A 57,671-nucleotide genomic window follows, 5' to 3' on the forward strand; every position below is an offset into this window, starting at 1 on the left:
CATCGATGGTCATGATTTAGATAAAATCATTTCGGAACTGGAACGCCTCAAAACCGTGAAAGGACCAAAATTGTTGCACGTCATTACGACTAAGGGCAAAGGTCTAAAACAAGCTGAAAAAGACCAGGTAAAATATCATGCCCCTGGAAAGTTTGATGCCAAAACAGGTGATTTAGAGGCCAAACCTAATGCAGAAATGCCACCCAAATATCAAGATGTATTTGGGCACACCTTAGTTGAATTAGCAAAACAAAACGAAAACATTGTAGGCATTACGCCGGCCATGCCCACAGGAAGTTCGCTAAAATATATGATGGACGAGTTCCCCGATAGGGCTTTTGACGTAGGGATTGCAGAACAACATGCCGTGACCCTTGCCGCTGGAATGGCAACCCAGGGACTCATACCTTTTTGCAATATCTACTCCACCTTTTTACAACGGGCTTATGACCAAATTATACACGATGTGGCCTTACAAAACCTTCCAGTGGTGTTTTGTTTGGATCGATCTGGTTTAGTTGGCCAGGATGGGGCTACCCACCATGGGGTTTTTGATTTAAGTTATCTAAGATGCATTCCCAACCTTATCATTTTTGCACCACGCAATGAAGTAGAATTACGAAACATCTTATATACTGCACAGCTGGGGTTAAAGCACCCCATTGCCATTCGATATCCGCGTGGCAGAGGAGTTACTTTGGATTGGAAACAGCCTTTTACTAAGATTGAAATTGGAAAGGGCATTCAGCTTAAAAAAGGGGAACAACTCGCTATTTTAAGTATTGGTACCATCGCCAAAAACGTAAGCGAGGCTATTGAAGATATGGAGATATCGCATTACAACATGAGCTTTGTAAAACCGCTAGACGAAGCTCTATTACACAATATTTTTAAAACGTACGAAACTATAGTAACTGTGGAAGATCATGTTGTTGCAGGTGGATTTGGTTCTACTATTTTGGAATTTGTCGGCAATCATAATTACAAAAACATTATTAAAACTTTAGGGATTCCGGATCATTTTGTGGAACACGGGAGCGTTGAAGAATTGCAGGTTTTGGTTGGATTAGATGCTGAGGGATTAAATCAAACTTTTAGTGATTTAATTAAGTAAAACTTAGTATCAGTTCGTTACATATCTATCCCAAAATTTGGCATGTGTATCAGCTAAATTCCCAATATTAAAAATCCACCAATTTTCTACACAATCTGAATAGTCCACACCGTCATAACGAATGTAAGACCATTCATGAGGAAATTTATTTGGGAATTTTTCGGTGATAATCTTATCAGCTTCAATCCAAAGTTTTCTTGCTTTTTTGTTTGATGATGATTTGGCTATAGCTATCCATTCGCTGTCTTTAGCTCGGTATTCTGGTGTTAAGTGTGGCCCACGATTTCCTTTTTCTGCACCATAGGCCTTATTGCCGTCGTCAATTGCAAAATAGGATGTTTTTTGTTTTACATAGTCTAAATCTGATGCTGTGGCATGGTCTTCGTTCCATTTACTATGTTGTACCACAATAACATTAGATTTAACAAGAGACTCGGGCATTTCTTTTACCACCTCTGCAATCCAATCTGCAGTAATATTGGATTGTCCTGCTTCTTGCACCCATACTTTTCCGCCTTTTTTTAATGTACCGACTACTTTTTTTGTAATACTGGCAACAGCTCCATTCCAATCTTCATGAGCATTGGCCCACTTATTACCAAATGCAAGTTTTAGTAATTTACTGGAGTCTATAAATGCACCACCTTGAACACCTACAGCACCAGCTACCACATAATAATCTATACCCTTTAAATCCTGATGCAATAACATTGATCCTAAAGCAGCTTGTGCGTGTATGTCATCAGGGTCTGGTTTACTATCAAATTGAGCAATTAAAATATCTTTCTTTTTATTGAAATTTGGACGCTCTGAAACGCAAGCTAAATTAAAAACAATAAGAATAATGATGAGTGATTGTCCTTTCATGATGTGATTTTAAATAGCTTTAGTTCAATTAGTCTTTTTAACTAAATTATAAAAAGATAATTAGATGGCGCGAAGCAACTTAAAACGTCACCCCTTCAATCTTTTTAAAATTACGGATGGCCTTGCTATCACTTAACAGGGCAACGTAGTGGCACACGGCCAAAAGCCTTTCGTATAAACTTGTAGCTCCAAAATCGATAGTTTCTGGTAAGCGTTTAAGAATAAGTTTATCATAATTTGATGCCACACCGTTAAAACTATTATTAACGGCACTTGAATATACATTAAGCAATTTATTGATGATTTGATATCCGGCAATTTCTTTATCGACTACCTCTTCAGACATATAAACATTTTCGATACTGATTTTAATAATGTCATTGATTTGTGCTTCAAATTTGCTTTTATCCAACAAGGCGCAATCAAAAGCCCCTTTTAAAATGGCCTCCTCATTTTTCATAAAAATGTCCACAGCATCATTAATAAGGGCATTAATAGCCAAGGCTCTGAGGTAACTTATGCGGTCTTCTTTAGTAGCCAGAGCGTAGTAATTCTCCGGTTTGATGTTTTCGCGAATTAATTTTGAAAGATATTCCAAAGCAAATTCCTCTTGGATTAACCCCAAATTGATACCGTCTTCAAAATCGATAATGGTATAACAAATATCATCAGCCGCCTCCACCAAAAATGCCAATGGATGACGGGAAAAACTCAAATGTTCGTTGCTTCTCTTTAGGAGCCCCAATTCGCTGGCCACATCTTGAAACGCTTCTTTTTCAGATTGAAAAAAACCATATTTTTTGTCTGAAATATGCTTGGTTGGCTTCTTGGGCAGCGATTCCTTTGGATATTTTGTAAAGGCCCCAAGGGTTGCGTAACTTAAACGCAGTCCACCCTCTCGCCCTGCCCTACTTTGAGTCAAAATTTTAAAACCATTAGCATTGCCTTCAAAATCGCAAAGATCTTGATACTCCTTATCGGTTAATTGGTCTTGATACTGTTTTCCAGCCCCGTTTTTGAAAAATTCGCCAATAGATTTTTCTCCCGAATGCCCAAATGGTGGATTGCCGATATCGTGTGCCAAAGCCGCCGTGGCCACAATAGCCCCAAAATCGTTAGCTTGATAGCCATGCACGTTTTGTAAATGCGGATGTTTCTCCAACACTTTCTGTCCCACTTTTCTACCTAAGGAACGGCCCACCACACTCACTTCCAAACTATGTGTCAATCTGGTATGCACAAAATCTGTTTCCGACAGAGGAATTACCTGAGTTTTATCCTGAAGACTTCTAAACTCTTGCGAAAAGATAATACGATCGTAGTCCACTTCAAACCCCAAACGGGTTTCATCTTGTTCTTTTCTCAGTCTTTTATTGGTATCGCCAAAGCGTTTTAAGGAGAGGAGTTGTTCCCAGTTCATTGTTTAAAAAGAAATTTAAAATTTGCTAAACGTTAATCTGGCTGAAAATGAAACTTTTATCTAAGATTCCCGCCTCCGCGGGAATGACAGTTTAAATGAAACTCCAACACTTTGTGTTGGAGAATTATTTTTCAATTTAAAGCAGGGGCAAGATACTAAAGAATTTGCTTTAAAATATTTTATAATCAACTTGTATTTATAGTTTATTTCAATTTAAGAAAGCTAATTTTTATCGACCAAATACATAAAACAAAGACCAATGGTGCAATTATAATTTCACTCAAAAATTCATCCATTTTCCCTTAACATTAGGGTAACATTTTAATCACTGTTGTTTAATCTTTCGGTAACATTTTGGTTATACTTAAGTACGTTCTTTGCAGTGTAAAATTAGGTGAGAACCGCATGAAATACACAATAGCAATACTAACATTTTTAATCGCCAGCGTTTCATTTGCGCAAAATGGTGCCATTAAAGGCAACCTATCCGATTTTGAATCGAATAATGAGCCGTTGATGTTTGCAAAAGTTTCTATCAAGGAGCAGGATGTAGAAGTTCTCACGGATGAAAATGGTGCTTTTAAATTTGAAAACCTAAAGGAGGGTACTTATACCCTTGTATATAGTTTTGTGGGTTACGAAACTGAGGAAAAACAGATCAATGTACTTTCAGGTGAAACCATATCTACTGAAGCTACTTTAAAAGCCAGTTCAATATCATTGGATGAGTTAATGTTGACATTAGCAAGTAATGCAGACGACCCAACGCCAGTAGCTACGGACAACTAAAACATACAATAAAATCAGAAAAAGCAGTCTATACTTCATTGTATAGACTGCTTTTTTATTGGGGAAAACCCAAAAACATCAATGTTAATTTAATGTAACCAATCACCTTTTTTGGCCCTAATTTCATAACACTAGCCTAACACTTTTATTACAGTTCTTTAATCGTCAGATAACACCATATTCACAAAACGGTGGTTTCTTTGCGGCAAGAAATTTAATTAAGATAATGAGACATTTTATACTGTTTTTATTGCTATTTGTAACCGTGTTCACATACGCGCAAACAGGTTCAATAACAGGAAAGCTTACCGACAAAGAATATAACGATGAACCTTTGGCTTTTGCTAACGTTTTAATAAAAGGCACTACAAAAGGTACTACTTCGGACTTTGATGGTCTATATGAAATTGCCAATTTAGATGCTGGCACATATACACTAGTTTTTAGTTTCGTAGGCTACGAAACTCAAGAAATTGCAGTAACTATTACTGCTGGAGAAACGGCTACACTTAATGTTTCTATGGCGGCCAGTGCTGCTTCTTTGAAGGAAGTCATTATCCAGGCCGAAACTAAGCGTGAAAGCGAAACTGCTTTATTGTTGGAACAAAAAAACGCAGTTGTTCAGAAACAAAGTATTGGTGCACAGGAACTTTCTCGAAAAGGCGTCAGTGATGCTGCTGGTGCGGTGACTAAAATCTCTGGTATCTCAAAACAAGAAGGCGGCGGTAATGTTTACGTTCGTGGTCTTGGAGACAGATACTTAAACACAACTTACAACGGTCTAACGCTTCCTGCTAATGATATTGAAAAGAAGAATATGGATCTTAACCTCTTTTCTTCAGATGTTATACAAAACGTTGGGGTAAGCAAAACCTATGCCGCTAATTTTTATGGCGATTTCGCTGCAGGAAATGTAGATATCGTTTCAAAAGAACATACCGGAAATTTCTTTATTGATGCAAGTATAGGCTCTAATTTCAACTCCAATGCAGTAGGTAAGAGTTTTGTGAAAAGTGAAGGTACGGGATACTTTGGTTTTTATAACAGATACCGAAATAACCCTTATGCAGTTATTTTATCTCATGGTGTGGATCCCCAAGGGATTGATGGCCCTCTTGGTACTGAAGGCAGTATTGCCGGCGGTGAGTCTTGGGAAATTGGAGAGGAGTCTCGCTTAAGTGTTTTTGCCACTGCTTCATTTGGTAGCAATTTTGAATACAGAAGAGGACAATTTGCCAACGTAACGGCTGCTGCAAACCAAATTTTTCAAGATGCTGAGGAATATGAATTCTCGCGGAATACTACAGCAATGGCCAACATTGTTTACCGTATTAACAGCGATCATAAAATAAAATTCAACTCTTTATTTATTAATGATGCTACTGATGAAGTTGGTCGTTTTGGTATTGATGGTCGTGGATATAACCGTAACACTATTGCCGATAATGATGATTTCGGGTTCTTTACGCAGAATGTTCAGTTTGAACAGGATATGATTTTTGTAAATCAAATCTTGGGAACAAGTACTTTAAGCGAAAAACTAAAACTAGATTATGGTTTAGGTTATAACAATGTATTGGCCCGTCAACCAGACCGTAAACGTATTGCACTTGAACGTTTTGAAAATACGCTTGACAACGACCCGAATACCAATGCTATTTTCTTTAGAAATGTTGAGTTTGACAACCAACGTTATTTTCAGAATATTGAAGATAGTGAATTCAATGCCCGTGTTAATTTAAGCTACGAGCAGTCCGAAAAATTAAATTTTAACTTTGGTTACAACGGACGTATTAAAGAGCGTACTTTCGACAACCAACGTTATGGTTATGATATTATCAATCCATTTACCGAAATTGAGGACGTTAATAATTTTGATGCATTCTTCTCTTTAGAAAATCAAGGTGTTTTATATAATACGAGTGTATTCCGACCTTTAGATCCAGCAAATGGTTTAGGAAAAGAAAACTTACCGGGTAGATTAGAAAATGCTTATGCTGGTAATTTAAGCGTCCATGCACTATATGTCGATGCTGTATATAAAGCAGGTGAAAAATGGACCTTTGTTCCCGGGTTGCGCGTTGAGCGGTTTAACCAAGAAATTAGTTACGATGTAATCAACCTTTCATTTAACAATCCCGGTGGCAACGAAGCTAACGAAACGTTTTTCTTGCCTAGTTTAAACATAAAATACGCCCTAAACGAAGACCAAAACCTACGTTTTTCTGCAAGTAGAACAGTTTCCAACCCAGAGTTTAAAGAAGTTGCGCCGTTTGTTTATGAAAACGTAACGGATCGTATAGGTGGTAACCCTGACCTTTTAAATGACCCGGCATTTTCTACTATTATAAACCTAGACCTAAAATATGAGTGGTTTATCAATAAAGGTGAAATATTATCAATTGGTGTTTTCAATAAAACCATAAACGACCCTGTAAACCTTGTTTCGGCCAACGACGCTACTGGCACCCAACGTTTCTTTAGAACTGGTGATCGTGCAGATGTTTTTGGAATTGAGTTAGAAGCTAGAAAGGGCATTATTAAAAATGAAGACGAAGAAAATATTTTATCCGCTGGGATGAACATTACTTATACCTCAACAACACAGGATTTGAAAACCGTTTCCGGAACATTTAACACAAACTTTAATAGAGATTCAGACGAGCTTCAAGGTGCTTCACCAGTGCTTATCAATGCGGATGTAAGTTATAGCCCAACTTTTGGAGAATACAAGCCTGTTGCGAACCTCGTGTTTTCTTATTTCTCAGATCGTATAGATGCTTTGGGATCTGGTCAGTTGGGAAACATCATTGAAAAAGGCGTACCTACATTGGACTTCGTATGGAAAAATACAATTAACAAGAACTTTGAGATTAACGCAAGCATAAAAAACTTACTTAACCCAACAATAGAGCGCGTACGAGAGAATGTATCTTTTGACCCAACATTAGCAAACGACCTAGGCGTAAATGCTGACCTTTCTGATTTTGCACTATCAAGCTACAAAAGGGGGGTAAACGCTAGTCTTCAAATAAAGTATAAATTTTAACTACAATCAAAAACGAACATTAAATCAATTCACACAAAATGAAAGCAAACAAATTTCTTTTAGGTTTATTAACAGTTGCAGCACTTACCATTGTTGGTTGTGCAGCAGATGACACTGCCGATGTAATTATTAATCAAGGTGGTTCTGGAGGAACAGATCCATCCGGCACTGAAATAGGAGGAACGCTAACAGCAGACCTTACGCTTACTTCAGGAACTGAGTACAGTTTAACAAGTGCCCTTATTGTTCCTGAAAACATAACATTAACTATTGAACCTGGAGTAGTTGTTAAAGCTACTACTGGATCTGATGTTTATGTTGCAGTACAACAAGGTGGCGTTATTATGGCAGAAGGGACATCTTCTAACCCTATCGTATTTACTTCAAACTCTGCAACACCTAACCCAGGAGATTGGGGAGGTCTTATTATATTAGGTCGTGCACCAATAAATTCTGTTGTAGGCGGCAATGCTACTTCTACATCTGAAATTGGTGGATTGCCTTATGGTGGCAGTATCACAAATGATAATTCTGGAATCATAAGATATGTACGTATTGAGTATTCAGGTGGTGCCGCTGATGCAGCATCAGAAAATAATGGATTCTCTTTTTATGCAGTAGGTAACGGAACCACTATTGACTACATCCAAGCCTTTGAAGGTGCTGATGATGGTGTAGAGTTTTTTGGAGGAACTGTTAATGCTTCTCATATCTCCGTAATTGGTGCACAAGACGACTCTGTAGATTGGACAGAAGGTTTTACCGGAACTCTTACGGATGTTTATATCGAACACAGACAATCGCATGATAAAGGTATTGAAGGCGACGGTTTCAACACCGACATAGGAAATAACTCGAATCCTGTTTTTTGGAGTGCCCCTATTGTAAACAATTTAACTATTAACGGATTAGGCTCAAGTAACGGTAATGAAGCCATCCGCTTAAGAGCAGGTACTCGTGCAATGTTTAACAATGTATTGTTAGAAGGTTTTGAAGAAGGTTATGATTTGGATGACGAAGAAACAGGAACTGGTGTTCTTGCTGATGAAACTGGTGTAACCAATATCACTTTTGATGATGTAACACTTACACTGAAAAATGACACAAATGGTGCTTTTGATGCCAATTCATTCTTCACTGGTGTAGGAAACGGAACTGGTGCAGATTACAATTCTTGGAATTCAGGTTGGACAAGAAACTAAAATTAGGCCAAGATTGTATTTTAGTTTTCTAATTACAATAATAGTCTTCTCAAAAAGTTATAAAGCAAAAATCCCGCTATTCGCGGGATTTTTGCTTTATAACTAGAGTTCGCTATAACGACGCTACATTTTTAGAATAGTCCACTTCCTTTAATTTTCCATCAACAACATAAACCCATTTACCTACTTTCTTGCCTTCTTTATAATAAGCGGTAACAATTTTGGCACCTTCCTTATCATATTTAATCCACTCGCCTTCTAATTTTCCATCGGCGGTATAGGATCCTGTTTGACTGATTTCACCATTATCATGGAAGTAAACCACATCAATCAAATTGGTTTCTTTATTAAGGGTTAATGTTCTTTCTTTTTGAGCAAATGCTGATGCTCCTACAAATAAAACTGCTAATATTATGATATATTTTTTCATGACTGTGGGGTTTTATTTAATAATTACTTTACAAATGTATCATTAATTTTACTTTCACGCAACATTTACATAACATTAAATTAACATTAAGAACATATAATTCTGATTTTCAATTCATTACCAATGTTAAATTTTTTAAATTTTTTGGTAACATACTTAACATACAACATTCCCTAGTTTTTTTTCATGCGAAACATAAAATCAGGGTGTAGAACATAACAATTCGTTAACATTGAGTTCGTCTAAAAACAAGACATTTGTTCCTTAATTATTTCACTCTAATCAATGGAGCATATTTATATCTACATGCTGGTTGCCCTTGCTTTTTTGGCAATTGCAGATTTGATTGTTGGCGTTAGTAATGATGCTGTAAACTTCCTCAATTCGGCCATTGGCTCCAAGGCCGTTTCCTTTAAAACCATAATGATTGTAGCTAGTTTGGGCGTAGCCGTCGGTGCATTGAGCTCAAGTGGCATGATGGAGGTAGCAAGGAAAGGGATTTTCAACCCCAGCGAATTTATGTTCGATGAAATCATGATCATTTTTATGGCCGTGATGATTACCGATATCCTCCTTTTGGATTTTTTCAACACCCTCGGGTTACCTACGTCTACAACGGTTTCCATCGTTTTTGAACTTCTGGGTGCATCCGTTTGTATTGCATCTCTTAAGATTGCTGGGGACAACCAACAAAACATTTTGGACCTTGGAAACTATATCAATAATGAAAAGGCTATTGAGATTATACTGGGCATTTTACTTTCAGTAGTGGTTGCGTTTTCAATAGGAGCAATTATTCAATACTTATCCAGATTACTGCTGACGTTTAATTTTCAGAATAAACCGATGGTTTTAGGGGCTATTTTTAGTGGTTTTGCGAATACTTCCATTTTGTATTTCATTTTAATTAAAGGTGTAAAAAATGCTGCTTTTATGAGCAGTGATTTTAAAACTTTAATTACGGACAACAATCTTGCTCTTATCGGAATCAGCTTCGTAGTTTTTACGCTGATTTCCATGGCCTTGATGCAGTTTTTTAAACTAAATATTTACAAAATCATCATTGTCATTGGTACGTTTGCCCTTGCCGTGGCTTTTGCAGGAAACGATTTGGTAAACTTTATTGGTGTGCCAATCGCGGCCTATAATTCCTATGAAGCATGGTCGGTAAGCAGTGTATTGCCCACGGAATACGCAATGGTAGCTTTAAGTGAACCTGTTGCCACAAAACCTTTTCTATTACTTCTTGCCGGGTTGATTATGGTATTGACCCTTTGGTTTTCAAGTAAGGCCCGAGCAGTTGTAAAAACATCCGTAGATTTATCCAGACAGGACGATGTAAAAGAACGTTTTGAGCCAAATTTCCTTTCTAGAAACATTGTACGAATGACAATTGCAGCCTCCGAAAGCTTTAATAGTTTTTTGCCGCAATCCACCAAAAATTATATTGAAAAGCAATTTGCAGACCATAAGGTAACCACGGCCATAAAACCAAAGGATTTGCCTGCTTTTGACTTAGTAAGGGCCTCGGTAAACCTAATGGTTGCCAGTGTATTGATTTCAATAGCCACTTCGATGAAATTGCCTTTATCCACCACTTATGTAACCTTTATGGTAGCTATGGGAACTTCTTTGGCAGACCGTGCTTGGGGAGCAGAAAGTGCGGTTTATAGGGTAGCTGGGGTACTCAATGTTATTGGTGGTTGGTTTTTTACGGCTTTAAGTGCTTTTATTGCCGCAGCCATTATGGCTTTAATTTTATATTATGGAGGTGCTTATGCCTTAACCGCTCTGCTGATTTTTGCCGCAGTTGTACTTATAAAGAACTACCTTACCCATAAAAAACAATCCAGAGAGCAAAAAATCGAAGATACCTTACATAAAGCCGAAAGCAGCTCTACTCAGGGCGTCATTCTAGAAAGTGCGGGCAACATCTCCAATGTAGTGAGGCGAGGTAATAAAATTTACTCCAGTGCCGTGAACGGTCTGGCCACGCACAATTTAAAACTGCTCAAAAAGAATAAGAATCAAATCGAAAAGCTGTCTAACGAAATTGACGACTTAAAGGATAATATCTATTATTTTATTAAAAACCTGGAAGATCCAAGCGTTAATGCCAGTAACTTTTATATCAGTGTCTTAAGCTTGTTACAAGACATGGCACAATCTTTAAACTATATATCAAATGCCAGTTTCAAGCATGTTAACAACAACCACAATAAGTTAAAATTCAGCCAAATAAAGGAATTGAAGGAAGTGGATGCTGTTTTGGAGCAGATTTTTACAAATACTAAACAGGCTTTTGATTCCGGATCTTTTGAAGAAATTGGCAAAGTATTGAGCGAGAAGCACAAGCTTTTTGACCTTGTTACTGAAAAAATCCAAAGACAAGTAGAGCGCACCCGGTCTGAAGAATCTAGCCCAAAAAACACAACGCTTTACTTCAGTTTGCTACTTGAAACCAAGGATTTGCTAAAAGCGACTATGAGCTTATTAGAGGAGTACTACAATGCCCATGATGATTCAGTACAACCTGCAACCGTTCATGGTCAGGAAGAGGAGTAAAGCAATTAAAACTCCCGTTTTCCAAATTCACTATCAATAAACTTGGATTTGTTTTTCCCCTGTTTAAAGGTATATGACAGATTTAGGATGATCATATCCACCTCGTAAATGTAATTGGTGGTGGTAAAAAATTCATTTTCCCGCCAGGTTGTAATGCGTTGTTCATTGGTATCCAATAGGCCCATGTCAATATTTTGCCATTGCAGGGTTGCTGTTAACCGATTATCCACAAACGATTTTTGAAACGTGAGATTTGGCGAGTAAAACCTTGAATCCTCACCTTGTGCTGTATTTCTATCCGAAAGATAATTGAATGTGAACTGCAACGAAGCATTCTCCCAAAACCGCCAGGTGGAGTTTAAATTAACGGAATAGATTGTGGCATCCGTTTCTACAGATCTATTATCAAAACTTCCATCTATGGAATAGTTGTAAATATTTGCCCCAATAAAATTAGTCCAGTTTTTGGTAGGTTTTAGTTCTGCCCCCACCTCCAAACCGATGGACTTTGCATTGCCCACATTGGAATATATCCTGTTTAAAATCGTATCGTTATAAATGGTATTTACACGATTTACCACGTTATCAACGTGCCTGAAATATCCAGTGGCAAAAATGGAATTACCTCCTTTTAACTTTTTCGTGACTCCAACTTCAACCAAATCAATAAACTCTGGCCTTAAGTTTTTATCCCCTTGTTCCAAAGTTTCAGAATGCTCGCGCTCTGCAAATGGATTCATTTTAAAAGTAGAATTCCGTTCCACACGCCTGCTGTAGGCCACTTTCATTTTTGTGTTCTCATTAATTTCATATTGGAACGATGCCGACGGATACAATTTCACAAAATCGTAAAACAATGTTTCATCTACGGTGTTGGTTTTATCTTTCAGTCTGAACTCCCTGTCCATCACCTCCAAACGCGCCCCCGCGGCGTACTCCCATTTACCACTTTTCCCAGAAAGTTGAGCGTATCCAGAGTGAATCGTTCTTTCCAAATCCACTTCACTTGAAAACTCAGGCACCAATTGAAAATCATCATTAAAATCTGTTCGCCTTTCATAAACAAAATCTCCAGTATGTGATAAATCTCGATATTGATATCCCGTTTCTAAAGTTCCAAAATCAAAAGGTTTGAACTTATAATCCACTTGAAAACGCACACCATTCAGAGGATTATCATTGGTATTGAATTCATCCTGAAATAAAATTGAACGATTGGGCTCGCCTAAATTTTGATTCACCGTAGGCCCTCCCAAAAGTGTGTATTCATAAAGAAAAGTGGCCGACAATTCCGAATCATTTTCAAAACTATGAGTCCAATCCAAGCTCCCTAAAACAAAATCCCCTTTGCGTTCTCTTAAATTATGGTTGAAATACTGAAAGGTATAATCCCTATTGTTGCTATCTGCCGGAGTGACGGAATGGTTGTCAAAATAAACGATATCCGCCAATCGTGCTTTGCTTCGCTTTCCAGCGAAAAAGCCAAACGAGTACGTATCTGATGCGCTTGGCGTAAAATCTACGGTAAATCTTCCACTATAATTCTCCTCGTCAAAACTACGTTCTCCGGCAGATGGAAATTGTGTTTTTGTATCATTGATGATGGTGAATACGTCTCCTTCCCGTCTTCCTCCCAAATCATTTCTCTGGTAATTTGCACCTAACGAGATATTCCATTTTTCAGTCCTGACATTATAAGTCGCATCAATACCATGGCGTTTGTGCGACACTTCGTTGCCATAAGTTTCAATGGAAGGTAATCCGCCTTTTATATTGATTTGACCAAAAGCACCATCCACAGCCCCTTTTTTGGTCAAAATATTAATAATACCGGCCTTTCCTTCTGGATCATATTTAGCTGACGGGGCGGTAATCACTTCAACATTTTCAATAGCATTGGCAGGCAATTGCGCTATGAGATTACTAGCATTACCTTGAATGGGTTTACCATTCAAAAGCACAACAAAACCTGCACTTCCCCGTACACTGATTTCACCTTGACTATCCACACTTACTGAAGGCAGATTTCGAATCACATCAATTCCAGAACCACCTTGGGCACTTTTAAATTTTGAAGCTTCAAACACCTGGCGGTCAATTTTATTCACCACCGTATTTCGCTCTGCGTTAACCACCACTTCATTCAGGTCTGACCCAAGCGACAATTGGATAACGCCCAAATCAATGTTTTCACCATTTCGGTTTACCACAATATTTTCAAAACGTTTGATTTCATAACCCAAAAAGGATGCTTCCAGATAATATGTACCCTTTCTGATACCTTCAATTTGAAACAACCCATTAATATCCGATACCACGCCTGTTATCAAAGTTTTGTCATCTTGGGCAAATAATGCCACGGTGGCGTATTCCAAAGACGCTTCTTGTTCATCTACAACTTTACCCATTATTTGGGCTTGAACCTGATTGACACCAATTAAACACAACAGTGCAAATACGGGAAGAATCGTTCGTAACATAAACGTTTTTTTGATAGAGTTCTTTTATCGCTGCAAAACTAAACAATCAAACCGTCATTATTCCTTTAAATGAACAGAATATGAGGGCATATGATTTTATTTTGACAAAGTAATTCACTTTGAACTTTCCTTTTGATAAATCGTAAAATATGATAAAATAATTTTAAGTCGAAACATCTAAATCTTAATCCATTACGTAAATGATACAAACCTAAAGTTATTAATTATGAAGAAAATTTCTATGTTGCTACTTGTAGCAATCGTCGCCTTTTCATGTGTTTCAAAAAAGAAATACGTAGCACTTCAGCAGGAAAACGGTGAAATCAAAAGCGAATTACAAAAAACAAAAGTTGCAAAAGAGGATTTAGAGGCTAAATTTGCTAAAATCGAGGCAAGAGTGGATGCTTACAATTCTAAAATTGCAACGCTTAAACAAGAAAACGACACTAAATTAGATGTTGTTGGTAACGTTGCAGTAATTTCTAAAGCCACAAAGGCAAAAATGCAGGAAACACTTAAAAATGTTGACCCGGCTAAATTGGCTGAAGCTAAAACTCTTAAGGATTCCATGAACCTTGCTGTAGCGTACAACTTGGAAAAAACCATCAGCGAAAGCAACATGAACGAAGATGAGGATTTTGCAGTAAACATCAACGAAACTGTTGTGATGATTTCTATAGCAGACGATATGTTGTTCAACACTGGAAGCTATAGATTGAGCTCTAAAGCTGATATTGTACTTAAAAAATTGGCTGATGTTATAAATTCTGAGCCTAGCCTTGACGTTATGGTAGAAGGTCATACTGATTCAAGAACAATTAGTACTGAGTTTTTGGCTGATAACTGGGATTTGAGCGTTATGAGAGCAACATCTGTGGTGCGTAAACTTCAAGAGAAATACGAGGTTGCCCCAGAGAAATTGATTGCTTCTGGAAGAAGTAGTTACCAACCTGTTGCTGAAAACGATACAAGAGAAAATAGAGCTAAAAATAGACGTACAAGAATTATCATTCTTCCAAACATTGATAAATTCTTTGCCCTAATGGCAGATAACGACAATACCGTTGCTGAAAATACTATTTTGGATTAAACTTTAAGAAAAGTTCATGCAAAACACAAAAAAGCATCACGCGAAGGCGTGATGCTTTTTTTAATTATAAATTTGGGGTTCCCCCTTTCGAGGGAACCTTTGTTTATATTACTAGCCTTCGCAACTAGCACATTCCTTTTTCTGCTTGAATTTTTGAGCTGCATTCATACTGTGCTGGTAGTACAATGACTTTAGCCCTAATTTCCAAGCCGTAACATATATTTTATTAATATCTTTTACTGGCATATCAGGATGTACAATGATATTTACAGACTGTCCCTGATCTATATGGTTTTGCCTGTTTGCCGCCTGATATACGATTGTTAACTGATCAATTTCAGAATAGGTTTTAAATACATCACGCTCTTCTTCTGTCAAAAATTCTAAATGCTGAACAGAACCATCATGGTCCCGAATACTTCGCCATACCTCAGCAGTGTTCATGCCTTTTTCTTCAAGAAGATTTAACAGGTAAGGATTCTTAATCGTAGTCTTTATTTTTGCAATATCTTTCACGTAAATATTAGACCAAATTGGCTCAATACCTTGTGACACCTGACCTAAAATAAACGCTGAGGATGTTGTTGGGGCAATCGCATTTAATGTAGCATTACGTCTGCCATAACCTTTTAACACTTCGGGTTCTCCAAATAATTTGGCCAATTCTTCAGATGCTTTATAAGACTTCTCTTCAATAGTTTTAAATATTTCACTATTTAAATTAAAGGCTTCCTGACTATCAAAAGCCAACATTTTAGATTGCAATAACGAATGCCATCCCAAAGCTCCTAAACCCAATGCTCTATTGGACTTTGCAAAATTGTAGGCACGCTCCATGAACATAAACGTTTGCCTATCGTCCAAATCATCCGAGTCTCTGTATTCCTCCAGTTTTTCTGTAAATTCTGTGATAACGGCATCCAAAAAGCACACCATGGTCTCAACGGCATCCGTATCTTTCCACTTGTCATAGTGCAATAAGTTTATTGAAGACAATACGCATACAAAAGACCATTCTTCATTTGACGGCAACATAATCTCAGTACAAAGGTTACTAGCTACAATTGGATGTTTTTTGTCTTTATAAACGTCCGCCGCTCCATTATTTGCCTTGTCCTTAAAGAATATATAGGGATATCCTATTTCTCCCCTACGCTGAATTACCTTGGCCCAAATAGCACGTTTTTCAACATCACCTTCAATCATTTCTTCCATCCACTTATCGGTAACAGATACACCATGAGTTAACTCTTGGATAGAATTTCCTTCTGTACCAATTTCTAGAAATTCATGAATATCTTGGTGTTCCACAGGTAAATAAGGCGAAAAACGACCTCTTCTTACAGAACCTTGGCTTACAACATCTACCATTTTTTCAAACAGTTGCATGATGTGTACCGCTCCTGAAGACTCTCCGTTATTTTTTACAGGAGCACCCCGATGTCTTAAATTTCCAAAATATCCTGACGTTCCGCCACCTAATTTAGACATCATCCCTACTTCGGACTGAGTGTATAAAATATTGCCCATATCGTCCGCAATATTGGATCCGAAACAACTTATCGGTAAGCCCCTCTTTTTTCCGAAATTGGACCATACCGGTGAAGCCAAAGAGAAAAATCCTTCGCCCATATACTTATAAAACTTGTCCGCAAACCCGTCAATTTTAAGAATCTGTTCAGCTCTATCGGCAATTTCACGAATACGCTGTTCAGGGGTTGCCCCTTCCGTTAAATAACCAGACGCTAAAAATTTACGGCTATTCTCTGTTAACCATTCAAATTTAGGCTCAGTTTCAGGTTGATTGGCATTCTTAAACTGCGCCTTTCTCGCATTAAGTAATTGGTCGTAGTTTGATTGTTGCTCTGTTTTGGTTTCTTGTAGGTGGTCTTTGATTTTCATAGTTTAAAAAAGGTCGTCACTGGTTATACTTTTTGTTCTTTTGCTATAGTTAATGGATCGTTTAACAAAGAAATCGCCGTGCTTGGTACCGATTATTTCATCATCAAACCATTCGGTTTGCGTTAACAAGTCTTCATTAATTTCAAATACCTTTTCTATGCCGATGCTTTCCAATGAATTATTGAATCGTTTTTTGATAAATTCATTAACCACATCTTTAGGTAAGAAATCTAATTCGCCTGCTTCAAAAATCCAATCTACAATGTCGCTTTCAGCGTTATAAGCTTCTTTGCATATCTCTTGAATTTTTACGTTATAATCGTCTCCAAACCAACTTGGATTTTCTTTCTTTATAATTTTAATCACATCAATACCAAAATCCCCATGTATTTGCTCCTCCTTTGATGTTGCTTCAACCACATTAGAAATACCCTTCAACATATTTTTGTGCTTGTTGAAAGCCATGATAATTAAAAACTGTGAAAACAGAGACACATGTTCTATAAACAACGAGAACAATAAAATAGACTCTGCATATTCCTGTATATTTTCGCTTTTCGAATTTTTAAGCGCGGTTTCCAAATAATGTACCCGACGCATAATTACCGGCTTCTTTTTAAGGGCTTTAAACTCAGCATTCAATCCCAATATTTCCAACAAATGAGAGTACGCATCGTGATGGCGCACTTCACTTTCAGCAAAAGTGGCTCCTACCGACCCTATTTCTGGTTTTGGCATTTTTTGATAAATGTCTCCCCAGAATGTCTTTACCGCTACCTCAATTTGAGAAATAGCCAACATTGTATTTTTAATTGCTGATTTCTCTACATCATTAAGACGCGCCTTAAAATCCTGAATATCACTAGTGAAGTTGAATTCAGTATGAATCCAATACGAATGCCTAATTGCGCTTACGTATTCATACAAATCTGGATACTCGTATGGCTTCAGGTTAACACGCTTTTCAAAAATATTAGTCTGTCGTTTCCTTGCCTGTTCGTCCCTATATAAAATGTAAGCCTTCGCCGCATCATGAAACGCACTGTCCATCAATTTATCTTCTACAATATCCTGTACCTGCTCCACATTAGGCACATACCTTGCATCAAGTGCCTTTCTAGCAAGCAGAGACTCAAAAACCCGGTTAGAAATATCCTGGGCATCCTGTCTTGTACCATGATTTACCGAAAGCATGGCCTTCTCTACGGCGTTTGTAATTTTGTCTAGTACGAAAGGCGTCGTTTCGTAATCCCGTTTAATGATGTGAGTTATTTCCATCTGTAGTATAGTGGTTAAATTTTGACATACAATATCCTGCAGAGACCAGCCCTGTTTTTTTAAAATTGGTGTTGAATCCATTTTTTAAATGCCTTCAACGCGTATTACGGATTGCTAAATAAATTTTCGGTTAATCTCTAAAACCTTTTAACAAATCCATTAACAAACTAAAAAATTTGTGTGTTTTGCCTAGAAATTAGCGAAACAAAGATTGCAAAATGATTAATAGGTTTTTAAGCACGAGCAAAAACCTTTTCAACAAGTTTTTAACAAACAATTAATCCCTTAAAAATCAATAAGTTTACACAAAAAAATATTTATAATGCTGATTATCAGTGATTTAATAAAAATTGAAATCGTAAAAGTTTACAGAAAAAAATAATGTCAAAAACAGCTTGAACCCTTATTTTTTCGGTACTTTAATAAGGTTTTTTTGTTAATTTTTTTTAGGACTGTTGAAAACTCTCGGCAACTTTCTCAAGCTCACTGTACCAATCCTCCCCAAATTTTCTTATCAAGGCTTCTTTTACGAATTTGTAGATGGGTACTTGCAGTTCTTTTCCAAGCGTACAGGCATCGTCGCAGATTTGCCATTTGTGATAATTCACGGCTGAAAATTCTGAGTAATCTTTTACCCGAACGGGATACAAATGACAGGAAATTGGTTTTTTCCAGGAAATCTCACCTTGGTTATAAGCTTCCTCAATGGCACAAAGTGCAACTCCGTTTTCATCAAAAAACACGTAGGCGCAATCGGCTCCATCAATCAATGGGGTTTCCAATTCCCCATCTTCGGTCTCAATATGTGCCCCCTGCTTTTCTATGGCTTCGACACCGGACTTTCTTAAAAAAGGTTTTACTTTAGGATAAATGGCTTTCAGAATCTCGATTTCGTCCTTATCCAATGGTGCCCCGGCATCACCGTCAACACAACACGCCCCTTTGCAGGCACTTAAATTGCACACGAAGTCTTTTTTAATAATGTCTTCCGAAACAATGGTTTTCCCCAGTTGAAACATAAAATTTGTAAACTAATGCGCAAAAATAACTAAACTTTAAATTCTTTTGGCGTTGCCGTTTCGTTATAAATACAGACATTTGCAAAAATTTACTGTTTAAGGTTATGCAATTGAATTTCAAGGAAATATTTACCGCTTTTATGGTGCTGTTTGCCGTTATTGATATTGTTGGCAACATCCCGATAGTAATTGATTTACGGAAAAAAGTAGGCCACATTCAAAGTGGCAAGGCTTCCATTATTGCAGGGTGTATCATGATTTTATTCCTCTTTTTAGGAAAAAGTATTTTAAATCTTATCGGTATCGATGTCAATTCTTTTGCCGTTGCTGGTGCTTTTATCCTGTTCTTTATTGCCTTGGAAATGATTCTGGGAATTACACTATACAAACAAGAAGAAAGCAACCCGATGACGGCGTCCATCTTCCCCTTAGCATTCCCATTAATGGCCGGCCCGGGCAGTTTGACCACGTTGTTATCCTTACGGGCGGAGTTTCGGGTAGAAAACATTATTATAGCTATCGTACTCAACGTTATTTTTATCTTTATTGTTTTAAAAACTTCGTCAAAAATCGAGCGTTTCTTAGGCGCAAACGGTATCAATATTGTCCGTAAAGTATTTGGCGTTATACTATTGGCTATTGCTGTGAAACTATTTACCCAAAATATTAAAGCTTTATTTATTTAAGTATGAAGTATGTTGCTTATGTCATCATAGTTTTAGCATTAGGCTTAGGCATTTTTAATGCTACCAAACTTGATTTTGATGCTCTTTTAGAAGGGGAAAGTATGGTTGGCGTCATTACGATAATCTGTTCCCTTTGTGCTATTATGCTGATGCTTATCCTGTTGATATCTAGACGCATTGAGGAAAAAACCAAAAACCGTAGCTAATGCAGTTTGACGTATTCATTATTGGTGGTGGCGCTGCCGGCATGTCCTGTGCCTTGGTTTTGGGCTCTGCAAAAAATAAAGCCTTCGCGAAGGACAAACGCATCGGGATCGTAACACATCAAAAGGCATCGCATTTACAGACCGCCCTTTTTAATAATGTCTTGGGATTACCCCCTGGCACAACAGGGGCTTCTATTTTGGAAGGTGGCAAAGCCCAACTTTCCAGTTTGTACCCGCATGTAGATCAAATTGAAAAAGAAAAAGTCATGTCAATTGCAAAGGCCGACGGATTTTTTGAAATCAAGACCAATAAGAATAGTTACACGTCAAAAATAGTAGTCGTGGCTGTGGGCTATACCAACTTAATGCGCATTAAAGGCTTAGAACAATATGTGGAGCCCCACCCCAGGGACAATATTGAAAAAGAACGCATCTGGTTAAAAAACATCGACCATTTGATTGAAGAAAATCTTTATGTGGCTGGCACTCTAGCAGGTTGGCGCAGTCAGTTTTCCATTGCTTCCGGAAGTGGCGCACATGTGGCTACGGATATTTTAACCCTTTGGAATGGAGGGAAGCATACCAAGGTGCATGATAAAGTAGAATAGCACTTCCTGTGCTAATCCTTAATCACCTTAACTATTACCGGCTCTTCTAAATAAGCCTTTATAAAATAAACCCCTTTGGGTTGATGCTTAAAGTCCAGTTCAATCTTACCATTTATAACTTTATAAATTGAAGACGAAATCAATTGTGATTGTATGGTATAAACCTCCAACTGTACCTCTTTTACTAAAACAGGCAACGCAATTTCAAAAAGGCCAGAGGTTGGATTTGGATAGGCAAGCATATCGCCTCCTAAATCCATTATTTTGGTCAGTTTGCCCTCACATGATTTGCTCGTTGCCACTTCAATCACATCGCCACTAAAACCATAAATATCAAAAGACTTTGAATAAGTTGTTAGAACGAGTTCACCATTTTTAGTAACCGAAAAAGGAGCTGTTCCGTTTTCAATATCAACTTCGACCCTTCCTGATTTGGTAGAAGTTGTTTTCCCAGAAACTGTTGGGCTTTCTTCTAGTGTTACAGAAAAGCACTGTTCATAAGAAGAGTCTTTTATACCTAGGCAAAAATTATAAGTGTCCGGAGGTAAGTCGCTAATGGTGAGGCTTTCAGTGAACCCATAGGACTGACCATTAAGAGTAACTGTATAATCATAAACTTCTTGGGCGGTAATTATAATCTGGGCATTATTTTTTTCAGGACAAGTTTCTCCGATAGTTTGGATATTGAAGTTAGTTGACCCCAGTGAAAAACACCCAACAGCATTTACTTTAATATTTTCACCTGTATTAGGACACTGATCCTTGTCATTCATGACACCGTCGTTATCGTCATCGAGTTGGCTATCTGAACAACCTTTGGCATCTACACTCTCGCCATTGGGCGTATTTGAACAAACATCTAAAAAGTTTAAAACACCATCACCGTCATCATCTGCATTAGGATTGGCGTCCATTAAATTAAGTTTTGCAACGTACAACTCCGAGCCACTAACATCAGTTCTTGCACTGAAGTATAATTTATCACCCGCGGAAAACAGGCCAGAAATATTATCAGAGCCGTCAAAGTTTTTGTCATTGTTGACATTGATATCTATTAAATGCAAGGAACCATTTTTGTTAGCTATTTTCAACTTTTTAGGCAAAAAAGAGTTGGCGTCATCATAAGTGTACACTAAACTATTTTGATGACAGGCAATATTGTCATAATAATTATCAGAACTTATTTTTATTGCCGAAGCCCCATCCGTTCTCCATAATTCTTGATCCAAACCAAACTTATCTCTTACAACAAAGTAAACATCACCACCACATACGGCCAAGTAATCGATATCCGCCGAAGCAATGGGGATTGTAGTATCTAAAGACGCATCGAATAATTTTATTGTACCCTCAATAGTACCGTTTGTTTTATAGACTGCTTTACTAAATGTAGTAGGGCTTTTGGCTACAAAATACATTTCATTATTTAAAACTTCCGCATACTGAATACTACTATCAATAGAATCTCCAAAAGATTTTAAATGGCTAGTGCCCGAGGCCGTACCATCCGAGACCCATAAATCATGTGGACCATATGTAGTTCCGGATGTTTCTGCAACTAAAAGCAGTTTACCCTCAATTTGTCTTAATACCCGAATATCGTTCAAATCAATAACCTTTACTGTCCCATCAATTGTTCCGTCAGTTTGCCAAAGCGCATCTAGACTGCTTCCCTCAACAATAAAATATATCAATCCGTTTAAAACACAGAACTGCTTCGGATAACTCCCGCCAGCCGTTCCATCAACCGTTCTTATATCCTTTAACAAATAGGTTCCGGCTTCTGTGCCATCACTTCTCCATAATTCATAGCCATGGATTCCATCATTCGCATAAAAATAGAGTACCTCATTTATCACAGCAAAAGTTTGCAACCCATTATCATCAAGACTGCCTCTTCTACCTACCCTAATATCTTTTATCATGTGAGTACCGTCTTTGGTTCCATCACTAATCCAAAGCTCAATACCATCCTCACCATTGGAACCCGTAAATATGAGTTTATCTTTAAAATTGATAAACTCAGAATCGTCTCCTACCAAAACTCCATTAGTTCCAAAATCTACATATTTAGTTCCTTTTTCAGTTCCGTCGGACACACATAGGTATTGATTACCACTATAAAAAAGCTTATCCTCTAATGCCAGGTGATTAATTACACTAATCCCGTCTTTGCGATTGGTGTCAACGAATAATTTTGCCTCATTGGTTGTTTCGTCTATAACCCATAGCTCCGTTCCGTTGGATTCTTTCTGTCCATTGAAAAATATCTTGTCTTCAAAGGTCAGAAAACCTTGGGTTACAACAGAACTGCTAGTCCCTTCAATATCTTCAGAAATAACAACCGTACCGCTTTCTGTACCATTACTTTTCCATAAAACGGACTTATCATAAGCACTGCTGTACGCAAAATAAATGATATGTGATTTTGCTTCGTTATAGCCGATCACTTTGGGAAATGATGGCGCTATAAGATATGTTCCACTTTCTGAGCCATCCGTAACCCAAAGCCCTGAGTTGTCCTGCCTATCCATGGCCGTATAGTATAGCTTATTACCAACCTGTTGCAATAATTGCCCATTATCCACCCTTGATTCTACTTTTGGGTTTTCAGTTTCAAATAGTTTTGTGCCAGATTCTGTGCCATCTGTCATCCAAAGTTTATTACCACTAACACCATCATTAGCTACAAATATTAATTTATCATTCAACACCTGTCCTTTTATAAAATCATTACTACTACCTCTACCGGGGTAAATGTCCTTTAATAAATTTGTGCCTTCTGGCGTGCCATCGCTTTTCCAGAGCTCAGACCCATGGGTGTTATCATAAGCAAAAAAGTATAGGTGCTGGTTATAAGTAATAAAACCTTGGCTATGTATCATGCCTCCATAATTTCCTTCATTCAAATCTTTAAATAGAACTGTTCCTTCTTCAGTACCATCCGTAACCCAAATCTCCCTATTAAACTCTTCAGTGTACGCAGTAAAATAAAGTCTATTATTGAATACGTATAAGTTACGAGGGTAACTGCTATTATCAACGCCCGCAATATCTTTAAAAACATTTGTTCCTTCAGGTGTTCCATCACTTACCCAAAGTTCATTGCCATAAGTTTCACTATGCCCTCCAAAAAAGACTTTATCCTTATATACGGTAATAGAAGGAATATTTTCAGTACTAGAATTTGTATTTCTGCTCGTAAGTTGAATTGTGCCTAGCTCTGTTCCATCAGAAACCCAAAGCTCTCTATTTCCTCCACCCAAATGTGCGGAAAAAAACACCTTTTCGCCCATAGGGGTTAAAAGAGAAATGTCATCATAGATTCCCGATTCAAAATCTTTAACTAAAAAAGTACCTTCCTTTGTTCCATCTGAGAACCAAAGTTGATCATCTTCCGAACTAAAAAAGAAACCATTTTCGGTTTTCGTAAACTTTTCTGGATAACCGTCGTTAGAAAATTGCAGTTCCAAAAGAGTAGCGTCTAAAGTCTGTCCTAAAGAAATAAAATGAACTCCTAATACTATTATCCAAAGAAGAGAAAATTGCTTGAAACGCATTAAATTTGAATTTACAAAAGAAATTGAAAGGTAAGAATTTAAAGAATGTCTTTGTGTGATTTTTGTCATACTACAAAAAAAAAGACGAACTACTAAGAATAAAATTAAAGCGGTGATAACTACTCCCCCGTACTCAACCGAATCACCTCCTCAATCATAATATCCCTTTGATTAATGACTTCGTCAAAAGCGCCGTCCCCAAATAGTTGGTCGGCCAAAGTGGCTTTGATGTATTGTTTCACTTCATCGTGATAGGCCACAAATGTAATTTTGGAATCTGCCCTGACATTGAGATAATCCTGAAACTCCAGTACCATATCATCACCGACCTCATAATTATCGATAAAATCCTGACGAGAATAGCCTTCAAAAATAGACCTGTCCCGTTCCAAAGTTTCGAAAACAAAATAACCGATAAAGCCCCTGCGCTGCAGGAAAGTCAATGTTTCGTTTTGCATGGATTTATCTACTGGCACAAACACATCAGGAATAATGCCGCCACCACCGTAAACGGTTTTACCCTCAGGCGTAGTAAATTTTAGGGAGTCGGCCACTTCTATTTTAGTACCATCGGACAGCTCACCAGCTTCCAAACGTTTATAATAATCTTCATAATAAGCCCTATTGCCTTTATCATACGGACGTTGAATGGAACGCCCGGTTGGGGTGTAATATCTAGACACTGTTAGCCGTACTGCACTGCCATCTCCCAAATCCATTTCGCGCTGCACTAAGCCTTTTCCATAGGAACGCCGCCCCACAATAGTACCCTTATCGTTATCTTGCAAGGCCCCAGCCACAATCTCGCTGGCCGATGCCGAGTTTTCATCTATCAGTACAAAAACGTTGGCATCCTCAAAATCCCCTTCTTTGGTAGCAAAGCTTTTTTCAATATCACCTCGCTTGTTTTTGGTAAACAAAATCAATTTGTCATCTTCCAAAAATTCATCCACAATCTGCTCGGCAATCCCCAAAAAACCGCCTGGATTTTCACGTAGGTCAATAGCAATCTGAGTCGCTCCCAAATCCTCAAGCTTATCCAATCCTTTTTTGAACTCTTTATAAGTCGTTTCCGCAAAACGATTCACCTTTATGTAGCCCAAATCGTCCGTCAACATATAGGCCGCATCCACACTTTTTATGGGGATATTATCGCGCCTCACCCTAAAATCAATAAATCGATCCTCGTCCTTGCGGTACACCTTCAGGTCAACATAGGAATACTGACTTCCCTTTATTTTAGCTAGAATATCGTTATCTTTTACATCATCACCATACAATGTATCATTGTCCACCATCACAATCCTATCTCCACCTTTGATACCTGCTTTGGCGCTCGGCCCACCTTCAATAGCACGAATAACGGTAATCGTGTCCTTATAAGTGTAAAAACTGATGCCGATACCTATAAAATCACCTTTCATATTTTCGGCAACCCGCGCCATATCCTCCTTGGGGATGTACACCGAATGCGGGTCCAAATTGTCCAAAATACCGTTTACGGTAACATCAACAATGCTATCCGTATTCACCTCATCCACATAATCGTAATCGATATAGTCAATCAGTCTGTTGAGCTTATCCTTTTTGCTATTTGAAGAAAAAAGTCTGTCCGGAGAATCCCTGAAACTCAATTTGCCACCTACAAAAATCCCCACGCCAATGGCGATGCCTAGCAACAATGGTAGATATTTTTTCTGTAAATGCATTATGCGTTTAAATCTTCAATTAACTTCAATTCTATCCCGGCACGCTCCAAAAACCGCAACCCAGAATCATCCTTATAAGCCCTGCCGTAAACCACCCTAACGATACCCGCTTGGTGGATCAGCTTGCTACACTCCTTGCAGGGTGAAAGCGTAATGTAAAGCGTTGCCCCTTTGCTGGACTGCGTGGAGGCCGCCACCTTCAAAATGGCATTTGCCTCGGCATGCAATACGTACCACTTGGTGTATCCTTCCTCATCCTCACAAAAATTCTCAAATCCAGTGGGCGTGCCGTTGTAGCCATCCGAGATAATCATCCTATCCTTTACAATAATCGCTCCAACCTGTTTCCGCTTGCAATACGACAATTTACCCCATTCCTGGGCCATCCGCAAATACGCCTTGTCGTACTTTAATTGTTTGTCCTCCTGCATATATATTATTTGGGCGTTACCCTCGGTTAAAATTTTGAAAGTTGAAATCCTATCCCGTGCTCGGGTCGGGCTTTCGGGAGTCGCTCTCTCCCGATAGCTATCGGGAGAGGAGCTTCAACAAATCCCTCAATCCCTAACGCGAATCCCTTTAACGAAAATACTAGCTTCATATTTCAAATACAATCCTTTAGGCGTTAAAGTTTTTACAAAAGTTGACCGAAACCTAGGCTTCAATTAGAAAAATTCACCGTTCAATAACATCGGGATGGTCAGTCCAATCACTATGGCCGAAATTACCATAATCCAATCCCGTTTCGAAAATCTAAAAATGGTTTGTACCAAATAACCCAAAAATAGGACGATAAACACGATGATGATTTGGGCAACTTCAATCCCTAAAGCAAACTCCAAAAGCAATAACCATTTATGGTCCGCATCGCCAAAAACCATCCGGAACTCCCTCGCAAATCCCAATCCATGAATCAATCCAAAAAACAGCGTGGTTAAAAATACCACGCCAATGCGGTCCTTTCTTGCACCTTTCCCAGCCGTAAACACATTAAAAATGGCCACCACCAAAATGGTAATAGGGATTAAAAACTCTATCAAAGCGGCACTGACAGACACGATGCTATAGGCCGCTAAAATCAACGATAAGGTATGCCCTAGCGTAAACACCGAAACCAATAAAAGCACACGTTTCCAATCCTTAAACATGTAAGGAATTGTGAGCACCATCAAAAATAAAACGTGATCGTAGGCGTTAATGTCCAGAACGTGGTTGATACCGTACTCGACATTTGAAAGAAAATCATCAAACATCTCAATTAGATTTTAGGGTTAGCCAAATATACGATTATTGCGCCGATTTAGCTTACAACGCCATAAAAAGCGGAGTATTACATGTTAGTCGTCGATACTTGTATATATTTGCAACAACGCTGAAAATAGAGCAAATGGGTTTAAAAACGCTTAGTATTTTAGTTATGATTTCATTCTTGCTTTCCTGCAACAGTGGCACACAGAGCAATACCGAAACTGTTGCCCAAGGGGACAATAGCGAACTGACCAAAGACGACATAGCCAACCTAAAATATCTTGAGTTTACCTTAGACCGCCAGGCCGAAACCATTGCCGAACCTTGGGACGCCTATTCTAGACTGAGGGAAGCTGTTGAAGGGGTAAAAAACGCAGATTTTTCATTTTTTAATGCCGAGGAAAAAGCCTCAACAGAGCTTATCAAAGACTTAAAAGCTACGGTTCCCGACACTTTAAATACCCCATCGGTTTTATCCAGAATTCTGGTTATGGAAACCATGCTCCAGAAAATGCAGGAAACCTCAGGGCTTTCTACCACTACAAAAGCAGAGCTTTCACAAGCCGTTAAGGATGTGCTAGTCGCCTATTCCAACCTTAACTTCCAGCTGAACAAAAAATTGGAAAAAGACAAGCAAAACATTCAACGTCCGATTTAAAAAAGGACAAACAATCCCACAATTTCACTAGAGACATGTTCCCCTCCTGGGATAGGAGAGGTTGCGCAAAAAAAAAGCGTTCCGAAGAACGCTTTACAAATTTTATTTCTATTTACTATTGCTTAGGCTCTGCCGCTTGCACCTGCATCGCTTGCTTTTGTCTTAGCAGTTGGTTTTTGGTTAACTGCACCATGTTGAAATTTGGAGCATTTTTTAAGGTCGCGTCCAAAATATCCATCGCTGCATCCAAATTATTTTTTCGGTCTTTTTGATAGACTTGCAGTGCATTCAAATACATAAAAGCACTTTTTAAATCTACTTGGTAAGGCTGCTGTTGTTCGTAAAAAGTCCATTTCATATCGGGCTTGGCATTGGCCAATCCATAATTTATATGTGTTAAGGCAGCATCAACGTTTTGCAATTGTAAATTAAGCTCTGCTAGTTCGTAAGCCAGTGGTGCACTTGGTTGCCTCTTAAATATTTCATCAAAGTGCTCCAATGCACGCTGAGGCTGTTTCACTGCTTTAAGCGACATCGCTTTTACTTCAACCGCAATATCGGAATCATCTATTTTTTTGTCAATCCCGATGGTATTTAGGGCTTGCATATACTGCCCTTCAGTCATATAAATATATGCCAAGGTATCCTTTCTGGCTTCTGAAGGCGCCAAAACATTTAAATGAGTCATCGCATTGATTACCCCTTGAATATCGCCCTGCAAACGCATTTGTTTGGCGTAGGCCTCAAAGTGCGCTATTAATGCCTCATTGCTCTGTGCGCTCATCTGTAGTGCCCCCATTAACACCACCAACATCACTAATCGTTTCATCTGTTTGTCTGGTTTAAAATATAACGCCCAAAACTATAAAAAAATACCAGTTTTTCTCTTAAAAGTTTATTAATTGTTGGTGGGGCTACTTTTTTACAGGAATAAAAACCGAAGGCTTTCAAATTTATTTCGTTTAAAAAACCAGAACATAAATACAACTGAAACGAAAGCATTTATTACCATTTTCATTCTGTCAATACTTTCTTTGAAATATGGAAATAATTTATTCATTAAACAAAATTTGAATTTCATTTTGAGACAATGCCTTGCCGTATATCCTAAAGTCATCAATATCGCCTTCAAAATAATTTCCTGAACAATAAACGGTTCTTCCAATATATAAGTCAAGGGTTGTCGAAAAATCAATCCCAGCTGAAATAGTTTCTTCAGCCTCTAATTGACCATCCAAATAGAAAGACAAACGACCGCCATCTCGCAGCAATACAGCATTATGCCATTTTCCATCATTTACTGCTTCTTTTGAATTAAGTAGGTAGTCATTTGATGATCTGACTCGGTATTGTAGTAAGTTTCCAGATGCTTGGCTGGTTTGACTCAATCCAATAGTTGGTCCAGATGCTTGAGAACAACTGCTAGTATTTCTTTTGTTCCAAATAACCCCCTCATCTGCAGTCGAGCTTTTAAACCATACAGATATTGTAAAATCAGAACCACCAAGGGAATTATGATTTGAAGATGGAACTTGTATAAAATCATTAACTCCATCAAAAGTATAAGCACTATTTGGGTTTCCATGCCTATCAGTCGTCAGCGTAGCACCATTCACAATTCCATTATTGCTATTTCCTGATTCGTCGTTGGCGTTGCCGTTAAAGGGGTAGTGGGCTATTAAACCAAGTGTATTATCATTTTCTAAGATATCTTCTAGACTATTGATTTCATTCTCGTTTTCTTCAAGTTTCAAATACTCATCCAATATATAGTTATCGATTACATTTAATACAGAACCAATGCACTCGTCGGCTCCATCACCAGTCGACACAAAACTCAAACATCCAAAAGCTACTCTGAACGAGTCAAAAATTTTAAATATATTTTCAACATCATCATAAACATCTTGAGGAACGTAAATTTTAAATCCATTATCTGCTAAAATTTCACCCCAACGTTCTCCTATATTAAAAAAACAATCAAACGAAGCAGGGATAGCTGCAGGATTTACAGATGATAAATGAACAGCCAGCATAACACAGGGAACAGCATCAATTCTGTTGCTTACATTATTGACAAGATTATAAATCCAGCTATTAATATCTTTACTATTAGATTTTTTTGAAAAAGATTGAGTATCCCAATTAAACTCAGTTTCAACATTCCTAAGAATTTCTACTTCCCCATTGGGTGACATAATGCCCAAATCTAAAGTGTTTCCAGAAAAATTTCTTAAAACAATGGTTGTATCCTCAAACAAAATCTTATCAAAATTTCCCTCTTCGTCATATAGAATTGTCAAATCTTTGTTAACCCCAGAATGATGAAATAAAACTGTTTTCGGAATTTCTATATTATTTTCATTTTTTTCTATGTATATATAGTCACTCGAACTTTTTGGCAACACTAGTAAATCAAAATTTGATTCATCACTTATATCTACTATTGCTAAATCCTTAAAATCATTTTCAGTCGTATTTTCACTACCTTTCTCACTACAGCCAAAAAATAATAAACTAAATATCCCGATAATTAAACTAAATCTATACATATTAAATTTGATTGGTTTTACAATTACTAATTTCTTAAACACTAAGCAAGCAAACAATACTAACATGTTAGTATTTTAATTAAAGCAAATCAAAATGAAAGGCATATTTGTACAGTTCGGTAAAAGTCTTCGTTTCCAGTTTTTCAAAAATCCGTTGTCTATGCGTCTTTACCGTATTTACAGAAATATAAAACTCATCTGAGATTTGGGGAGCCGTTTTCCCTATGGCCAATTCTTTTAGTACTTCTTTTTCACGTTTTGTTAGTGATTGAAATCTTTTGAAATTCTTTTTGAAAAAAGTATGCTCTTCCAACACTTTTTCGATTAAAGCGCCATGAGTTTTTAAGTCTTTAATGGAATGAGAAATAGAAATTAACCCGTTTTCTGATAACTTGCAGTTGGTAAAATACCATTCATAGTGTTTACCATATACTGCTTTAAGGCGTTGAAAAAAACTAAATGATTTAGTAGTATCTCCTTGTTGAACATACTTCAACAATAATGGTGGAATACTTAAAAATTCATCTGGATGTATAATTTTTTGCATTATAGGAATCCCCTCTTTAATTACTACTTCAACGGGATGCTTATACATTTCCTCACCAGACTTATCCATAAAACTTAAGGAAAAATCCTTTAAATAGTTGACATGCAAAGTCCCAGGCATTAGACTTCCAATCTCCTCAAGCGTTAACTTTTTTTTAAATAAAGAATCTATTTTGCAGATTGACCTATGTAAGGATTCCTGATCCTCCTTGTGACTTGATTTACGACTCATTATGCAGTTAATTACCACAAAAATCCAAAATTCAACTAATTGTAAAAATAATTGGGTTATAAAGGGCTAAAAATCTGTTTATGTGAAAAATATGCTAACATTAACGTTCAAGACAGCCATCAAAGGGCTATGGAACAAAATTTATTATTTGCACTTTCTAACTCGATGTTCATTAGCTTTCTTTATTCAAATTTAAAAAATGAATTTCATCAACATCAAAAAACATAAGTGGAAATAATTTTACATTAACCTGCTGTATCATTTTTGAATCATATCCTGATTATTAAAAACCACAATCATCAAGGAACAACAATCCGTTGCTTCAAAATCACCGCATCATTCAACACAAAAGGTTTAGGTATCGTATGCGAATAGCGTGCCGGGATATCAAATAAATCGTTATCCATCAAATCGTAAGAGGCCTCATAAATTGTGAATTCGGGGTTTTGGTTCTTTGCTATTTTGAATTCCATTTCCAGTGGTTTGTCGTCTGACACGTAATAGGTAAACATACGCTGGGAAGATCGATTGTTGTATTTGAATTTATGATCCTCTTCGATTTGCAATCCGTTTATTTTAAAGGATTGAAATTTATAAGATTTATTCGCAAACACCTCTATACGGTGCACTCTCCGTTGTGAGGTAATACAAACTTCCACCGTTTTGAAGTCACTGGGAAGCGTATCATTGGAAACTACCTCAACGATGGGTTTTGGCACATTTATAACCTCGGCTGGTTTTGTATGCACCAATGAGGTGCTGTATTTGCTGATAAACACATTATCTCCTCCAGCTTCTGAAGTTTTACCATCAAAAAAATTGGCCGTCCAATCGTCTAATAGCATGTCGTAAGTACCCCAACTGGCGGTTTCATTATCCACATCCAACATATAAATCAGGCTATTGGGTTTTGGGCGTTCGCGGGTAAAATCCGATTTAAAATGTGTACTCACCAAAAAGCAAAAGGCCAAAACAAAAAACAAATAGCTCCATCGTTTTTTATGTCGGAATACCGCAAAAACGCCAATCAGCAATCCAAAAACCAAGGCTATAAGGGCTGTGGAGGTCACAAGCATTTTTAACCCCAATCCTACGGGAAACATCTGAATCAATGGGGCATATATCATTATAGCTGGAAACGCCAAAAACGTCATGGTAAGTAAACTCGGTTTTTTTCGCTTTAACAACACGAACAAACTTACCAGCCCAAAATACAATGGCACAATAAAAAAACTAGCTCCATCCAGTTTAAAGGCTACCCCGGCACAAATCAATAACCAGAAGAACAATGGCCCTACCAATAAACTGGCTCCGTTTTCAGGCTTATAAACTTTGCTGTACGCCAAAAGGCAAATGGCTAAGGATATGCAGACAAATGCAGAAATATAGGCATACCCGTTATACGTAAATCCTTGGAGCATTTCGCCGTATTCCGGGTAGAGAACCATCAGCAATTTCCATCCGTAAACACCAACAACGGCACAGCCAATCAGTGACACCAAAAATGCCAAAAACCCTTTACCGACAGCCTTTATTTCGATTCTTCGTCGCTTGAAACCATAAAACAACAATAAGGCAAAGGCAAAAAACCCAATAATCAACATGGGTAAAATCCAAGAAAACGGATAGGTTACCATTCCAAAAATTGGCATATTAAAGTACACCAAATCATCAATACTTTTAAGCTTGCCCAAATCGGCTTCGCCAAAGTAATCCAGCAACGGCATTAAATAACTGCCTTGGTGTTCCAGCGATTTCCTGTCCAACCGCTCATAAGTATCCAACGATGTGTGATAATCAAAATGGTCATCGATAAAGGCAAAATTTAGACCTTCAATATCACCGTCGCCCCTCAAATACGTTAAATCCGTATCATTGGGCAACATTTTATAAATGCTATAAAATAAGGAGCTTCCAAAAGGAAATTCTACATCGGCTTCGGCAAACGCCTTTATTACATTGGCATTGCCCTTATTCGTTTCAATCAGCATAATACTTGCCCCCCCGCTGCCGCGAGCTTCAAAATTCAGTGCCAAGCCCACATTTTTAGCCCAAGGATGTTGATTTACGAACAAATCCGCCCCGTTGAGACCCAACTCCTCTGCATCTGTTATCAGTACCAAAATGTCATTCTTCGGTGTTCTATTTTTGGCCAAAAACGCACGCAATCCTTCTAAAATTGTTACAACGCCCGAGCCTGCGTCACTAGCTCCAAAAGAGGAATGGGGTTCACTGTCGTAATGCGTCATCAACAATAAGGCTTTACCATTACCACTTCCTTTTAGTTTTCCCAAAATATTTATGGGCTTTGAAAATTCCCCATCCTTATCAATCGCATAGCCTTCTTGTGTTTCAATTTCAAGGCCCAATTTCCCCAATTCGTCTAATATATAATGACGTACACTTGCATGCCCATCACTTCCTAAAAAATGTTTTTCCTTCGAAATTTCCTTGAGATGCACCAAAGCCCTTTGGGTAGAAAATTGGTCATCCGGGGCATCAATAGTAGAAATATCATTGGGCAAAATGGCCGAAAAACCCCAATAAATGGCAACGATAATCAGCAATATGGCAATACCTTTTTTAATCATAATTTAGAAATAGCAGTTTGTAAATATAAAAGTACGCAATTTAAGGTTGTGGTGCTTCTGCCAAAACATACTTTAGGAATACTGATTTTTTTTGCCTACATTTAGTTTATTAAACATCAAGATTATGGCAATTAAAAGTTTTCAAGGGGCGAGAAGACAACAGAACAATGCTGGCAATGATATCCCCTTAAAAGTAAGTGACTACATGACTAGGGATTTGATAACATTTACCCCTGACCAAACTATAGAGGAGGTAATGCAGACCCTCATTACCAACCGTATTTCGGGAGGACCGGTAGTAAACGATAAGTACGAGCTCATCGGTATCATTTCCGAAGGCGACTGTATTAAGGAGATTAGCGAAAGTAGGTATTACAACATGCCGATGCACGACAAGACTATTGAACGGTTTGTCACGCCCAATGTGGACACCATTGACGGGAATATGAATATTTTTGATGCGGCCAATGAGTTTTTAAAGGCAAAACACCGCCGTTTCCCCATTGTGGAAAATGGTAAATTAGTGGGGCAAATTAGCCAAAAGGACGTACTAAAGGCGGCAATGAAATTGAAGGGCCAAACTTGGAAGTAAGCTTATAAACGACTTCCTCGTTGTACTTTTGCTGACGGCAAATCCGTAATAATCAATTTTTGTTTACCGGTGCTTTCCAAGGTTGCAATTTTGGAATAATTGTAGCCTGAAATAGTAGCGTCCACTGCTTTCCATTTGGCAATACCGCCTACGGTAACGGTTTCGCCTACTTCAAGTATACGTTCGGCGTAGCGCAGGGTTTTATTGAACCCGAAAAAGTTTTCGCTGGCGATGTCAAATTGTTGCAACAATGCATCGAATTCTGGCGTGGGGTCATTTAAAAAACCTGACGATACTTTTTTGTCGGCAACAAAATAGCTCATAAAATTCTTTGGGAATTTGACAGGTTTCACCATGACTACTTCTCCATTTTGCTCCACAAAAAAATCCTGAATGTCCTGTTTCTCGACCAAGGTTTTCCAATAGGAATTTTTCCCTGAACTCTTTTTCTGCTGAATTTTAAATTCAAAAGCTACACATTTTCGTTTGCTAAAAGGCGCCACAAATGGTTCGTGCACATGCAATACCTTGCCAGTTAGTTTTGTGGGTTCGTTGGTTCTAAACTGCAAAATTGGTTTGGCCTTTAATTTGGACAATTGTCTTAAAACCTTTTGCTTTTTATTGAAATAATAGGAAAGAATACCAATGGTTGCAATAATGGCAACAAGTAATAAGGGGATAAGGAATGCTTGCATTAATATATGGATGGTTGCTAAATAAGTAGCTTTTTAGACGGAATAGTTACAACATCTCAGCTCTTGCGTTTTACCAAAGCGTAGTAGTCCCCCTCAATTGGCAAATACCCCTGATCATAAACAAAATAATAAATTTTACCAGCCTTGGTAGTATAAATACTTGTGAAATAATTGAAATCGAAACCTGCTTCAATAAGCGTTGCCCGGGATCTGGTTACCTTCCCATCGGGGTTTAGGGATTCTAATATCCGGTGGTTTTTGCGCAGGCGGTTATTGGTATTTCTTATCAGATTTTTACTGTCCTTGTTTACCCGATTGTTATAAGCATTTCTGCACCCGTCGCTACAGAATTTTTTATCGATGCGTCCAACGATTTTATCACCGCACTCCAAACATTGTTTTTCCATTAGTTACTAAAGTGTATTTACCAGTTACCGGCATAGCTCAAGTCTATATCAGAAGATGATTTTAAAAGTTCAAATTTATATCCAAGGATTTGTCGGATATGCAAATAGTCATGCGCCAACCAATTCCTGAGGAATAATTCAGCAGACAATTCGCCTAAATGCGGATGACGTAATGCCCGGCTCCAATCCGCATCGGTTTCCTGTTTAAGCCATCGCACAGATGCATCGCGTTCATTCAAAAACAATTTAAGCGTGTTATCATAATCTTTTGAACTATAGTTTCGTGTTTTTACCCATCCTTCGGGGTCTATTGGCACCAATTCCTTTTCAGGGTTTTCCAGAGCGTGTATCACTCTTGTCCTGAAATCATAAATTTCCTCGTCCAAAAGATGGCACACAATTTCCAAAAGGCACCATTTTTCAGGTTTTGGCCGCCATAAATACTGGGGTTCGGGAATTTCTTTCAGAAGATTTTTGAAAACATTTCTGTTGTTTTCGAGTTGGATTATGATTTTTCGGATTGCCATTTTAAAACTATTGACACGACAATTTATAAAAATATAAACATTTTGGTATCATTCCCTAGCAAAAAGAAGTTGTCTATTTTGATTCCTGTTTTTTTTAAGTAGATGCTATAGTAAATTTTGGTATTAATATGGAGAAAATGGTAAAACCTGCGACGGGAATAAAAATTAGATTTTAGCCAATAAAACTGGCACATCTTAATCAAAACAAAAAAGCTTCACAATTTTCTCTAAAGAAAAAAGGAAAGCTTCTCATTGGATCGCCCGTTATTATTGGGCTTTCACTACATCACATCTTTCGATGTGAACAACACAACTTTTTTAAGTTGCGGTCTGGACGGGACTCGAACCCGCGACCCCCTGCGTGACAGGCAGATATTCTAACCAACTGAACTACCAGACCGTTGCACAATTGCGAGGGCAAATATACACGCCTTTTTTTATATCTCAAATGTTTTTTATAGTTTTTTAAATTATTTTTTGAAGCCTTGGAAGCTAGAGTTTGAGTGGCGTTCCTCCCTTATGGGAGTCCCGATTGCTATCGGGAAGGTGGGGTTTACCCAAATTTTTGGCGTTCCACCATATACGTGGTCAAAACAGTATTGAAATCCTTATTGATATCCGCTTCAACATATTTGATTTTATACTGTGCGCATTTTAAGCGTAATGCTTCAAAATAATCACTGACTGCTTTGCTATAATTCTCTTTAATTGTATCAGCATACAAATTGATATGCTCTCCTGTTTCAACATCAATAAACCGCTTGGGGGTGTTATCAAAATCGAATTGCAATTCCTTTTCTTTATCAAAAACATGAAACAAAATCACTTCATGCTTATTGTATTTTAAATGCCGAAGTGCCTCAAATAACCTCACCTCGTCTTCTGCCGTTTGAAACATATCCGTAAATAGAAATATCATCGAACGCCTATGGATTTTTTCGGCGATTTCGTGTAGATATTTGTAAGTCTCTGTTTCTTTGTTTAGAGGCTTTGAAATTACGGCATCACTTAAATGGTTCAATAACATCTGATGGTGGCGTTCACTCCCCTTTTCCGGTGCATAATAATCATAAGCATCGCTATAAATACTCAACCCTACCGCATCGCGTTGTCGCTTTAAAATCTGCATTAAAGATGCCACAGCCAACACCGAGAATCCAATCTTATTTAGACTCTTAATCGAAAAATCCTCCATTTTTGGATAATGCATGGAACTGCTGTTATCTAAAATAAAATGACAACGCAAATTGGTTTCGTCGTCATATCTTTTTGTGTAAAGCTTATCAGTTTTGGCGAATAATTTCCAATCGATGTGGCGTGTGCTTTCACCACGATTATATATCTTATGCTCGGCAAATTCGGCAGAAAATCCATGAAACGGACTCTTGTGCATCCCCGCAATAAACCCCTCCACCACTTGCTTTGCCAGTAGTTCCAGGTTCTTAAATCCTTCTGCCTTATTTAATTCGCCTTGTAAATCCATTAGACCTTTTCTCTTATGCGTTTTGCCCTATACAATTTATCGGAAGCCTGCAGTAATTTATTTTTGAGCACTTCAGGAAAATTTGGGTTTTCCTTTAAAAAAGTCTCTAAAATGACATAAGCTTCCTCAGAACTATAACTTCCTATTGTAGCCGACAACCAACCTTTTGGGAAGAAGATATCCCCGGTTAATTGTATCTCTTCGGTCAGTTCCAAACATTGCTTCAAATAATTGATTGATGTTTTTTGGCGCAATGGATGGTTCAAATTGTACAGCCCAGATAATACCCAACTTTCTTTTTCACGATTTTCAGCTTTCATCAATGAAGCCATAAATCCATCCCGAATAGCTTCATTCCTCGAAACAGATGGTAACAAAAATTCGGCACGTTCCTTTCTATCAGGATTTGAAATATTTTCTATGGCCGTTTTCAAAATACTATCCGCTTGCTCATGTTCAAATAAGGCCAGGGTAAATGCTAATCCCGTATAATCATTCTCATTCAGTTTAAGGTTGGGCACCTCTATTTTCTTAGCCCAAATATCATGCAATACTTGGATTCCTTTTTCTGAATAACCCATTCCCTCAAATAAATAGAACAACGTTTTTTTTATATTTTTTGTGTCTTCTGATTTCAAAAGTCTTCTTCTCACCTTATTTTCAAACTGGGGAAACTCACCTACACGTTCCTTTTCAGACAAATAGTTCCAAAAAACAGAAGACGCATAGCCACTAACACTGCCCAATATCAATTCCTCCTTTTCATGAGAAACCCCTTCCAAAAGGATATTTAGAGCGTCTGTGGGTCGCACATTGCCAGCAAGTACATTTTCATATAAATTAATATAGGCATATCCCCTCGCGGCCTTATCTTCAATTTTAGGGATTGCCCATAAGTTTTGCGTATCAATAGGAAATACGCCATAGCCAAAGGCATCATAATTATAGATAATAGACTGCGGTTTGGGCAGGCCTACCAGCGCCTCAATATTTTGATTTCTATCTTTTAAATGAACTGGAACCACCTTTACAGTATGGGGATAAACCAAACCTATACTAAAACTTTGTGGCCAAATATTGGAGCTCCCATCTTCGGCCTTTTGATTGATAATGGCCTCTTTAATACTATCGTTTTCATACACAATACTATCAGAGATAATCGGCCTTCCCGATTCATACACCCAAACTTTGCTCCAAGCTTTTACATCTTCGTCGCTCACATCATCCAAAATGGCTACCATATCGCTCCAATCGGCGTTGCCATTGGCAAAGGTTTGAATATAGTTTTGCATCCCTTTTCTAAAGGCATCCTCTCCTACCAAGGCCTCCAGCTGTCGCATCATTATTGGGGCTTTATTATAAATAATGCGCCCGTAAATCGTACCTGCATTTTTTAAATTATCCAACTGCTGTTTGATGGGTGTGGCACCTTGCGTTCGATCTTCACTGTAGGCACTGGCATAATGCTCGCGCATAAAGTTAAGTTGATGGTTTACCTCTGGAAAAGTTTTCGCGGTGATTTTATCCGCCATAAAATTGGCAAACACCTCTTTCAACCAAACGTCGTCAAACCAATCCATGGTGACCAAATTTCCAAACCACATGTGCGCTGTTTCGTGCGCTATTAACTTGGCGCGCCCAAGCTCTTGGCTTTTAGTGGCATTCTCATCCAAAAACAAAGTGGGCTCTCTGTATTGAATGGCCCCAGTATGCTCCATACCTCCATATTGAAATCCGGGGATGGTTGCAAAATCCATTTTCTGAAAGGGAAATGGATACTGCGTGTAATCTTCCAAAAACTGTTTGGCCCCATAATGCAAAGTGAAAATTTCATCTGTGCTCGCAGTGATTTTATCTTCGTCCGTTTCCCGATACAGCATGGCCATTTCAAAGCCCTCGAATTCCTGTTTCGTTTTATTGAAATCCCCGGCTACAAATGAGAATAGATAGGTACTCATCAAGTCCGATGGCTTAAATTTGTATCTAATAATTTCACCTTTTTCTTCTTGAGTTTCCAATGGCGCACCACACAAAACCTGCCATGTTTTTGGGGCCGTAATGTCCAAAACATATCGGGCTTTGATATTCGGTTGATCAAAACAGGGGAAAAGCGTACTGGCCCTATCCGGCACCAAAAGTGTATAGAGGTATTCAGTATTTCTGTTCAAAGAAAGCTCTCCGGCATCAAAGCTAACCTCAACTACATTTTCGCCAACGGTCAAATGTTTTGGGTCAATAATAAGATGTTCTTTTTCATGAAGGATGGGGATGTAGTTGCCATTCACAGCAACGGCTTTCAAATGGTCGCTGTCTTCGTTAAAATCCAAATACAGAGGGTGGGTCAGGTCGTGAATTTGTAGTTCCAATTTCATTGCTGAAGGAATCGGTTGTGACTTCTCCAAAGGAATATCAAACGTCAAATGATACACCACATCCGACACCTGTTCCTTTCTATATTGAGCCATTTCCGATGGAATCCCCACACCCAATAAGATTTGCTTTTCCTGTTCATTTGTACAGGAAAACAGTAGCAATACTCCCAAAATAAAAATACACGGCTTAAACATAAATTAATTCCTAAATTGACGAAGCCTGTCTGTTTGAGCCCTTCGACTCCGCTCAAGATAAACTAAAGTCGAAACCTAATGAAAAACTGAACTTTTACGACCTTTCGTCCCGATAACTATCGGGAGCGCTCAAGGTGACATTTCTATATGCTTAAAGCAAATTATATCATCTTGTCCACAATACCATAAGCCACAGACTCCTCTGCACCCATCCAATGGTCGCGGTTAAAATCCTTCATCACCTTTTCAAAAGTCTGCCCACAATTATCAGCTAAAATTTGGGCACTCAGTTCTTTAGTCTTCAAAATCTCCTGAGCTGTAATCTCAATATCGCTAGCTTGCCCACGGGCGCCGCCACTAGGTTGGTGAATCATCACGCGGGCGTGTGGTTGAATAAAGCGCTTACCTTTTGTACCCGCCGATAACAAAATAGACCCCATGGAAGCCGCCAACCCCGTACAAATCGTGGACACATCACTCTTTAAGGATTGTATGGTATCGTACATTGCAAACCCAGAGGTTACATAGCCCCCTGGACTGTTAATATATAAATGAATATCAGCTGTTTCCAACGCATCCAAATACAACAACCTATCAATGACATGTTTTGCAGAATTGTCATTTACCATACCCCACAAAAATACTTTGCGTTGTTCAATTAATTTGCCGTCAATGGCATCTTGCACTTTATTTTTACTCATTTTAGTCTTATTTATTAAACATCTAAAATAAAAAAAGGTTCACCATCCGGCAAACCTTTTTCCTCTTCTTTTCTTTTTCTATTTACAGAAGCGAATCAATCGCCTCCGTGTATGCATTTTTAGGCGCAACACCAACTTGTCTGCCAACAACCTCACCGTTTTGAAATACCAAAACAGTTGGGATGTTACGCACACCGTATTTGGCTGCAAATTCCTGGTTAGCATCAACGTCTACCTTACCAACAACGGCTTTACCTTCATATTCGTCGCTAATCTGTTCAATTACCGGCCCAACCATTCTACAAGGCCCACACCAAGCTGCCCAAAAATCCACCAAAACCGGCTTATCACTGTTCAAAACCGTTTCCTCAAACGTTGCATCTGTTATCTCTAATGCCATAATATATGTATTTAATAAGTTCTTATTTCGTTTAAATTACAAACTTAGTCAAAATATTTTCCAAAGCTTACAAACGCACAATTTGTTTTGCTTATAACGGCATCACTTCGCCTTATTTCTGTTTTAATTTGGGCGTTTCCCTCGATGTAATTTCAGAACGTTTCATGTCAAAGCCGTCCTCGGGTCGGGCTATCCGCTGTATCTTTTTAAGGCGTCATTGCGAGGAGTGAGCGACGTGGCAATCTTTAACATTATAACCCAAACTAACCATAGTCCTTTCTTCCCTTAAAAAGGATGCCACTTCTATCCCTAACGCACCACTCTTGCGGAGGCCTTATCTAACCCCTCCATTAGGGGAAGTCTGCAGGGGCTTTTTTTAAATACGCAACTAAAAAGTTGCATAATATGAAAATTTAGTTTAATTTAGCAACCACAAAGTTGCATATTAATCTAAAAGTGAATAAAAATGAAAGATGTCATTAAAAAAGAAGTCCTATTTAATCACGCTATAGAAAAAGTTTGGGACGCCATTTCAAAAGCCGAAGAAATCTCGACCTGGTTTATCCGGGCCGACTTTAAAGCCGAAAAAGGCTATAAATACACCTTTACCGCTGAGCCTAACGAAAAAGGCTGTACAGTCATCAGCGGAGAGGTCAAAAATGCCAACCCTTATACCCTGGTATACACTTGGATTGTAGCCGACACTAAAGTGGAAACCACCGTAAAATGGGATTTGGAAACTGTCGAACAAGGCACCAAGCTTACTTTAGAACATTCAGGCATTTCAAATTATGCCGGCGAAACAGCAGTGGCCATGTTCGAAAGTTTTAATGGCGGTTGGGACAACTGCATCAACGGTTTAACGAGTTATTTAAAAGCCGAAGTGAATGCAGGATAAAATCACCAAATTATTTAAAGCTATTGCAGATCCAACAAGGCGTGATATTTTTCAAGCCTTGGTGATCGCCACCTCAGCCCTATCCATTACCCAAATTTCAAATCAGTTCGACATGACCCGACAGGGGGTCACTAAACATATTAAAACTTTGGAGGAAGCGGGATTAGTGTATATTGAGGCGCAAGGTCGCGAACGTTTTTGCAACGCCAACCCCAAAGAACTGCAGGAAGTGAATAAATGGTTAAAGTTTTACGAGCAATTCTGGGATGATAAACTGAACAAATTAGGGGATTACTTGGACACTAAAGTTTAGGTTTACTTTTTCAAAATTTTGTTGCGTGTCAAAATATCTAAAACCTCATTTTTTTTATTTCTACTTACAGGGATTTTATGTTGAGATATTATGATTTGATTGCCACTAATTGCCTGAACTTTGTCCAATGGAATAACATAAGATTTGTGTACCTGATAAAATCTATTATCGGGCAAAAGTGTAAATACATTTTTTAACGGAACCAGTACAACATGATTAGTAGTTAGGGTATAAATCCTAATATAGTTTTGCATCCCTTCAATAAACAGTATATCGTCGTGGTTTATTTTCACGAGTTCATGGTCAACTTTTACAAACAAATAATCTTGCTCTTCTTTTTTCTCTTTTGATGTAACAGGTATTTCCAATTTGGGAGTTTCAAAAACTTTGTATGCTTTATTACACGCTTGCAAAAAACGCTCAAAAGAAATTGGCTTTACCAAATAATCTATCACATCAAACGCAAAACTTTCAAGGGCATACTCTGAATAAGCCGTAGTAAAAATAACTTTGGGCGGATTTGATAACGATTTTAAAAAATCCATTCCCGAAATCAAAGGCATTTCTATATCCAAAAACACCAAGTCAATCGTTTCTGTTTTTAAAAGTGTATTGGCTTGCATAGCATTAATGCACAATCCTTTTAGGTCTAAAAAATCGATAGCTTCAACATACTTTTTTAGGCCTTTCCGAGCAAGGGACTCATCATCTACTATAATGCAATTAATCTTCATTTAAATTAAGTATTAAATTAACCGAAAACTCATTATCGGATGCATCAATATCCAACTGGTGCCTTTCATTAGGATACAATAATTGCAAACGCCTTTTTACATTTTCCAAACCTATGCCCCCCTTACTATCTTTTTGGGTTTTAAACATAGTATCAAAACTATTAACTAATTTCATATTTAACACACCCTTGTTTGAAATGGATAAATCCAAATCGATAAAATTCATATTCCGCTTGGAATGATGACTCAAATATTTAAACGCATTTTCTAAAAAAGGAGTAATTAACAATGGTGCAATTTTGTAGTTTTTCAGTTCGCTATCATCGCTAACACTCGGTAAATTAAACGTAAATACAGCATCTTCCCCTTTTCTAACTTCTTCAATATTTATATAATTATTGATATAATTCAATTCTTTTTCAACAGAAATAAAATTCACACCACAATCGTATAATTGGTATCTCAATAACCCAGAAAATTGTAGTAGGGTGTTTTTCGCCATATCGTTATCCTCTCCAATTAAATGGTATATACTATTAATTCCATTAAACAAAAAGTGAGGATTAATTTGAGCCTTTAAAAAATCCAATTCAGATTGTAGTTTATCTTTTTCCAGTTGATTTTTTTGTTTTTCGGCAATTAACCAATCCTTTGGTAAACGAAATGCAAATGCTAATATCCAACAAATACAATTGGGCAGTAAGGCTGAAACAAAAACCATAAAATACCATAAAAGGATAGACTGAATTGTACCCGCTTCAAATTGTTCTTTTGAAAGTTCATAATTCTTAAATACTAAATAAAGAATGTCTATGAAGGTCTCTAAAAATGAAACTCCTAAGACCAAAGCGATTGAAACAAACCAATAGCGCAATCTTTTACCTTTTCCAAAAAACGACGGGATAAGCTTATAAACATTATAGTAAAAAACAAATGCACTTAAAGCCAAACCATAAGCTAAAGGAATAATTAACGAACCTTGTTTTCTATCAAAAGCACCCCACTCTAAATCTAAAGTTTCCGAATTTAATAGTAGAGCAAATACTAGCCAAACTAGAAAATGGACAACTACTTTTCGAGAATTTTTCATATTCAGACTTTAATCTTTTTAAAGATATTTATTATTCGAATAGGTGTACAAATTACACCTCAAATAAATTGAAATAAAATTCTATTTACCAAATGCGGTGTATCGCTGACCAAATGCAAAAAATAAAGAATTCGTCATAAAATTACCATTGGTCAACTCAAACATACACATTGTAAATAAACTTTTTAAAGCAGGTATAAGCGCTATTCCTTTGTATCAAATTCTAAAACTTAATTACGATGAAAACACTTATCCTATCTACACTAATCATCATGTTTACCTGCATAACAAGCTGTACTAAAGATGATGACACCAACCCTTCTCCAAACTTAGAAATAGGCGTTTCGGGAGACGGTTTATTACCAGTTCATACTCAAAATATTATTGATGAATCTGGTGTTCCGGCTATTTCTGGTATGAGCATAAAATCTGGAAATATATTAGAAAGCGTTGAACTTGGTTTGCAAAAATTTGACGGTTCAAATCCTATTTTACCCAACAGTAAATGGCATATTGGCTCTATAACAAAATCTATGACCGCAACGCTTACTGGGATTTTAATAGAGAACAATTATTTAAGTTGGAACACTAAAATTGGAGACATCACTACAGAAGGCTATCTGGAAGACTATCAAAATGTAACAATTCTGGAGTTATTATCCATGACAGCTGGTATTACCGCAGAAGATTATCCGGTTAATCCTTCTGATTCAAGGTCTGTTTCTGAAATAAGGCAAGAATGGGCTATTACTGCTTTAAATTTACCTAAAAGCAACTCTGGAGAATTTGTTTATAGCAACAGTAGCTATGTTATTGTGGGGGTTATGCTAGAACTCATTATGGAAGATACTTGGGAAAATCTAATTACAATCCATTTATTCAATCCATTAAACATGAATGATACTGGATTTGGTGCTCCAGGCAATTCAGGAAATGGAAATCAGCCTTGGGGGCACAGACATACTGGCAACTCATGGACCCCTAAAAACCCAACAGACATTTATTCCGACAATCCGAAAGCTTTAGGGCCTGCAGGAACAGTGCACACAACGCTTCAGGATATGGCAAAATACGTTAATCTGCATTTGGGAAAAACCAATTTAATTTCAAACGAAACTTTGGACATACTTCATTCTGAAGTAAATAATTCAGGATATGCTTTAGGCTGGAATGTAACGCCTCATGGAATAACCCATGCTGGAAGCAACACAAATTTCTTTGCACAACTGTATATAAATCTTGATGCTGAATTTGCAAATTTTAGCGTCACTAATTCCTATGATTTGGATGCTCAAATTAGTGTTCCGGCAGTACAAGGTTTAATGTCAGTCCTTGGTCAGCGCCATGAAAATTCACTTTAATCACAAACACATGACACGTTTAGCAACACTTTTAACAGTATTAATAGTGGCACTGCTTACCAGTTGTGCCACTTCAAAAAGCGCAAGACAAGACAATGGAAATACTTTGGAATATGCTTTAAAAGGAAATGGTTCTCCAACAATTGTTTTTGAATCAGGAATGGGCCAATCATTAGATACTTGGAACAAGATTTTTGATTCATTGTCTCAGCACAATAGAGTTTATGCATACAACAGACCTGGCTATTCAAATAGTACAAATAACAAACTCCCTAATTCCGTTCAAGAAGTTGCCCAGCAATTACGGGAAAACTTAAAAAAAGAAAACATTGAGCCTCCTTACATTTTAGTAGGTCATTCATTAGGCGGTTTGTTTATCAATATGTATGCCCGTCTTTATCCAGATGAAGTGGCTGGGGTTGTTTTTATTGATGCTTCACATCCTGAACAATTTGAATATTTTAAAAATGAGCAAAAATTACTCTACAATATGCTTATTTCATCAACTAAAATGGGGAAAAGACAATATGAGTTTGATATAATAACCTCTGCTCTTTCAAGCTTTAGGGGCGCTCCTGAATTTCCAAATATTCCTATTACTGTTCTAACAGCAGGCAAAAAATCTTCTCCTTTAGAGACGCAAGAGCTTCGTGAAAAATGGTTAGAATTTCAATCCGATTTGGTTGATTTGTCTAGTAAAAGTTCACAAATAATTGTCGAAGAAAGTGGGCATTATATTCATAAAAAGACCCCTTGTTTAGTAATATCAGAAATATTAAAATTGGCCAGTAATCAAATATGAACCAAAAAAAAAAATCGCCACCCAATTCAATTAGGTGACGATTTTTAAGTGAGGGCACACTTAAAACTATTTCTTTCTTCTTTTTCTTAGGGTGATTTCTGTTATCGTGCCATCAGGGGCTGTTTTCGTCGCCACATTGTCGCAAGTACCATCACCATAATCTATAATTGTAGTGCCTTCTGCTCTAGTATATTCTTTAACTCCAGAAGCAATGTATCTACATTCAGCTGGTTTCACTAGTGGCGTTGTGATTTCAACAGTAAAGGTCTTAGCTTCAGCATTGGTATAAGTGGAAGACCCTGTAATGGTTTTTTCATCATCAAACCAAAAATAGGTATCGCCTCCAGCGGTGATTTCAACAGTTCTGTTACCAACCTTAGTTGCTGTACCAGCTTCTGTTTCAACAGTTATATCAACCGATCCAGACATTTCTGGGTTACCATTTTCATTTTCTTCTGTAAACACATATTGCTTCGTGCCGTTTACTACGCGTCCATTAATGGTTACGTCGGTAAAGGTTACGGTTCTTGTTCTGGAACCATCCGCCTTTTCTCGTACTTTGGTAATAGTGCCGGTAATAGAGTTTCCATCTTTATCTTCGCATTCACCCGTAAATACAATGGTTGTTGTGATGGTAGTGTCCGTTTCTTCTACTGTAATATCAGCACATTCTCTAAAAAAACCTGATTTCCCTCGTTTATCAGTACGCTCACCTTTAGAGGTAGTGGATTTTGATGTACTTGATGCGTTAACTCCAAATGCGCTTTCAGAGTATAAAACGACATTATCTAAAACAGCTTCGGTTTCTTCAATAATAACTTCGGCATCAACAGCAAGTTCTGCGGAAGTATTTAAATCGTCTTGGGGCGTCTCCTCTGTATTACATGCAACGAAGAAAAGACTAACTAAAATTGTTAAGCTTAAAATTTTTCTCATGGTAATTAATTATAATTTGTCCTATTTATAAATAGAACAGGCCAACTTTAAAAGTTCCTACCTCTTTAAATGTTAAAATTGATAAATAATTTTTTTAGTTAGGATTCCTTACTATATTTGTATTCTAATTTTTAAACATTCAAAATCATGAGTAAATCCATTTTTTATCACGCAGGGTGTCCTGTTTGTATTAGTGCAGAACATGACATTATTGAACTTATCGGAAAAGAAAACGTAGACATTGTTCACTTTGGCGAAGATGCATCCAGAATTCCAGAGGCTGAAAATGCCGGAGTTAAATCCGTACCTGCCTTAGTAACGCCAACAGGCAATGTATTGCACATCAACTTTGGAGCTTCAATGGCAGATGTAAAAGTTTAGTCTTGCTTTTAATAGTTAGGATTACTAACTTAGTCCCGCCAAAAAAGGCGGGGCATTTTTAATTATGAGCGACAGTATTTTTAATCCCAATCATCAAGAAAACGACATTCAAAGCAAAATTGTTGCTGGACTGGAACGCATTTCCGAAGCATTTAAGGTTTTGCTTTGGGAAAAGGCAAAATTATTGGGCTTGAGTCCCATTCAAATTCAAATTCTCATCTTTATCAACTATCACAAATTAGAGTTCTGCAATGTGAGTCACTTGGCCAAGGAATTTAATGTGACGAAACCCACCATTAGTGATGCGGTGAGAGTTTTGCTAAAAAAAGAATTAATTGAAAAAGTGTTCTCTTCCTCCGATAGCCGTAGCTATGCCATTCAATTATCCGGTTCGGGAAAGGATATTGTAGCCCAAACAGAAAATTTTGCTCAACCCTTAAAAATTCAATTGGACGGCTTGGGCGACAAAGACTTGGAACAAACTTTTAAAACTCTAAGTCAATTAATTTTCAAACTGAATAAAATTGGAGTTTTAACTGTGCAACGCACTTGTTATGCCTGCAAGTTTTATCAGAAAAACGGACAACACCACTACTGTAATTTATTGGAAAAGGAATTGCAACATTCAGAGATTCGAGTGGATTGCCCTGAGTTTGAAATTTCAAATTAACCCTTCTTTATTCTAGGTCTTTTAATACTTTTAAATAAGATGCTGTTAAATCAACCCTTAGATATCTTTTATCCCTTTCCAGTACAAAAACAGAAATTGTAGTATTCAATTCCGGAAAATGGTTGACAATGGTGCCCCAATATCCATTATGTCCATAACCCTTTAAACCATTAAAGTCATACGGGGAAATCCCAAAAAAATAATCCCACTCCTTTGGTTGCTTTGTTTCAACTTCTGTAAATAAGAGTTGCACTGTTTCAGGGTCGTCAAAAACCTTATGATTGAAAACACCATGCAAAAACACAGCCAAATCTTTAGTAGTTGAAGCCAACCCTCCTCCACCGTATAGATCGAAGGAATGGTCCAGGCTATAGCTATTCACCCCTTCTTCAGAAGAATACTGATAGGCCAATGGAAGCACATTTTCAGGGTACTGCTCCAAAGATGAAAACCAAGTAGCATCCAAATGTAATTGATCAAATTTTAAGAGCTCGCGCATCGCGACATAAAACTCCTGACCCGTTAAAGTCTCAATGATTTCAGACGCCAGAAGATAATTGGTATCCGAATATGAAAATACTTCTCCCGGTTTGCCCAGTGGTTCACCCTCCGATATAGCCAATTCGATCTGCTCATCTCGTGTCCATCTGTAATTTGGTTGCGTTGCAATAAATTCGAAAAATTTTTCAGAACCCGCATAATCAAATAAACCGCCGGTGTGTGTCAACAAGTGTTTCAACGAAATATCGTTTGGTCGATACCCGTCGGCTTCCAAAAGCTGTTTGGACTTTTTTGAAATGTAATGTTCAATTTTACTGTCCAATTCAACTTTTCCCTGCTCCGCCAATCTTAATATCGCCACTGCGACATAAGTTTTAGTATTGCTTGCAATTAAAACAGGCTGATCCCTTTGAAGCACAACTTTGGTTACTGAATCTGCAACACCCACCGCTCCACTCCAAGAAATATTTTTTCCGGGAGCTTCTATGTGGGCCATTAGCCCCACACAACCTTTGTTGGCATTATATACCGAATCCAATATGGACTGGAAAAGATCCGCTTTTGATTCTGATTTTGGAATACTCTTTTGGTTTTTGCACCCAATCACGGCTAAGAAAACAATGCCGTAAAACATCAAGAATCTAACTTTTATAACCATATTAATTCAACTTAAACCGAACATCCCGATCCGTCAATTCATTCAGTAGTTCCTGGCACACCTTCACCTTTTGTTTACGACTGGGCATAGACAGTTTCATTTTCTCTCGGTTGTCGTACACCACAAAATTCAAGGCTTGATTTCCGGGGTGCAGGTGCAATAATTCTTTTAGCACTATGATTTTTTGGTCGCTCAAATCATTAATATCCAATTGAATGGATAATTTTTTAGCATAACTCTCCATCACGTCGTGCAACAGTTGGAAATTATTAAACTGTAGTCTCGGGTCACCCTTTTTTCCCGTTTCCTTATTTGTCCAACCTTCGCGTACAAAGGTTTTTACAAACACAAAATTGTTCTGCATCAAGAAATGCCTGAACTTTAAATATTCTTCACCAAAAATCCTGAATTCGTAGCTGTCATTGTAATCTTCAACCGTAAACAATGCCCAACCTTTGCCCTGTTTACTCACACGATGTTGAACATCCGTCACTACGCCACCAAAGGTCAATTCACGGTTCACGTAAGGCTCTAAATTATTGAACATCCCAACACTGGCATTACAAAAGGTATCCATTTCGGTATTGAAATCATCCAAAGGATGCCCCGAAATATAAACCCCAACCACTTCCCTTTCCTTGCTGAGCTTTTCCATAGTACCCCATTCCTCGCAAGGTGGTACTTGTGGCTCTGGAATTTGCACATCACTACTTTCCCCAAACAAACTGACCTGAGCCGAGTTTTCATTTTCCTTATACTTTTGCGCATATTTAATGGCTTTTTCCAAAAAGGTAATTCCATCTCCATCATCATGGAAATACTGTGCGCGATGGGTATCCCCCAAACCATCAAAACCTCCGGCAAGGGCCAAGTTTTCAAAAGCCTTCTTATTGGCCGCACGTAAATCGATACGTTTGGCCAAATCAAAAATGGATTTATAGTGCCCGTCTTTTTTGCGATTCTCCACAATGGTCATTACCGCACCGTGGCCTACCCCTTTTATAGCCCCCATTCCGAATCGGACCGCGCCATCTTTGTTTACGGAGAATTTATAGTAACTCTCGTTAACATCCGGCCCTAATACATCCAATTTCATCCGTTTACATTCTTCCATAAAAAAGGTGACCTGCTTGATGTCGTTCATGTTGTTGGACAGTACCGCTGCCATATATTCCGCCGGGTAATGGGCTTTTAAATACGCCGTTTGATAGGCTATCCAAGCATAACAGGTGGAGTGTGATTTGTTAAACGCATAACTCGCAAAGGCCTCCCAGTCCTTCCAAACCTTTTCAAGCACCTTGGCGTCGTGTCCGTTAGCACTGGCCTGTTCGATAAACTTAGGTTTCATTTTCGCCAAAACGGCTATCTGCTTTTTACCCATGGCCTTTCGGAGGACATCGGCCTCACCCTTGGTAAAATCCGCCAGCTTTTGAGACAGCAACATCACCTGCTCCTGATACACTGTAATCCCATAGGTTTCTTGAAGGTATTCCTCCATGGCAGGTAAATCGTATTGAATCTCTTCATCTCCATGCTTTCTTCGAACGAAACTTGGAATATATTCCATCGGCCCCGGGCGATACAAAGCGTTCATTGCAATCAAATCTTCAAAAACGGTTGGCTTTAAATCGCGAAGGTGTTTTTGCATCCCGGGGGATTCGTATTGGAACACCCCAACGGTTTCACCTCTTTGGAACAATTGATAGGTTTTTTCATCATCCAGAGGAAAAGATTCTGGGTCAAGCTGAATACCATGTTTTGCCTTAACGATTTTAACGGTATCCTTAATTAAAGTCAAGGTTTTTAACCCAAGAAAATCCATTTTTAACAACCCTGCAGATTCCACCACCGAGTTATCAAATTGGGTAACGTACAAATCGGAATCTTTTGCTGTGGCTACAGGAACGAATTTGGTGATATCATCCGGCGTGATAATCACACCACAGGCATGGATTCCCGTATTCCGTACCGAACCTTCTAATGTTCTAGCTGTGTTTACGGTTTTGGCCTCCAGCCCCCCACCTTCGGAAATGTTCAGTAGCTCGTTGATTTTTTCAACATCCTCAGCCCTAAACTTCTTTCCGAGTTCTTTTTCATCCAAACCAAAAATCTTATTTAGTTTAGACATATTTGGAATTAGTTTGGCTAATCTATCCGCTTCAAATAACGGTAAATCCAGCACCCGTGCCGTATCCCGAATGGAGGATTTTGCTGCCATTGTACCATATGTGATGATTTGGGCAACTTGGTTAGCTCCGTATTTTTCAATCACATAATCCATGACACGACCACGGCCTTCGTCATCAAAATCGATATCGATATCTGGCATACTGATACGATCTGGATTCAAAAAACGCTCAAAAAGCAGATCGTACTTCAACGGGTCGATATTTGTAATCCATAGGCAATAGGCCGCCACAGAACCTGCCGCCGAACCACGTCCTGGTCCTACCGACACATCCATATTTCGTGCCTCGCGGATAAAGTCTTCCACAATCAAGAAATAGCCCGGATAACCGGTGTTTTCAATTACATTTAATTCGAAATCGAGACGTTCCTTTACCTCTTCCGAAAGGGGTTCGCCGTATCGTTTTTTGGCTCCTTCATAAACCAAATGTTTCAGATAGGCATTCTCTCCTCGCTTACCGCCATCGGCTAAATCTTCTTCATGCTTGAATTCATCGGGAATATCAAAAGCAGGCAAAAGGACATCTCGAGCTAGCTGAAAAGCTTCCACCTTGTCCACCACTTCCTGAACATTCAAAATCGCCTCAGGAACATCGCGAAATAGGGCTTTCATTTCCTCGGAGGATTTGAAATAATATTCTTGATTTGGTAATCCATAGCGATACCCCCGTCCTCGACCAATGGGTGTAGCCTGTTTTTCACCGTCCTTTACACACAACAAAATATCATGCGCATTCGCATCCTCTTGACTTTTATAATACGTGTTGTTGGTCGCAATTAGTTTGACATCATGCTTTTTGGCCAGCTTTATCAATGTTGGGTTTACCCGATTTTCATCCTCCTGATTGTGGCGCATAAGCTCCACATATAAATCTTCCCCAAACTCGTTTTTCCACCAAATGAGTGCTTCTTCGGCTTGACTTTCGCCAATGTTTAAGACTTTGCTTGGCACTTCACCATATAAATTCCCGGTCAATACAATTAGGTCTTCTTTGTATTGTTGAATCAACTTTTTATCGATTCGAGGCAAATAGTAAAACCCGTCCACAAAGGCGTGGGACGACAGTTTTGCCAGATTGTGGTAGCCATTTTTATTTTTCGCCAACAGGACAATTTGATAGCCATTATCCTTTCGGGTTTTATCGGTATGGTCTTCGCAAACAAAAAACTCACAACCTACGATAGGCTTAATTAGTTTTGCATCGGTAGCTTCACCTTTTTCTTCAGCTTCGGCAATTTTATCTTTGATACCACTATTAACGCGATTGACAGCATTCACAAAGTGAAAAGCCCCCATCATGTTGGCATGGTCTGTCAATGCCACCGCCGGCATATGATGTTCTGCCGCCGCATTCACCAAATCTGCAACGCTCATAGTGGATTGCAATACTGAGAATTGCGAATGGTTGTGCAAATGGACAAAATCAACATCAGCTAAATCCGATGCGTTTTGTTTGATATCTTCCGAAGAAATTGCAGACTTTGCTTTTTCAATACGCTCCCTGATTTTGGCACTTTCCTTTTTAAGGTTGATGTGCTTTAAACCGATAGTTTGAATCGTTCCGGGATTGGCCTCCTTGAAATTCTGGAAATAATCAGGCTCAACATCCAATTGGTTTTTGGTGTACTCACCCAAACGCACCAATTCCAAAAAGCAACGCGTTGTAGCCTCTACATCCGCCGTAGCGTTATGCGCTTCGGCAAAAGGAGCATTGAATAAATGCTCGTGCAATTCCGTCAGTGTGGGCAATTTAAATTTGCCATATCGTCCACCCGGAATTTGACACAACTGGGCAGTATGTTCTGTACAGGTATCCAAAACGGGCAATTCCTGCAAATTGTTTTCTAAACTTTCCCGGACAAACTCTGCGCCCATGATGTTCAAATCAAACTTCAAATTCTGCCCAACGACAAATTTCGTTTTACCTAAAACTTCGTTGAACTTTTCCAACACCTCCGCCAAAGGCACACCTTTTTCTTGAGCCAATTCCGTAGAAATACCGTGAATTTTTTCGGCATCATAAGGGATATTAAACCCATCGGGTTGTATCAAATAATCCTGATGACCAATGCAATTCCCCATGGCATCGTGCAACTGCCATGCAATTTGAATACATCTTGGCCAGTTGTCAACATCGGTAATCTGCGCATCCCAGCGCTTAGGCAAACCCGTGGTTTCAGTATCGAAAATTAAATACATACGAAATGATTATGCGTTGATTCGTTTAATCGTGGATTCGAGAAAAACGAGCATATAAAAATAGGTAGAATTTCTACTTTTCTAAAGGGGAGTTATGAAGAGTTGTGAACAAACTAGTTTTGACCGGTTTCGCATTAATAACTTTTGAAAGCATGCACAAAATGAAGTATGGCTTTTCATATCGTCTAAATTATTCCGTTTTTAATGCAAAAAGACATAAGCTCATGTGTACTATGACATCGGCTCTTTTTGAATATATTTTTTCTGTGCGTGGAAACCGTGTGGTAACTAATATTCAACTTTCTTCCAATTTGCCTGCTATTGAACCCTTTATGGATCAAACCAATAATTTGTTTTTCCCGAGAAGTAAAAAAATCCACGAACTCATTTCGTATCGAATTATTGAAATCTTCAACATTAATCCCGTCCAAATGAATATCCCATTCTACTTTGTCGTTATTACTAATAAAAGAAATATCGGTGAGTAAAGAAAAATTACTCACCAACCGCCCCTGACTGTCAATTTCATAGGCCGTTGAACGTCTTAAAACTTTCAAATACGAGCCGTCTTTCTTTTTTAACCTATAGGTCAGATTAAGAAATGGGCGTTCTCCCGAAACATTCTCTCTTACACTTTGTTCAACAGCCCCTTTTACGATACGATTAACGAACTTTGCATCATCAGGATGCAAATATTTTAGGACTAAATCAAAAACAAAGTCTTTTTCTGTATACCCAAGCATTTCTTCAACACCCCTCAAATATGTCATTTTTAAGGTTTGCCAATCCATGACATACAGGCATTGCTTCCCTTTAATCAAAGGGATGTTTTTTATGCCTTCGAAACAAAGCTTCCTAGATTTCACCCCTTGCAATTCGTCAGAAACGTCAGCAATAAACTCGGAAATATCAATACCATAATCTGGCACCATACTTTTAATTTAAATATTAAAACATGTAGTTTTTAAAGGGTATCTGTTGAACCTTTGAAGCCTTAAAACAACTCAAAAAATGCTCCCATCCCTCTTCATTGATATATTAGCTATGGAAAATTACTAAAAAAAACTTCAAACAAAAAAAGTGCCCCACACCAAACGGCGAGGAAGCACTTCGCTAAATTCTCCCTAAGAACTAATTAATAGCGGGGTAAAACTACAAACCACATGAGTAACATAAAATACCTAATATTGGGTATTTTGAATCTCGTATAAAGTAAAAAAAGAACAGCCCTCCCAATATAATCGGGAGGACTGCTACCTACTTAACCTAAATAATGTCTATTTATGACACTAATTCTTCGTGTACTTTTACAGAATTAATAGTAGCTTGAATGGCACTTTTTTGCTTAAACAGCAATGCATCGATACTCGCTGGAAGATTTCTTTCTTTCAGTATATCGTAGTACGCATCTAAACTTTTTTCTTCACCACGGATAACTTCTTCAATTATTGCAACCTCATCATTTGAGGAGAATAAGGTTTTCAGATCCATCCAGTTTCTGTGTACTAAACCTTTAAAACTGCCGGAGTCCTTTGGTTCCTCTCCAAATCTTCGAATTTCCGTCTTAATTTCGCTGGCAAATTCTGCACGCTCAGACGCCATTCTATCAAAAAACTGCTTTAACGTATGGCTGTCTACATTTTCAGCAGCGCTTCTATAGCCTTTTTCAGCGTCATAATTCTTGATTAACAATTCATTTAAATTTTTTGAAATCTTTTCAGTGTACTTCATATTATCATTTTCATTTTTAAATTTCAATAATTTCTTTTAAGATGCTTATTGTTTCACATCTATCGATAACAGTATAACAGATACGAAGGGCAATGTCAAGTTTTTTAACAGTTTTTAGCAGTATTCATAGGACTTTAACAGTTAAGGCTTTTCGTGTTAACATTTAAAGAACGGTAGTAGTTAAAGTGGAATGCAAAATAAAAAACACTTTAGTTAATACCGGATGTCCACAGAACTATAACTAAAATTTTATTGACGGCTAAAAAGAATAACAATATTTCAGTCTTTAAAACCATCAATTCAAACCAACGGGCTTTCTTTCTTGATATAAAAACACCTCATCCTGTTTGTTTATTATTTTAGGGAAAACACTGGTAATTAAGAAATAATCAATTATATTTGCGCCCTCATTAATAACCGAGGTCGGGAACCTCAAACAATTAATTATTATGCCAGTAAAAATTAGATTACAAAGACACGGTAAAAAAGGGAAACCTTATTATTGGATCGTAGCAGCAGATGCACGATCAAAAAGAGATGGTAGATACCTAGAAAAATTGGGTGCCTACAATCCAAACACGAACCCTGCAACAGTAGAACTTGACGTTGACGGTGCTGTAAAGTGGCTACAAAATGGTGCGCAACCAACCGATACGGCCAGAACTCTTTTATCTTACAAAGGTGCTTTATTGAAAAATCATTTAGCAGGTGGAGTAACAAAAGGGGCTTTGACCGAAGAGCAGGCTGAGGAAAAATTCAAAGCTTGGCTAGATGAAAAAGAAGCTAAAATCCAAGCGAAAGCTGACGGACTATCTGAAGCAGAAGCCAAAGCCAAAGCTGAAGCATTGGCCGCTGAAAAAGCAGTTAACGAAGCAAGAGTTGCTGCAGCTGTTCCTGTTGCTGAAGAAGACGCTACTGAGGATGATGCTCCTGTTGCGGAAGCTGAAGCATCAAACGAAGAAGAATAGAAATTTATTTTTTTATACTTTTAGTCCCGCCCTTTGGCGGGATTTTTTTATACAAAAAGATTTCCTTTTGTGTCATCCTGCCCCGATAACTTTCGGGATTGTTTCAGGATCTCACTTTAGAATTATGTTTATGAGATGCTGAAATAAATTCAGCATGACAAACCATTAATTTGTCATGAAAAAAGAAGATTGCTTTTACCTAGGTAAGATCGTAAAAAAATACAGTTTTAAAGGCGAGGTTTTAGCAAAATTAGACACCGACCAGCCAGAACTTTATGAAAATTTGGACGCCATTTTTTTAGAACTGCGCAATAATCTGGTACCATTTTTTGTGGAGCATTCGCAACTGCATAAATCAGAATTGTTGCGATTGAAGTTTGAAGATGTGGACACCGAAGCAGATGCTGATTCTATTCTTAAAAGCGAACTATACTTACCTTTAGAACTTCTCCCAAAATTGGAAGGCAATAAATTCTACTTTCATGAAATTATCGGCTTCACCATAGTGGATAAAAATTTTGGTGAAGTGGGCGTTGTAAAGTCGGTTAACGATACCACGGCCCAAGCTCTTTTTGAAGTGGACAGAAACGGTCTTGAAATTCTTATCCCCATGAACGACAAGTTTATCAAGAAGGTGGATAGAGAAAATAAAAACATTGTTGTTGAAACCCCAGAAGGTCTCATCGATTTGTATTTATAATTCTCTTTTTTCAAAATAAAAAAGCCAACCCGAATTAGGCCAGCTTATTATCGACAAGTCTGTCAAACTTTTATGCCACTAAGGCTTCCTTTACTTCAATGGTGTTTATCGTTTTTTGCATTTTATCCCTTTGCTCAATAAGCACTTTGCATACAGACAAGGGCAAGTGCCTTTCCTGTAAAACAACGTTGTAAGCTCCAATAGTCAATTGCTCAATATTGCTTACTTGTTGCAATAATTCAATATCCTCTTCTTTTCCAATCATGCTTTTGATTTTCATCAAAATACGTTTGTACATTCTACCTACTCCCTTATATTCCACAGGCTCAAAACCAAAATTTTCTATTTCACCTCTAAGCACCCTATTG

General features: G+C 38.0%; 48 protein-coding genes, 1 tRNA gene and 1 pseudogene (2 of these 50 cut by a window edge). 19 read left to right on the forward strand and 31 right to left on the reverse strand.

Annotation, left to right across the window (positions count from 1 at the left end; all coding sequences use genetic code 11):
• Positions 1-1,114 carry the 3' portion of a 1-deoxy-D-xylulose-5-phosphate synthase gene (dxs, locus tag H7U19_RS06965; RefSeq protein ID WP_186560603.1) on the forward strand. It extends 644 nt beyond the left edge of the window, so the window shows 1,114 of its 1,758 coding nt (coding positions 645-1,758); its start codon lies off the left edge, out of view; the stop codon is at positions 1,112-1,114.
• A gap of 9 nt (positions 1,115-1,123) precedes the next feature.
• Here the strand turns inward: dxs and H7U19_RS06970 are convergent, their stop codons facing one another.
• Both H7U19_RS06970 and dgt read right to left on the reverse strand, forming a co-directional pair.
• Positions 1,124-1,981, reverse strand: coding sequence for a hypothetical protein (locus H7U19_RS06970; protein ID WP_186560605.1), 858 nt, complete (start codon positions 1,979-1,981; stop codon positions 1,124-1,126).
• Positions 1,982-2,060: 79 nt separating this feature from the next.
• Positions 2,061-3,401 carry a dGTP triphosphohydrolase gene (gene dgt / locus H7U19_RS06975; protein ID WP_186560607.1) on the reverse strand — a complete coding sequence of 447 codons (1,341 nt, stop codon included), beginning with the start codon at positions 3,399-3,401 and terminating at the stop codon, positions 2,061-2,063.
• Between the two features lie 405 nt (positions 3,402-3,806).
• Between dgt and H7U19_RS06980 the strand changes: the two genes are divergently transcribed.
• The 3 genes from H7U19_RS06980 (at position 3,807) to H7U19_RS06990 (ending at position 8,441) form a co-directional block, all read left to right on the forward strand.
• A complete protein-coding gene (locus H7U19_RS06980; protein ID WP_186560609.1) occupies positions 3,807-4,190 on the forward strand; it encodes a carboxypeptidase-like regulatory domain-containing protein in 384 nt (127 codons plus the stop codon).
• A 226-nt stretch (positions 4,191-4,416) separates the two neighbouring features.
• Positions 4,417-7,239, forward strand: coding sequence for a TonB-dependent receptor (locus tag H7U19_RS06985; RefSeq protein WP_186560611.1), 2,823 nt, complete (start codon positions 4,417-4,419; stop codon positions 7,237-7,239).
• Positions 7,240-7,277: 38 nt separating this feature from the next.
• Positions 7,278-8,441 carry a multidrug transporter gene (locus H7U19_RS06990; protein ID WP_186560613.1) on the forward strand — a complete coding sequence of 388 codons (1,164 nt, stop codon included), beginning with the start codon at positions 7,278-7,280 and terminating at the stop codon, positions 8,439-8,441.
• A 112-nt stretch (positions 8,442-8,553) separates the two neighbouring features.
• Here the strand turns inward: H7U19_RS06990 and H7U19_RS06995 are convergent, their stop codons facing one another.
• Positions 8,554-8,871, reverse strand: a complete 318-nt coding sequence (locus tag H7U19_RS06995; protein ID WP_186560615.1) for a toxin-antitoxin system YwqK family antitoxin — start codon at positions 8,869-8,871, stop codon at positions 8,554-8,556.
• A gap of 285 nt (positions 8,872-9,156) precedes the next feature.
• On the opposite strand from H7U19_RS06995, the gene H7U19_RS07000 reads away from it, so the two are divergent.
• The gene (locus tag H7U19_RS07000) at positions 9,157-11,436 is read left to right on the forward strand and encodes an inorganic phosphate transporter (RefSeq protein WP_186560617.1); all 2,280 of its coding nucleotides are present in this window, start codon (positions 9,157-9,159) and stop codon (positions 11,434-11,436) included.
• Between the two features lie 5 nt (positions 11,437-11,441).
• On the opposite strand, the gene H7U19_RS07005 is transcribed toward H7U19_RS07000, so the two are convergent.
• Positions 11,442-13,916 carry a TonB-dependent receptor gene (locus H7U19_RS07005; RefSeq protein ID WP_186560619.1) on the reverse strand — a complete coding sequence of 825 codons (2,475 nt, stop codon included), beginning with the start codon at positions 13,914-13,916 and terminating at the stop codon, positions 11,442-11,444.
• A gap of 226 nt (positions 13,917-14,142) precedes the next feature.
• On the opposite strand from H7U19_RS07005, the gene H7U19_RS07010 reads away from it, so the two are divergent.
• A complete protein-coding gene (locus H7U19_RS07010) occupies positions 14,143-15,006 on the forward strand; it encodes an OmpA/MotB family protein (RefSeq protein WP_186560621.1) in 864 nt (287 codons plus the stop codon).
• Between the two features lie 111 nt (positions 15,007-15,117).
• Here the strand turns inward: H7U19_RS07010 and H7U19_RS07015 are convergent, their stop codons facing one another.
• The 3 genes from H7U19_RS07015 to H7U19_RS07025 form a co-directional block, all read right to left on the reverse strand.
• A complete protein-coding gene (locus H7U19_RS07015; protein WP_186560623.1) occupies positions 15,118-16,908 on the reverse strand; it encodes a ribonucleoside-diphosphate reductase subunit alpha in 1,791 nt (596 codons plus the stop codon).
• 3 nt (positions 16,909-16,911) lie between these two features.
• Positions 16,912-18,186: a ribonucleotide-diphosphate reductase subunit beta gene (locus H7U19_RS07020; protein WP_186561519.1), complete on the reverse strand. Its 1,275-nt coding sequence runs from the start codon at positions 18,184-18,186 to the stop codon at positions 16,912-16,914.
• Positions 18,187-18,632: 446 nt separating this feature from the next.
• Complete coding sequence (locus H7U19_RS07025; RefSeq protein ID WP_186560625.1) at positions 18,633-19,205, reverse strand: DUF3109 family protein; 573 nt, start codon at positions 19,203-19,205, stop codon at positions 18,633-18,635.
• Between the two features lie 104 nt (positions 19,206-19,309).
• On the opposite strand from H7U19_RS07025, the gene H7U19_RS07030 reads away from it, so the two are divergent.
• From H7U19_RS07030 to H7U19_RS07040, 3 genes are read left to right on the forward strand one after another with little or no spacing between them, the layout of a single operon-like run.
• On the forward strand, positions 19,310-19,891 hold the full coding sequence (locus H7U19_RS07030) for a MarC family protein (RefSeq protein ID WP_186560627.1): 582 nt from the start codon (positions 19,310-19,312) through the stop codon (positions 19,889-19,891).
• 2 nt (positions 19,892-19,893) lie between these two features.
• Positions 19,894-20,097: a hypothetical protein gene (locus H7U19_RS07035; protein WP_186560629.1), complete on the forward strand. Its 204-nt coding sequence runs from the start codon at positions 19,894-19,896 to the stop codon at positions 20,095-20,097.
• On the forward strand, positions 20,097-20,705 hold the full coding sequence (locus H7U19_RS07040; RefSeq protein ID WP_186560630.1) for an FAD-dependent oxidoreductase: 609 nt from the start codon (positions 20,097-20,099) through the stop codon (positions 20,703-20,705). The genes H7U19_RS07035 and H7U19_RS07040 overlap by 1 nt, the downstream gene beginning before the upstream one ends.
• 11 nt (positions 20,706-20,716) lie before the next feature.
• Here H7U19_RS07040 and H7U19_RS07045 read toward each other — a convergent pair whose 3' ends face one another.
• From H7U19_RS07045 to H7U19_RS07060, 4 genes are all read right to left on the reverse strand, one after another.
• Positions 20,717-24,265 (reverse strand): ELWxxDGT repeat protein, encoded by a 3,549-nt coding sequence (locus H7U19_RS07045; protein WP_186560638.1) that lies wholly within the window; start codon positions 24,263-24,265, stop codon positions 20,717-20,719.
• Between the two features lie 119 nt (positions 24,266-24,384).
• Positions 24,385-25,974 carry a S41 family peptidase gene (locus H7U19_RS07050; RefSeq protein WP_186560640.1) on the reverse strand — a complete coding sequence of 530 codons (1,590 nt, stop codon included), beginning with the start codon at positions 25,972-25,974 and terminating at the stop codon, positions 24,385-24,387.
• Positions 25,974-26,405 carry a deoxycytidylate deaminase gene (locus H7U19_RS07055; protein WP_186560642.1) on the reverse strand — a complete coding sequence of 144 codons (432 nt, stop codon included), beginning with the start codon at positions 26,403-26,405 and terminating at the stop codon, positions 25,974-25,976. The genes H7U19_RS07050 and H7U19_RS07055 overlap by 1 nt, the downstream gene beginning before the upstream one ends.
• Positions 26,406-26,639: 234 nt before the next feature.
• Positions 26,640-27,227 (reverse strand): HupE/UreJ family protein, encoded by a 588-nt coding sequence (locus tag H7U19_RS07060; protein WP_186560644.1) that lies wholly within the window; start codon positions 27,225-27,227, stop codon positions 26,640-26,642.
• Between the two features lie 134 nt (positions 27,228-27,361).
• On the opposite strand from H7U19_RS07060, the gene H7U19_RS07065 reads away from it, so the two are divergent.
• A complete protein-coding gene (locus H7U19_RS07065; protein WP_186560646.1) occupies positions 27,362-27,880 on the forward strand; it encodes a hypothetical protein in 519 nt (172 codons plus the stop codon).
• A 115-nt stretch (positions 27,881-27,995) separates the two neighbouring features.
• Here the strand turns inward: H7U19_RS07065 and H7U19_RS07070 are convergent, their stop codons facing one another.
• From H7U19_RS07070 to H7U19_RS07085, 4 genes are all read right to left on the reverse strand, one after another.
• On the reverse strand, positions 27,996-28,709 hold the full coding sequence (locus H7U19_RS07070; protein WP_186560648.1) for a tetratricopeptide repeat protein: 714 nt from the start codon (positions 28,707-28,709) through the stop codon (positions 27,996-27,998).
• Between the two features lie 223 nt (positions 28,710-28,932).
• Positions 28,933-30,498 (reverse strand): LamG domain-containing protein, encoded by a 1,566-nt coding sequence (locus H7U19_RS07075; protein WP_186560650.1) that lies wholly within the window; start codon positions 30,496-30,498, stop codon positions 28,933-28,935.
• 13 nt (positions 30,499-30,511) lie between these two features.
• Entirely contained in the window at positions 30,512-31,210 is a 699-nt protein-coding gene (locus H7U19_RS07080; protein WP_222597395.1) for a response regulator transcription factor, read from the reverse strand.
• Between the two features lie 299 nt (positions 31,211-31,509).
• Positions 31,510-33,801: a M28 family peptidase gene (locus H7U19_RS07085; protein ID WP_186560652.1), complete on the reverse strand. Its 2,292-nt coding sequence runs from the start codon at positions 33,799-33,801 to the stop codon at positions 31,510-31,512.
• A gap of 124 nt (positions 33,802-33,925) precedes the next feature.
• On the opposite strand from H7U19_RS07085, the gene H7U19_RS07090 reads away from it, so the two are divergent.
• Complete coding sequence (locus H7U19_RS07090; RefSeq protein ID WP_186560654.1) at positions 33,926-34,393, forward strand: CBS domain-containing protein; 468 nt, start codon at positions 33,926-33,928, stop codon at positions 34,391-34,393.
• Positions 34,394-34,395: 2 nt separating this feature from the next.
• On the opposite strand, the gene H7U19_RS07095 is transcribed toward H7U19_RS07090, so the two are convergent.
• The 8 genes and pseudogenes from H7U19_RS07095 to trxA form a co-directional block, all read right to left on the reverse strand.
• Positions 34,396-35,088, reverse strand: a complete 693-nt coding sequence (locus tag H7U19_RS07095) for a hypothetical protein (RefSeq protein WP_186560656.1) — start codon at positions 35,086-35,088, stop codon at positions 34,396-34,398.
• A 56-nt stretch (positions 35,089-35,144) separates the two neighbouring features.
• Positions 35,145-35,495, reverse strand: coding sequence for a hypothetical protein (locus H7U19_RS07100; protein WP_186560658.1), 351 nt, complete (start codon positions 35,493-35,495; stop codon positions 35,145-35,147).
• Between the two features lie 17 nt (positions 35,496-35,512).
• Positions 35,513-36,022 (reverse strand): DinB family protein, encoded by a 510-nt coding sequence (locus H7U19_RS07105; protein ID WP_186560660.1) that lies wholly within the window; start codon positions 36,020-36,022, stop codon positions 35,513-35,515.
• Between the two features lie 326 nt (positions 36,023-36,348).
• Positions 36,349-36,422 (reverse strand) — tRNA-Asp (locus H7U19_RS07110).
• A 153-nt stretch (positions 36,423-36,575) separates the two neighbouring features.
• A complete protein-coding gene (locus tag H7U19_RS07115) occupies positions 36,576-37,505 on the reverse strand; it encodes a DUF58 domain-containing protein (RefSeq protein ID WP_186560662.1) in 930 nt (309 codons plus the stop codon).
• A complete protein-coding gene (locus H7U19_RS07120) occupies positions 37,505-40,072 on the reverse strand; it encodes a M1 family metallopeptidase (protein WP_186560664.1) in 2,568 nt (855 codons plus the stop codon). The genes H7U19_RS07115 and H7U19_RS07120 overlap by 1 nt, the downstream gene beginning before the upstream one ends.
• Before the next feature lie 161 nt (positions 40,073-40,233).
• Positions 40,234-40,773: a ClpP family protease gene (locus H7U19_RS07125; RefSeq protein WP_186560666.1), complete on the reverse strand. Its 540-nt coding sequence runs from the start codon at positions 40,771-40,773 to the stop codon at positions 40,234-40,236.
• Positions 40,774-40,855: 82 nt separating this feature from the next.
• Positions 40,856-41,191, reverse strand: a pseudogene (trxA, locus tag H7U19_RS07130) (thioredoxin); the annotation flags it as partial.
• A gap of 448 nt (positions 41,192-41,639) precedes the next feature.
• On the opposite strand from trxA, the gene H7U19_RS07135 reads away from it, so the two are divergent.
• Together H7U19_RS07135 and H7U19_RS07140 are read left to right on the forward strand one after the other, a co-directional pair.
• Positions 41,640-42,071: an SRPBCC family protein gene (locus tag H7U19_RS07135; RefSeq protein ID WP_186560670.1), complete on the forward strand. Its 432-nt coding sequence runs from the start codon at positions 41,640-41,642 to the stop codon at positions 42,069-42,071.
• Positions 42,061-42,384, forward strand: coding sequence for an ArsR/SmtB family transcription factor (locus H7U19_RS07140; RefSeq protein WP_186560672.1), 324 nt, complete (start codon positions 42,061-42,063; stop codon positions 42,382-42,384). Before H7U19_RS07135 ends, H7U19_RS07140 begins: the two co-directional genes overlap by 11 nt.
• A 2-nt stretch (positions 42,385-42,386) precedes the next feature.
• Here H7U19_RS07140 and H7U19_RS07145 read toward each other — a convergent pair whose 3' ends face one another.
• Positions 42,387-43,118: a LytR/AlgR family response regulator transcription factor gene (locus tag H7U19_RS07145; RefSeq protein ID WP_186560674.1), complete on the reverse strand. Its 732-nt coding sequence runs from the start codon at positions 43,116-43,118 to the stop codon at positions 42,387-42,389.
• Complete coding sequence (locus tag H7U19_RS07150) at positions 43,108-44,208, reverse strand: sensor histidine kinase (protein ID WP_186560676.1); 1,101 nt, start codon at positions 44,206-44,208, stop codon at positions 43,108-43,110. The genes H7U19_RS07145 and H7U19_RS07150 overlap by 11 nt, the downstream gene beginning before the upstream one ends.
• Before the next feature lie 239 nt (positions 44,209-44,447).
• On the opposite strand from H7U19_RS07150, the gene H7U19_RS07155 reads away from it, so the two are divergent.
• Together H7U19_RS07155 and H7U19_RS07160 are read left to right on the forward strand one after the other, a co-directional pair.
• The gene (locus tag H7U19_RS07155) at positions 44,448-45,569 is read left to right on the forward strand and encodes a serine hydrolase domain-containing protein (RefSeq protein ID WP_186560678.1); all 1,122 of its coding nucleotides are present in this window, start codon (positions 44,448-44,450) and stop codon (positions 45,567-45,569) included.
• 10 nt (positions 45,570-45,579) lie between these two features.
• A complete protein-coding gene (locus H7U19_RS07160; protein WP_186560680.1) occupies positions 45,580-46,371 on the forward strand; it encodes an alpha/beta fold hydrolase in 792 nt (263 codons plus the stop codon).
• Positions 46,372-46,437: 66 nt separating this feature from the next.
• On the opposite strand, the gene H7U19_RS07165 is transcribed toward H7U19_RS07160, so the two are convergent.
• The gene (locus tag H7U19_RS07165) at positions 46,438-47,307 is read right to left on the reverse strand and encodes a hypothetical protein (protein WP_186560682.1); all 870 of its coding nucleotides are present in this window, start codon (positions 47,305-47,307) and stop codon (positions 46,438-46,440) included.
• Between the two features lie 147 nt (positions 47,308-47,454).
• On the opposite strand from H7U19_RS07165, the gene H7U19_RS07170 reads away from it, so the two are divergent.
• Positions 47,455-47,688, forward strand: a complete 234-nt coding sequence (locus H7U19_RS07170; RefSeq protein WP_186560684.1) for a thioredoxin family protein — start codon at positions 47,455-47,457, stop codon at positions 47,686-47,688.
• A gap of 64 nt (positions 47,689-47,752) precedes the next feature.
• Entirely contained in the window at positions 47,753-48,358 is a 606-nt protein-coding gene (locus tag H7U19_RS07175) for a MarR family winged helix-turn-helix transcriptional regulator (RefSeq protein WP_186560686.1), read from the forward strand.
• Between the two features lie 7 nt (positions 48,359-48,365).
• On the opposite strand, the gene H7U19_RS07180 is transcribed toward H7U19_RS07175, so the two are convergent.
• The 4 genes from H7U19_RS07180 to H7U19_RS07195 form a co-directional block, all read right to left on the reverse strand.
• Positions 48,366-49,517 (reverse strand): serine hydrolase domain-containing protein, encoded by a 1,152-nt coding sequence (locus H7U19_RS07180; RefSeq protein ID WP_186560688.1) that lies wholly within the window; start codon positions 49,515-49,517, stop codon positions 48,366-48,368.
• Position 49,518: 1 nt separating this feature from the next.
• Positions 49,519-53,904 carry a DNA polymerase III subunit alpha gene (gene dnaE, locus H7U19_RS07185; protein ID WP_186560690.1) on the reverse strand — a complete coding sequence of 1,462 codons (4,386 nt, stop codon included), beginning with the start codon at positions 53,902-53,904 and terminating at the stop codon, positions 49,519-49,521.
• Positions 53,905-54,089: 185 nt separating this feature from the next.
• The gene (locus H7U19_RS07190; protein WP_186560699.1) at positions 54,090-54,836 is read right to left on the reverse strand and encodes a LuxR C-terminal-related transcriptional regulator; all 747 of its coding nucleotides are present in this window, start codon (positions 54,834-54,836) and stop codon (positions 54,090-54,092) included.
• Positions 54,837-55,185: 349 nt separating this feature from the next.
• A complete protein-coding gene (locus H7U19_RS07195; protein ID WP_186560701.1) occupies positions 55,186-55,635 on the reverse strand; it encodes a ferritin-like domain-containing protein in 450 nt (149 codons plus the stop codon).
• A 449-nt stretch (positions 55,636-56,084) separates the two neighbouring features.
• Here H7U19_RS07195 and H7U19_RS07200 point away from each other — a divergent pair, with 449 nt between their 5' ends.
• Both H7U19_RS07200 and rimM read left to right on the forward strand, forming a co-directional pair.
• On the forward strand, positions 56,085-56,603 hold the full coding sequence (locus H7U19_RS07200) for a 30S ribosomal protein S16 (RefSeq protein ID WP_186560703.1): 519 nt from the start codon (positions 56,085-56,087) through the stop codon (positions 56,601-56,603).
• Between the two features lie 175 nt (positions 56,604-56,778).
• Entirely contained in the window at positions 56,779-57,303 is a 525-nt protein-coding gene (gene rimM, locus H7U19_RS07205) for a ribosome maturation factor RimM (protein ID WP_186560705.1), read from the forward strand.
• A gap of 70 nt (positions 57,304-57,373) precedes the next feature.
• Here rimM and H7U19_RS07210 read toward each other — a convergent pair whose 3' ends face one another.
• Positions 57,374-57,671, reverse strand: the 3' portion of a protein-coding gene (locus H7U19_RS07210; RefSeq protein ID WP_186560707.1) for a PA2169 family four-helix-bundle protein. It continues 152 nt past the right edge of the window; only the last 298 of its 450 coding nucleotides appear in the window; its start codon lies off the right edge, out of view; the stop codon is at positions 57,374-57,376.

The organism is Hyunsoonleella aquatilis (assembly GCF_014270105.1).
Classification (GTDB): Bacteria; Bacteroidota; Bacteroidia; order Flavobacteriales; family Flavobacteriaceae; genus Jejuia; species Jejuia aquatilis.

Coding starts and splice junctions, on each gene's coding strand:
- H7U19_RS07015 (WP_186560623.1), bottom strand. CDS start 16,908: ATGAAAATCAAAGACCACCTACAAGAAACCAAAACAGAGCAACAATCA.
- H7U19_RS06980 (WP_186560609.1), top strand. CDS start 3,807: ATGAAATACACAATAGCAATACTAACATTTTTAATCGCCAGCGTTTCA.
- H7U19_RS07125 (WP_186560666.1), bottom strand. CDS start 40,773: ATGAGTAAAAATAAAGTGCAAGATGCCATTGACGGCAAATTAATTGAA.
- H7U19_RS07080 (WP_222597395.1), bottom strand. CDS start 31,210: ATGAGTCGTAAATCAAGTCACAAGGAGGATCAGGAATCCTTACATAGG.
- H7U19_RS07150 (WP_186560676.1), bottom strand. CDS start 44,208: ATGAAAAATTCTCGAAAAGTAGTTGTCCATTTTCTAGTTTGGCTAGTA.
- H7U19_RS07115 (WP_186560662.1), bottom strand. CDS start 37,505: ATGGATTTACAAGGCGAATTAAATAAGGCAGAAGGATTTAAGAACCTG.
- H7U19_RS06995 (WP_186560615.1), bottom strand. CDS start 8,871: ATGAAAAAATATATCATAATATTAGCAGTTTTATTTGTAGGAGCATCA.
- H7U19_RS07145 (WP_186560674.1), bottom strand. CDS start 43,118: ATGAAGATTAATTGCATTATAGTAGATGATGAGTCCCTTGCTCGGAAA.
- H7U19_RS07050 (WP_186560640.1), bottom strand. CDS start 25,974: ATGCATTTACAGAAAAAATATCTACCATTGTTGCTAGGCATCGCCATT.
- H7U19_RS07010 (WP_186560621.1), top strand. CDS start 14,143: ATGAAGAAAATTTCTATGTTGCTACTTGTAGCAATCGTCGCCTTTTCA.
- H7U19_RS07025 (WP_186560625.1), bottom strand. CDS start 19,205: ATGTTTCAACTGGGGAAAACCATTGTTTCGGAAGACATTATTAAAAAA.
- H7U19_RS07005 (WP_186560619.1), bottom strand. CDS start 13,916: ATGTTACGAACGATTCTTCCCGTATTTGCACTGTTGTGTTTAATTGGT.
- H7U19_RS07060 (WP_186560644.1), bottom strand. CDS start 27,227: ATGTTTGATGATTTTCTTTCAAATGTCGAGTACGGTATCAACCACGTT.
- H7U19_RS06970 (WP_186560605.1), bottom strand. CDS start 1,981: ATGAAAGGACAATCACTCATCATTATTCTTATTGTTTTTAATTTAGCT.
- H7U19_RS07100 (WP_186560658.1), bottom strand. CDS start 35,495: ATGGAAAAACAATGTTTGGAGTGCGGTGATAAAATCGTTGGACGCATC.
- H7U19_RS07105 (WP_186560660.1), bottom strand. CDS start 36,022: ATGGCAATCCGAAAAATCATAATCCAACTCGAAAACAACAGAAATGTT.
- H7U19_RS07180 (WP_186560688.1), bottom strand. CDS start 49,517: ATGGTTATAAAAGTTAGATTCTTGATGTTTTACGGCATTGTTTTCTTA.
- H7U19_RS07020 (WP_186561519.1), bottom strand. CDS start 18,186: ATGGAAATAACTCACATCATTAAACGGGATTACGAAACGACGCCTTTC.
- H7U19_RS07070 (WP_186560648.1), bottom strand. CDS start 28,709: ATGAAACGATTAGTGATGTTGGTGGTGTTAATGGGGGCACTACAGATG.
- H7U19_RS07120 (WP_186560664.1), bottom strand. CDS start 40,072: ATGTTTAAGCCGTGTATTTTTATTTTGGGAGTATTGCTACTGTTTTCC.
- H7U19_RS07090 (WP_186560654.1), top strand. CDS start 33,926: ATGGCAATTAAAAGTTTTCAAGGGGCGAGAAGACAACAGAACAATGCT.
- H7U19_RS07065 (WP_186560646.1), top strand. CDS start 27,362: ATGGGTTTAAAAACGCTTAGTATTTTAGTTATGATTTCATTCTTGCTT.
- H7U19_RS07175 (WP_186560686.1), top strand. CDS start 47,753: ATGAGCGACAGTATTTTTAATCCCAATCATCAAGAAAACGACATTCAA.
- H7U19_RS07040 (WP_186560630.1), top strand. CDS start 20,097: ATGCAGTTTGACGTATTCATTATTGGTGGTGGCGCTGCCGGCATGTCC.
- H7U19_RS07135 (WP_186560670.1), top strand. CDS start 41,640: ATGAAAGATGTCATTAAAAAAGAAGTCCTATTTAATCACGCTATAGAA.
- H7U19_RS07195 (WP_186560701.1), bottom strand. CDS start 55,635: ATGAAGTACACTGAAAAGATTTCAAAAAATTTAAATGAATTGTTAATC.
- H7U19_RS07155 (WP_186560678.1), top strand. CDS start 44,448: ATGAAAACACTTATCCTATCTACACTAATCATCATGTTTACCTGCATA.
- H7U19_RS07200 (WP_186560703.1), top strand. CDS start 56,085: ATGCCAGTAAAAATTAGATTACAAAGACACGGTAAAAAAGGGAAACCT.
- H7U19_RS06985 (WP_186560611.1), top strand. CDS start 4,417: ATGAGACATTTTATACTGTTTTTATTGCTATTTGTAACCGTGTTCACA.
- H7U19_RS07055 (WP_186560642.1), bottom strand. CDS start 26,405: ATGCAGGAGGACAAACAATTAAAGTACGACAAGGCGTATTTGCGGATG.
- H7U19_RS07045 (WP_186560638.1), bottom strand. CDS start 24,265: ATGCGTTTCAAGCAATTTTCTCTTCTTTGGATAATAGTATTAGGAGTT.
- H7U19_RS07035 (WP_186560629.1), top strand. CDS start 19,894: ATGAAGTATGTTGCTTATGTCATCATAGTTTTAGCATTAGGCTTAGGC.
- H7U19_RS07030 (WP_186560627.1), top strand. CDS start 19,310: ATGCAATTGAATTTCAAGGAAATATTTACCGCTTTTATGGTGCTGTTT.
- rimM (WP_186560705.1), top strand. CDS start 56,779: ATGAAAAAAGAAGATTGCTTTTACCTAGGTAAGATCGTAAAAAAATAC.
- H7U19_RS07170 (WP_186560684.1), top strand. CDS start 47,455: ATGAGTAAATCCATTTTTTATCACGCAGGGTGTCCTGTTTGTATTAGT.
- dnaE (WP_186560690.1), bottom strand. CDS start 53,904: ATGTATTTAATTTTCGATACTGAAACCACGGGTTTGCCTAAGCGCTGG.
- H7U19_RS07000 (WP_186560617.1), top strand. CDS start 9,157: ATGGAGCATATTTATATCTACATGCTGGTTGCCCTTGCTTTTTTGGCA.
- H7U19_RS07190 (WP_186560699.1), bottom strand. CDS start 54,836: ATGGTGCCAGATTATGGTATTGATATTTCCGAGTTTATTGCTGACGTT.
- H7U19_RS07085 (WP_186560652.1), bottom strand. CDS start 33,801: ATGATTAAAAAAGGTATTGCCATATTGCTGATTATCGTTGCCATTTAT.
- H7U19_RS07160 (WP_186560680.1), top strand. CDS start 45,580: ATGACACGTTTAGCAACACTTTTAACAGTATTAATAGTGGCACTGCTT.
- H7U19_RS07140 (WP_186560672.1), top strand. CDS start 42,061: ATGCAGGATAAAATCACCAAATTATTTAAAGCTATTGCAGATCCAACA.
- H7U19_RS06990 (WP_186560613.1), top strand. CDS start 7,278: ATGAAAGCAAACAAATTTCTTTTAGGTTTATTAACAGTTGCAGCACTT.
- H7U19_RS07075 (WP_186560650.1), bottom strand. CDS start 30,498: ATGTTAGTATTGTTTGCTTGCTTAGTGTTTAAGAAATTAGTAATTGTA.
- dgt (WP_186560607.1), bottom strand. CDS start 3,401: ATGAACTGGGAACAACTCCTCTCCTTAAAACGCTTTGGCGATACCAAT.
- H7U19_RS07165 (WP_186560682.1), bottom strand. CDS start 47,307: ATGAGAAAAATTTTAAGCTTAACAATTTTAGTTAGTCTTTTCTTCGTT.
- H7U19_RS07095 (WP_186560656.1), bottom strand. CDS start 35,088: ATGCAAGCATTCCTTATCCCCTTATTACTTGTTGCCATTATTGCAACC.